General features: G+C 56.3%; 41 protein-coding genes and 2 pseudogenes (1 of these 43 only partly in view). 16 read left to right on the top strand and 27 right to left on the bottom strand.

Annotation, left to right across the window (positions count from 1 at the left end):
- Together JO972_RS15510 and JO972_RS16855 are read left to right on the top strand one after the other, a co-directional pair.
- The coding region (locus JO972_RS15510; RefSeq protein WP_309490999.1) for a PIN domain-containing protein at nucleotides 1-622 on the top strand (622 nt) is incomplete at its 5' end.
- 130 nt (nucleotides 623-752) lie between these two features.
- Nucleotides 753-905 (top strand): annotated as a pseudogene (locus JO972_RS16855) (SAM-dependent methyltransferase); the annotation flags it as partial.
- A 221-nt stretch (nucleotides 906-1,126) separates the two neighbouring features.
- Here the strand turns inward: JO972_RS16855 and JO972_RS15505 are convergent.
- The 14 genes and pseudogenes from JO972_RS15505 to JO972_RS15440 form a co-directional block, all read right to left on the bottom strand.
- The gene (locus JO972_RS15505) at nucleotides 1,127-2,875 is read right to left on the bottom strand and encodes a hypothetical protein (RefSeq protein WP_309490998.1); all 1,749 of its coding nucleotides are present in this window, start codon (nucleotides 2,873-2,875) and stop codon (nucleotides 1,127-1,129) included.
- Nucleotides 2,876-3,134: 259 nt separating this feature from the next.
- The gene (locus tag JO972_RS15500) at nucleotides 3,135-3,698 is read right to left on the bottom strand and encodes a four helix bundle suffix domain-containing protein (RefSeq protein WP_309490997.1); all 564 of its coding nucleotides are present in this window, start codon (nucleotides 3,696-3,698) and stop codon (nucleotides 3,135-3,137) included.
- 46 nt (nucleotides 3,699-3,744) lie between these two features.
- Nucleotides 3,745-8,853 carry a DNA repair ATPase gene (locus JO972_RS15495; protein WP_309490996.1) on the bottom strand — a complete coding sequence of 1,703 codons (5,109 nt, stop codon included), beginning with the start codon at nucleotides 8,851-8,853 and terminating at the stop codon, nucleotides 3,745-3,747.
- 192 nt (nucleotides 8,854-9,045) lie between these two features.
- A pseudogene (locus JO972_RS15490) lies at nucleotides 9,046-9,421 on the bottom strand (GxxExxY protein).
- A gap of 47 nt (nucleotides 9,422-9,468) precedes the next feature.
- A complete protein-coding gene (locus JO972_RS15485; RefSeq protein ID WP_309490994.1) occupies nucleotides 9,469-11,535 on the bottom strand; it encodes a flotillin family protein in 2,067 nt (688 codons plus the stop codon).
- A gap of 24 nt (nucleotides 11,536-11,559) precedes the next feature.
- Nucleotides 11,560-12,129: a hypothetical protein gene (locus JO972_RS15480; RefSeq protein ID WP_309490993.1), complete on the bottom strand. Its 570-nt coding sequence runs from the start codon at nucleotides 12,127-12,129 to the stop codon at nucleotides 11,560-11,562.
- Nucleotides 12,130-12,319: 190 nt separating this feature from the next.
- Nucleotides 12,320-13,417: a hypothetical protein gene (locus JO972_RS15475; protein WP_309490992.1), complete on the bottom strand. Its 1,098-nt coding sequence runs from the start codon at nucleotides 13,415-13,417 to the stop codon at nucleotides 12,320-12,322.
- Nucleotides 13,418-13,555: 138 nt separating this feature from the next.
- Nucleotides 13,556-14,116: a ribonuclease H-like domain-containing protein gene (locus JO972_RS15470; RefSeq protein ID WP_309490991.1), complete on the bottom strand. Its 561-nt coding sequence runs from the start codon at nucleotides 14,114-14,116 to the stop codon at nucleotides 13,556-13,558.
- Between the two features lie 39 nt (nucleotides 14,117-14,155).
- Nucleotides 14,156-15,049 (bottom strand): tetratricopeptide repeat protein, encoded by an 894-nt coding sequence (locus tag JO972_RS15465; RefSeq protein WP_309490990.1) that lies wholly within the window; start codon nucleotides 15,047-15,049, stop codon nucleotides 14,156-14,158.
- A 7-nt stretch (nucleotides 15,050-15,056) separates the two neighbouring features.
- Nucleotides 15,057-16,982, bottom strand: coding sequence for a purple acid phosphatase family protein (locus tag JO972_RS15460; RefSeq protein WP_309490989.1), 1,926 nt, complete (start codon nucleotides 16,980-16,982; stop codon nucleotides 15,057-15,059).
- A 40-nt stretch (nucleotides 16,983-17,022) separates the two neighbouring features.
- Complete coding sequence (locus JO972_RS15455) at nucleotides 17,023-18,615, bottom strand: ABC transporter permease (protein WP_309490988.1); 1,593 nt, start codon at nucleotides 18,613-18,615, stop codon at nucleotides 17,023-17,025.
- 159 nt (nucleotides 18,616-18,774) lie between these two features.
- Nucleotides 18,775-21,072 carry a ComEC/Rec2 family competence protein gene (locus JO972_RS15450; RefSeq protein WP_309490987.1) on the bottom strand — a complete coding sequence of 766 codons (2,298 nt, stop codon included), beginning with the start codon at nucleotides 21,070-21,072 and terminating at the stop codon, nucleotides 18,775-18,777.
- Between the two features lie 84 nt (nucleotides 21,073-21,156).
- Entirely contained in the window at nucleotides 21,157-21,753 is a 597-nt protein-coding gene (locus JO972_RS15445) for a tetratricopeptide repeat protein (protein ID WP_309490986.1), read from the bottom strand.
- Between the two features lie 124 nt (nucleotides 21,754-21,877).
- Entirely contained in the window at nucleotides 21,878-22,258 is a 381-nt protein-coding gene (locus tag JO972_RS15440; RefSeq protein WP_309490985.1) for a hypothetical protein, read from the bottom strand.
- Nucleotides 22,259-22,367: 109 nt separating this feature from the next.
- Between JO972_RS15440 and JO972_RS15435 the strand changes: the two genes are divergently transcribed.
- The 6 genes from JO972_RS15435 (at nucleotide 22,368) to fmt (ending at nucleotide 29,619) form a co-directional block, all read left to right on the top strand.
- On the top strand, nucleotides 22,368-23,360 hold the full coding sequence (locus JO972_RS15435) for an alpha/beta fold hydrolase (RefSeq protein WP_309490984.1): 993 nt from the start codon (nucleotides 22,368-22,370) through the stop codon (nucleotides 23,358-23,360).
- 94 nt (nucleotides 23,361-23,454) lie between these two features.
- Complete coding sequence (locus JO972_RS15430) at nucleotides 23,455-26,172, top strand: hypothetical protein (RefSeq protein WP_309490983.1); 2,718 nt, start codon at nucleotides 23,455-23,457, stop codon at nucleotides 26,170-26,172.
- 39 nt (nucleotides 26,173-26,211) lie between these two features.
- Complete coding sequence (locus JO972_RS15425; RefSeq protein WP_309490982.1) at nucleotides 26,212-26,862, top strand: zinc metallopeptidase; 651 nt, start codon at nucleotides 26,212-26,214, stop codon at nucleotides 26,860-26,862.
- Nucleotides 26,863-27,152: 290 nt separating this feature from the next.
- Nucleotides 27,153-28,013, top strand: coding sequence for a PEP-CTERM sorting domain-containing protein (locus tag JO972_RS15420; protein WP_309490981.1), 861 nt, complete (start codon nucleotides 27,153-27,155; stop codon nucleotides 28,011-28,013).
- A 165-nt stretch (nucleotides 28,014-28,178) separates the two neighbouring features.
- The gene (locus JO972_RS15415; RefSeq protein ID WP_309490980.1) at nucleotides 28,179-28,526 is read left to right on the top strand and encodes a hypothetical protein; all 348 of its coding nucleotides are present in this window, start codon (nucleotides 28,179-28,181) and stop codon (nucleotides 28,524-28,526) included.
- A gap of 136 nt (nucleotides 28,527-28,662) precedes the next feature.
- Complete coding sequence (fmt, locus tag JO972_RS15410; protein WP_309490979.1) at nucleotides 28,663-29,619, top strand: methionyl-tRNA formyltransferase; 957 nt, start codon at nucleotides 28,663-28,665, stop codon at nucleotides 29,617-29,619.
- Nucleotides 29,620-29,903: 284 nt separating this feature from the next.
- Here fmt and rarD read toward each other — a convergent pair whose 3' ends face one another.
- The gene (rarD, locus tag JO972_RS15405; RefSeq protein ID WP_309490978.1) at nucleotides 29,904-30,782 is read right to left on the bottom strand and encodes an EamA family transporter RarD; all 879 of its coding nucleotides are present in this window, start codon (nucleotides 30,780-30,782) and stop codon (nucleotides 29,904-29,906) included.
- Between the two features lie 143 nt (nucleotides 30,783-30,925).
- On the opposite strand from rarD, the gene JO972_RS15400 reads away from it, so the two are divergent.
- The 3 genes from JO972_RS15400 (at nucleotide 30,926) to JO972_RS15390 (ending at nucleotide 33,864) form a co-directional block, all read left to right on the top strand.
- Nucleotides 30,926-31,705 (top strand): hypothetical protein, encoded by a 780-nt coding sequence (locus JO972_RS15400; RefSeq protein WP_309490977.1) that lies wholly within the window; start codon nucleotides 30,926-30,928, stop codon nucleotides 31,703-31,705.
- A gap of 116 nt (nucleotides 31,706-31,821) precedes the next feature.
- Nucleotides 31,822-32,424, top strand: a complete 603-nt coding sequence (locus JO972_RS15395) for a M15 family metallopeptidase (protein ID WP_309490976.1) — start codon at nucleotides 31,822-31,824, stop codon at nucleotides 32,422-32,424.
- Nucleotides 32,425-32,445: 21 nt separating this feature from the next.
- Nucleotides 32,446-33,864 carry a PQQ-binding-like beta-propeller repeat protein gene (locus JO972_RS15390; protein ID WP_309490975.1) on the top strand — a complete coding sequence of 473 codons (1,419 nt, stop codon included), beginning with the start codon at nucleotides 32,446-32,448 and terminating at the stop codon, nucleotides 33,862-33,864.
- 89 nt (nucleotides 33,865-33,953) lie between these two features.
- Here JO972_RS15390 and JO972_RS15385 read toward each other — a convergent pair whose 3' ends face one another.
- Nucleotides 33,954-34,643 carry a L,D-transpeptidase gene (locus JO972_RS15385; RefSeq protein WP_309490974.1) on the bottom strand — a complete coding sequence of 230 codons (690 nt, stop codon included), beginning with the start codon at nucleotides 34,641-34,643 and terminating at the stop codon, nucleotides 33,954-33,956.
- 120 nt (nucleotides 34,644-34,763) lie between these two features.
- Between JO972_RS15385 and leuA the strand changes: the two genes are divergently transcribed.
- Both leuA and JO972_RS15375 read left to right on the top strand, forming a co-directional pair.
- Nucleotides 34,764-36,458, top strand: coding sequence for a 2-isopropylmalate synthase (gene leuA, locus JO972_RS15380; RefSeq protein ID WP_309490973.1), 1,695 nt, complete (start codon nucleotides 34,764-34,766; stop codon nucleotides 36,456-36,458).
- 66 nt (nucleotides 36,459-36,524) lie between these two features.
- A complete protein-coding gene (locus tag JO972_RS15375; protein WP_309491000.1) occupies nucleotides 36,525-37,181 on the top strand; it encodes a metalloprotease in 657 nt (218 codons plus the stop codon).
- Nucleotides 37,182-37,213: 32 nt separating this feature from the next.
- Here JO972_RS15375 and JO972_RS15370 read toward each other — a convergent pair whose 3' ends face one another.
- Nucleotides 37,214-38,719 (bottom strand): hypothetical protein, encoded by a 1,506-nt coding sequence (locus JO972_RS15370; protein ID WP_309490972.1) that lies wholly within the window; start codon nucleotides 38,717-38,719, stop codon nucleotides 37,214-37,216.
- A gap of 82 nt (nucleotides 38,720-38,801) precedes the next feature.
- Nucleotides 38,802-39,215, bottom strand: coding sequence for a hypothetical protein (locus JO972_RS15365; protein WP_309490971.1), 414 nt, complete (start codon nucleotides 39,213-39,215; stop codon nucleotides 38,802-38,804).
- Nucleotides 39,216-39,339: 124 nt separating this feature from the next.
- On the opposite strand from JO972_RS15365, the gene JO972_RS15360 reads away from it, so the two are divergent.
- The 3 genes from JO972_RS15360 (at nucleotide 39,340) to JO972_RS15350 (ending at nucleotide 41,673) form a co-directional block, all read left to right on the top strand.
- Nucleotides 39,340-39,852 (top strand): hypothetical protein, encoded by a 513-nt coding sequence (locus JO972_RS15360; RefSeq protein ID WP_309490970.1) that lies wholly within the window; start codon nucleotides 39,340-39,342, stop codon nucleotides 39,850-39,852.
- Nucleotides 39,853-39,955: 103 nt separating this feature from the next.
- Nucleotides 39,956-41,239 carry an argininosuccinate synthase gene (locus tag JO972_RS15355; protein ID WP_309490969.1) on the top strand — a complete coding sequence of 428 codons (1,284 nt, stop codon included), beginning with the start codon at nucleotides 39,956-39,958 and terminating at the stop codon, nucleotides 41,237-41,239.
- 62 nt (nucleotides 41,240-41,301) lie between these two features.
- Nucleotides 41,302-41,673 carry a globin domain-containing protein gene (locus JO972_RS15350; RefSeq protein ID WP_309490968.1) on the top strand — a complete coding sequence of 124 codons (372 nt, stop codon included), beginning with the start codon at nucleotides 41,302-41,304 and terminating at the stop codon, nucleotides 41,671-41,673.
- 244 nt (nucleotides 41,674-41,917) lie between these two features.
- Here JO972_RS15350 and JO972_RS15345 read toward each other — a convergent pair whose 3' ends face one another.
- The 9 genes from JO972_RS15345 to JO972_RS15305 all read right to left on the bottom strand — a co-directional run.
- A complete protein-coding gene (locus tag JO972_RS15345; protein WP_309490967.1) occupies nucleotides 41,918-43,357 on the bottom strand; it encodes a sulfatase-like hydrolase/transferase in 1,440 nt (479 codons plus the stop codon).
- 42 nt (nucleotides 43,358-43,399) lie between these two features.
- Nucleotides 43,400-43,882 (bottom strand): hypothetical protein, encoded by a 483-nt coding sequence (locus JO972_RS15340; protein ID WP_309490966.1) that lies wholly within the window; start codon nucleotides 43,880-43,882, stop codon nucleotides 43,400-43,402.
- A 92-nt stretch (nucleotides 43,883-43,974) separates the two neighbouring features.
- Nucleotides 43,975-44,568, bottom strand: coding sequence for a ribosome hibernation-promoting factor, HPF/YfiA family (hpf, locus tag JO972_RS15335; RefSeq protein ID WP_309490965.1), 594 nt, complete (start codon nucleotides 44,566-44,568; stop codon nucleotides 43,975-43,977).
- 97 nt (nucleotides 44,569-44,665) lie between these two features.
- A complete protein-coding gene (lptB, locus tag JO972_RS15330) occupies nucleotides 44,666-45,478 on the bottom strand; it encodes an LPS export ABC transporter ATP-binding protein (RefSeq protein WP_425498327.1) in 813 nt (270 codons plus the stop codon).
- Nucleotides 45,479-45,534: 56 nt separating this feature from the next.
- Complete coding sequence (locus JO972_RS15325; protein ID WP_309490963.1) at nucleotides 45,535-46,962, bottom strand: hypothetical protein; 1,428 nt, start codon at nucleotides 46,960-46,962, stop codon at nucleotides 45,535-45,537.
- Between the two features lie 36 nt (nucleotides 46,963-46,998).
- The gene (gene kdsA / locus JO972_RS15320) at nucleotides 46,999-47,811 is read right to left on the bottom strand and encodes a 3-deoxy-8-phosphooctulonate synthase (protein WP_309490962.1); all 813 of its coding nucleotides are present in this window, start codon (nucleotides 47,809-47,811) and stop codon (nucleotides 46,999-47,001) included.
- Between the two features lie 66 nt (nucleotides 47,812-47,877).
- A complete protein-coding gene (locus JO972_RS15315) occupies nucleotides 47,878-48,837 on the bottom strand; it encodes an ROK family protein (protein ID WP_309490961.1) in 960 nt (319 codons plus the stop codon).
- Nucleotides 48,838-48,840: 3 nt separating this feature from the next.
- The gene (locus JO972_RS15310) at nucleotides 48,841-49,584 is read right to left on the bottom strand and encodes a type III pantothenate kinase (protein ID WP_309490960.1); all 744 of its coding nucleotides are present in this window, start codon (nucleotides 49,582-49,584) and stop codon (nucleotides 48,841-48,843) included.
- A 126-nt stretch (nucleotides 49,585-49,710) separates the two neighbouring features.
- Nucleotides 49,711-50,211 carry the 3' portion of an ammonium transporter gene (locus tag JO972_RS15305; RefSeq protein WP_309490959.1) on the bottom strand. Its footprint extends 825 nt past the window's final position, so 501 of the gene's 1,326 nt are visible here — the last part of the coding sequence; its start codon lies beyond the right edge, outside the window — the gene reads right to left on this strand; the stop codon is at nucleotides 49,711-49,713.

The raw sequence follows: 50,211 nt of genomic DNA, 5'->3' as shown, positions 1-50,211 counted from the left end.
TTCCATTGGTGACTCTTCTTTCCAGGGCATGATCGCCCATTCCAGTGTCACCTATGTCCTCAGTCAATGTGTAACCTATGTGCTCGGTTCATACCGGGATGCAATCGGCTCCGGAATCATACTCTGGATTTTTCACGCCGTGATTTCACTGGTCCTGTTTTTTCTAGGTGCAAGTGCATTTGGGATCGACATCAAGGAAGTATCAGGAGGTTCGGTGCACTGGCCGCTGTTCCTTCTCATGCTGGGAGTAGTGATCAAGGAACTCTTTTTCCTCGGTGTTTTAATGCAAGCGAAGTCCGGCACCAACGAACCCGACTCGAAACACGAACGCCCCAACCGACAGGAATGGGCACTCGACCTGATCTTAGTTAGCTACACCTGCATCACCTACTCAGTGACGTGGGGTGCAATCACCAACAATCTATCTCTTAAAACGGAACAGCCGCTCGCGTTCCTGCTGAACCTTTTCCTCGGCTCACTTCTTTTCATGATCTTTTACCTTCCCCTCCGCATCCCCTTTGGGCTTGAAGAGAGAGCACAGGCAAAAACGTCATTCGATAAAATCAAAATCACCGCATCTCTCTTCCTCGCACTGATACCCGCTTTAATAGCACTTCGCTAAGAATGAGGGCTCACGGTTTATCGGTTTCGAAAAAGGACACTACAAACGGTGACTGGATCACGCCGTTGCCTGCGATAACTTCGAGATTAGAATAAGATGAGATATGAAGTAATCCGCCCTTTTCACCTCACTGCTTTGCACCACCCTATTCGTCTCAATTGCGTTTGTCACGACCGCACAGGAAACGAGCGTTAAACCAAGTATCAATGAAAAATTTCTAGATCTCAGCTTAAAGGTCGCAGCATGGCTCAAACGTTTCGAAGTCGAAAGCCGCGAAGTTTTCGATTCTCTATAAAAGGAATGTCCCTTTATTTTGCTTTCTCCGAATGAGCGGTGGTTCTACCGGAGGAATTGAGGGGTGCAAGGTGTCTATGATACATTTCTATGCCTGGCCACTTTCGGCAAGTTTTTGATCAGATGGCCCACAAGGCAAACTAGAGAAACCACGCTTAAGGGAGTGCCATTCGGGTCAGACATGAATTGCACTCCCTTAATGCTTTAGAGCTAAAAGGGACAATTTTGCGCTTCGTCAAGGTCGTCTACATCGGTAATCCTGTTTTTTCGTTTACCTTCATTTTCACAGGACTCGCAGCAAAATTTACAATAAGGGCAAACTAGATATCCTCGACTGCATATTTCACTTTCACCTAGAACCAAGGGAGTTTTGCCACAGGGTCTGACAGGTTCTTGCGTCTTGGCGTCTTTAATCCACCCCCCACAATATGCCAGAAGAGTAATCCAGATGGAATTCTCGGCACTTTCTCTTTTTCCCCTTAGAATGTTCAGGCTAACCAATTTAAACTGATTGATGCTGAGCAGTTCGGAGTTTCTACGCCGCCACAATGTTTCCAGAGAATGTATTAGCCCAATAACTGATGCCGCGGGGTCATGAGCAAACAAAGGGGTTTGGTATTGATCTCTTCGATTGTGAAATATTAAGGATGAAATAAAACCGGCATCAAAAGCATCATTCTCCTTTGATTTCAAGCACACCACAAAATGCTCAAGAATACTTCCAAATAATATAGGCAACCTTAGTCCGTTAATGCGGATTTTCTCCGCCAGAGCCTCGATGAAGACTTGATTGAATTTAGAAAGACCGACCGAGGCTCCGGGAGCCTTTCCTTCTGCAACTTTCAAGGCAAGGCAATAAGGCGACCGTGCGATTTCCGAGTATCTTCGTAAATCAACCTCACTGGCTATCATTCTGTCGCGGTCTACAGATGCCAGTTTCGGATAATCAAAAACCCACGGAGGCAACAGGGCGTGTCCCATTTTATTGGCATCGAATTCCATCTGAATGGGGCCGTCTTTGAAAGCCTCAATGATATGAGTTAGTGCAGTTTTTTGAGTGATACCTAAAAAGGTGACTTCGTAAGACTGTAATTGAATGTCTTCATAACTCTGCCAGGGAGAGAGAACTCCTGCAATTGTTACATTTAGATCTTCGCTTTTTAGAGCATCAATTCTAGGCACCTTCTTGAATTTGGGGACGCAATGGGATGTATAGTAGTTAGAGCGATTGTCGGTAATGCGCGCATTTTTAACATCAACATAAAACTCCAAGCCTCCTTCATTTACTATCTTAAGGTCATAGAGAAGCCAGTCGCCGTCATCTGAGAGTTGGCTCATTGCGACATCATCAACATGAAAGCCCAATAGTTCGAAATATTTCTTGGCTGCCAGCTCGGCTAACCGGGCAGAAAGCATTCTGGAGAGCGTGGAGTCCTTTTTGCTGTGTTTTGCCCATTTGCTTGCTAATTTTTGATCATCGTCACTAGGAGGGCCAATAGTTATTGGGTTTATTTGCCTCCTTGAGGCGCGGTGTATATCCTCAACAGCCGACCGTAATTCAGCCTCCAAATCATCAAGTCGTTTTCTTTCAATTGCCCGCACAGCTTCCCTTTTAGCATTTGCTGCTTTAAGTTTTAATCTCAGGGTATCTTGTTTTCTCTTGTTCTCCTTTTGCCTTTGTTTCCTTAGTTCACTTTGCTGAGCTTCCTGTCTTGCTTTAAATAATTCCTTGATTCTCTTTTCTATAGTCTCTGGTGATTCCGCCACATATACTTTGCCCATCATTAAGAAGATGCATTCAGGCGGGCACTTTGCATGAATCCTTCTGCTTTTTGCTGTGTCCGTAGTGAGACGGTAAAAGATCTGATTCTTCTCATAGTAATCTATGATGCCATTTTCTCCATAGAGATCACCTTTTTCAGGTGTATACGGGGATTCATAGTTATAAGGTGACTTCATCAATATAGGTGATTACTGGGAGCAGGCCTAGAAATGCTGCCGTAGTGGCGGGTTCTTAGGGTTGTTAGGAGTTTTCGAAGGATGTTAGATTTTGTAGAAATCGAGTTTTACATTTGTTTGGGGATTATAATGGTTTACTCAGCTTTGCCAACCTGATGATCTCAGATATAGAAATATGTGATAAGTGACTTCACTTCAATTGTCTGTTAGGATTGCCTTGGGTACGAGTTCTATGGAGCCATCATAGGACCTATGCGACCTATTGCTTTCTGCGGTGTTCTACGCGGGCTTTGTACATGAGTTCTTTGAGGCCGCCTTTTTCTAGGAAGTCCTTTTCGAGTCGGGCAATTTGTTTGTCGAGGAGGTAGTTGGCCTGGTGGATGAGGCAGAGGGCGATGTTGGCGACGACGCCTGCGTCTCGGGTGTCGGCAAATTCTCGGTAGGTCTCATAGGACTCATCCGACTTATTGCTGAGGCCTCTCACGTAGAGAGCCTCTTTGGAGTTTTTGTCCCAGATGTGGTGGTTTCTGGTTCTGAGGTAATCCTGGTAGTCGAGCAGGAGTTCCTCGAGGGAGGCCCGGGCGACGTTGGTGAGCTTGAGCTCCATCTCGGAGGATGTTTTGGCGGCTTTGGAGCCCTCGGCGATGTTCTGTTTGCCGGAGCGGGCGGCTTGCACCATTTGGTCAACGGTACGGTCTTTGTAAGTCAGAAAACGCTCGCAGAAACGGAAGGTGAGGTCATAGACGATCTCGGATTTTTGGTAGGAGAAGAGTTCCTGATAGTTACCGGTTTTGGGGAGGAAACTGGGATCTTCTGAACTCATGGGGTTTTGGGGGGCTTAGGGATAGGTCTTCTAGGTCCTATAGGACTTATGTTTCATCGTTCTGGCGGACCTCGGGTTTCACGGTGATCGGAGGTTTTTTGGAGGACTTCTGCATGTTCTCTACTCCGCTTTGCTGATCTGCGATGAGGTTAATATCTACTTCCACCGGCACGGCTCTGAGGCCGGAGATGATTTTTTCTAGCTGGCTGATGGTGTCTTTGGCTAGGCTCTGGGGTTGGGAGTAGTTGGTGCCGGCGGCGGTGATGCCGTCTCGGATGGACTCTAGGCCGTCGTTGAACTGGGTGAGCTGGGCGACGACTCGGGCGATGGGGTCGTTTTCTCCGGCTCCTCCTAAGAGTTTATTTTTGTTGAAGTCCTTTTTGATCTGGGCCCAGCGGTTTTCCTCGGCCGAGGTGAGGATGTTTTCCATTTCCTTGAACTTGAGCAGGTTGGCCTCGGCTCCGGTGGTGAGGGTCTGGGATTCGTTTTCGTAGTGATCAATGACGAGCTCGCGCACTTCCTCGTGGGTCATCATGGGGAGGACCTTTTCGGCGATGCGGTTCATGTTCCGGTAGGAGCCTTGCAGCTTGAAGGCAGGCTCGGTGCGGTAGGCGTCTTCCTGGGCGGCGGAGCGGATGTATTCCAGGTTCACCCGCAGGATGGTATCGCGGACGGTGTAGAGGTGCTGGGTGGTGGTGACAAATTCATCGATCTCGGCGGGGGTGTAGTTGCCTTCGAAATCGACGCCTTCCTGGCTGCCGGTGGTGGCGATGCGCATGACGGCGTAGACGTCCTTCTGGCTGCGGGAGGCGAGCTTGGAGAGCACGCTGTTAGAAGTCAGCGAGTTCTCGATGTAGGAAGCTTTGAACGAGTCGGCATTGCTGCCGATGATGTCGCCTAGGTTGTAGGTATCCGCGCGGTTGGCGAGCATGTCGGGGATCTGGAACTTGCCGCCGCTCTCGGTGTAGGGGTTTCCTGCCATGACGACGGAGACTTTTTTGCCACGCAGGTCGAAGGTTTTGGCCTCGCCATTGTAAACGCCCTCGATCTTGCGCTGGCCATCACAGAGGGAGATGAATTTTTGTAAGAACTCGGGGTTACAGTGCTGGATGTCATCGAGGTAGAGCATGACGTTGTCGCCCATTTCCAGAGCGAGGTTCAGCTTCTCGATCTCCTCGCGGGCGGAGGCGTTCGGGGCCTCGCCGGGGTCGAGCGAGGTGACGGCGTGGCCGATGGCGGGGCCGTTGATCTTCATGAAGGTGAGGCCGAGTCGATCGGCGACGTATTCCATCAGGGTGGTCTTACCGTAGCCGGGTGGGGAGATGAGCAGCAGCAGGCCCATGCGATCGGTGCGGGTGTCGGCGCCAGCGGTTCCCATCTGCTTGGCGAGGTTGTCGCCGATCATCGGGAGGTAGACGTCGTTGAGCAGTTTGTTGCGCACAAATGAGGACATGACGCGGGCCTTGAACTCGTTCAGGCGCATGTCGGCGCGTTTGGCCTCGGTGAGCTCGTGTTTGCTCTTGAGGTAGGCGCGGTAGGTGGGCACGGACTCCTGCTCGAAGTGCGTGAGTTTATCGATGAAGGTGTTGTAGTGGAGGGTGTAGTCGCCCTCACGGATCACCGAGTGTGAGCCCAGGAGGCCGGAGATTTCGGCGGTGACATCGACCTGGTGGACGTTGCGTTTTTTGACCTCGCCGGAGGTCAGGTGGGCGGCGGCTTCTTGGTAGTAGGCGTCTGCAGAGCTGGGGCTCTGGAGGTTTTGATCGAAGGGTGCAAACCCTTCGCTACGGCTTGGGTTGCTTGGCTCGATGGTGGCTTCGCTACGGGTTGATTGGAGCCAGTCGAGGATGCTTTGGTATTTGGCAGTTCCTGTTAGGTGGGCGATCGAGTCCTCGTAGGATTTCTGGGCTCCTTTGGTGGCCTTGCTGGTGAGGGCTTTTTTGAAGTGGCTGATGATGCTGTCAGCCTCGGGTGAGACGACGAAGTCTGTGCCGGAGGAAAGCTGCTCGTAGAGATACTCTGCCCCTAGGGTGTCGGCCTGCGGGTTCTGGGCGGTGAGGTGTTTGGCGATTTGCGCGATGTAAGTTTTCGAATCGGTGCCGGTGTTGAAGCCACTCTTGCGGATGGCGGAGTGGGTCTGCAGCTGCTGGGTGAGGGTGTCTTTTTCCGGCGACTCCCAAGTCTGCCAGAACAGGATGGCGGCGGCTCGGGTGGCGGGGGAGTATTTCAGCAGGCCGATTTCACGGTGAATGGGTAATAAGGCCTCCAGGATTTTGTAGGCGTCGTGATCGTGAACTCCTTTGGTGTAGCCTTCGGTGTAGCGCTGGGAGGCGAAGTTTTGGAGGGCTTCTAGGGTGGGGGGAGGCGATTGCAAATCGCCGGCACTTTGGAGGAACTGGTAGGCGAGGTATTCGGCGCGGTAGATGTGTTTGTTCTCGGAGATGACCTCCTGGTCCCAGATGGGGCGGGTGGAGAGGAAAGTTTCATCGGTGATGGGCTCGAAGAAATCGGTGCCGGCGAGGTGGAAGCACATGTCGCCATCGCGGGGCACGATGGAGAGCTCGAGCTCCTGGGTGTTGACGCTGAACTTGTGTTTGCCGAACTGGATGATGTTCTGGCCATCGACAAAGAGCTCCTTGCGGTCCTTGAGCTGGCGGACGGCGTCCTCCTTGAGCGTTTTGAGCTGGGTCTGGATGTCGGCGGCTTTGACCGAGTCGCCAAGGCCATCGAGCTGCTCGATGATGTCGCGGACTTTGGAAATCATCAGGTCGCCGGCGAAGTAGCCGTTGATCTCGTTGATTTCCTTGAAGCCTTCGGCGCGCTTGCTGATGCCGGAGAGCACGCGCTCGGCGGATTTCACCAGGTTGGCGGCGCGTTTGTTACGCTTCTCCAGCAGGGAGGTCTTGCGGGTTTCGAAGGCATCGTAAACCTCCTCACGCTTGGCGGCGAGTTCCTCGGCGTAGTCATCGAACTCGGCGAACTTGCCCTCGAGTTCCTCGATCTGGACCATGACCTTGGTGAGATACTCATCGCATTTCTCCGGGTCGTCACAGAGGTCGAGGAAATTCACCACAGCCTGTCCTAACAACTTCATCTGGGCTCCGAACTGGGCGGTGCCCTCGGCCTTGGCGAGCGATTGGCGTTTATTCTTCAGCTCGGCGCGGACGGCATTGAGCGTGGAGTAGATGCCGGAGATGGAATCGATGATGGCGGTGGTCTGGGTGGCGTCCTCGATCTTGAGGTTGGAGACCACATCGATGAGCATTTCCAGCTCGGAGCCAGCTTGATCGAGTGCCTCGCTGGTGGCGTCTGCCTCGGTGACTTTTTTCAGCTTTGCGATCGAGTCCTTCTGCTCATCGACAGCGGCGCGGTAGGGATCGAGCGCTTCCGGGGTGAGTAGGAATGTGACAGTCTTGTTAGAAACGGTCTCGGTGGCGGCGACCACTTGTTCCTCGAGCGAGGCGACGGTTTCCAGATCGACATAACGCAGATCGCGCAGGCCGATGATGTCGCCGCGCAGGGTGCGGAGATTGGAAAGCTGGTGGACGTAGCCCTGAATGTCGTCGGGCGGCGAGTGTTCCACCTGGCGTATCAGTGTGCTAACCTGCTGCTGAATCTCGCGGGTGCTCTCGCCGGTGGATTCGCGCAGACGCACGACTTTTTCAAACTCATTGATGGCGGAGTTCGCGGCGGCATTGATCTCGCGCAGCGGCTCGGAGAGCATGAAGGCCTCGTCCTTGTTGATCCAGAAATAGGCGTCGTTGATGTCGCCGGTTTTCTTCACCAGATCGAGGTAGAGTCCGGCGTAGGAATCTTCTTTTCCTAACAAATTCAGCACCTCACGGCACTCGGCCATGCAGCGGACGATGTCGGCATTGCCAATCTTGAACAGCAGCGAGTTATTCTCCTCGGTGGTGGCGGCGGTGAAGGTTTCGTCGAGGTAAGGCGTCTGCCAGACCTGGATGACGTGGTGTTTTTGGGCATCGTTCTCCGAGCGGAAATAGAGCAGTTTGCCATCGGGGAACAGCGAGTAGCCGGAGCAGATGATGGGGGTGTCGACGCTGCGTTCGATGAGGTTGTAGGAAAGCAGGACGTAGTCGCCGCTGGAGCGATTGTAGAAGACGTAGAGGGTGTCTTCGCCATTGGCGGAGGCGATGCGTTTATCGAAACGCATGTCGTCGAGGCCGTGGTCGAAGGTCTTCGCCTCACCGCTGAGCAGGAGGTAGCCGTTCGAAAAAATGATGCCGTGGTCGTCCGGCAGCAGCACGCAGGAGTGGCCGATGGAGTCGAGGCGGTGGACCGTCTGTGTCTTTTCATTGTAGACCAGGTAGCGGTAGAGTTCCTCGCGGTAGGGGAGTATTTTCAGCAGGATGAGCGGGCCGACGCTGGCGTAGAAGATCTCGGCATCGTCGAGGGTCTGATCGCTATCGGTGACGTCCTCCTGATAGATGCCGTGACCGGACATGGTGTTGTCCTCCACCTTGATGGTGAGGTCGCCGCCGACGGTTTCCACGAAGATGCGGTCTTCGATGGAAACGTGCGGGTGCTCGCCGGGGCGTTGCATATCGCGGTGGGCACGCACCCAATCGAACTCCTGCTGTTTCGGGAATTTGTATTCGTGGTCAAAGCGATTGCCGAGGTATTCCAGCTCGCCGCCGCCCTTGAGCAGCCATTTGAATGTCTTGATGTCATCGATGCCCTTACCGATGCGCATGCCCATGTAGAGGTGGGCGCCGATGACCATGAATTTGACGAAGGTGGCCTCCTTGTAGTACTTGTAGACGTAGTGGAAGTCTTCTGGGAAATCGCCGCCGAGGACGGTGGATAGGTCGACCTTGGTGAAGGTGTGGCTGTCGGGTTCGAAATCGTAGCAGGCGAAGACGTCCGCCGGATCGGTGGTTTGTTTCAGGCCGAACTGGATGTTGTAGCCGAAGAGAAAGCGGTTGGCTCCGATGGAGACCATGTCGCGCGAAACACAATTGTGCTCGGTGCTGACACGCTCGGTGGCGATCAGGGCGGGATCGACCGCGCCGAAGATGTCCTTGCGGGCGGTATTGAGGGAATCGATGCGTTCTTGCAGAACGCCACCGTGTTTCTCCATACGACCGCGGATGACCTCATAGGCACCGCCTTCTAGTTGTTGTTGATCTGACATGTTATTGAACCACTGATCTTTTTATGGATTGCTTGGGTTGATTATTCGGGGGGGAACCACGGAAGGGACGGAATACACGGAAGGGTTTGGGTTGTGTGCTTGGGTTGCGTGTTGGTTTTGGAACCACGGAAGGGCACGGGAACACGGAAGGAAGACTTGGGTTGTGTGTTCTTGGGGATGTGGGTTCCTTGGTTAGTGGATGATTCGTTCTATTTGGATTTTGGGGTGGTGGCCGAAGTTGATTAGGATGCCTAGGCGTTTGTTGGTGGCTCTGAGGTAGTTGTGGAGTTGGGCACGGTGGGTGTCGTCTAGGTTTTTGGCTGCTTTGATTTCGATAATGATTTCATCGTAGCAGATGAAGTCTGGCTTGTAGCTTTGCCGAAGAGGCTTCCCTTTGTAGCTCAGACCGAGAGGTGGCTGGGCTACAAAAGGGATGCCTTGTAGGTCGAATTCTATTTCCAGACATTCTTGATAGACGTCTTCGACGGAATCCACTGCCTTTATCTTTGTAAACTTCAAAACAAGCGCCGCGTATGGCGAAACTCTCGTCTTTGAATAGTAAACTCATGACAAAATTTCCGTGTATTCCGTGCCCTTCCGTGGTTCAACAATTCACTAGCCCAGGAGGTTTTTGGCGGGGGTTTCTTTGAGGTTGAAGCGGTCGGCGGCGTTGAGGAAACTTAGGAGTTTGCTGCGGTCTTCGCCGTTGGCTTTGGTGATCAGGTTGCCTAGCAGGGCTCCTACGCTGAGGTTCTTGATGTCCTCGGTTTCGATGCCGTATTGATCGATCCATGAGGCGATTTGCTCTTTGTAGTATTCCGGGTCGCCGTTGAAGAAGGTTTCCTTCACATCGTCTAACACGCGGGAGTTGTTGACCGTGCGGTCGACCACTTTGCCGGTGGTGATGGCCTTGGTGATGCGATCGAAGAACTCGGTCTCGCCACCGACGATGTCGATGTTGGCGGACTTGAGGGCTTCTCCAACCACCACTGCTTGCTGCTCGGCGATCTGGCGTTGCACGTCGATCTCGGCGAGTTCGACGGCTTTTTCCTTCTCGAGTTCGAGTTTGAACTCCTCGTGATCCTGGCCGGCTTCCTCGAAGAGTTTCATGGCGGCGGCTTTCTGCTCGATGCCAGTGGCTTCGGCCTCGAACTTCAGCTGGTTCACCTTCGCTTCGGCAGAGCCTTGCTTCTCGGTGGCGTCAGCCTTGGCAACCATGACCTCGGCTTCACCCAGTCCCGGTGCGGCGGTTTCCTTGGCGGTGGCTTCGGCGAGCATTTTCTTGGCGCTGGCCTGTTTCTCGGCAGCGGCTTGCTCGGCTTCGGCGGCGACCACCACCTCCTCGGCGTGGAGTTCGGCGGCTTGTTTGTCGGCCTCGGCGGCTTTGACACGTTCGTAGAGTTCCTGGTCGGCCTTGAGTTGAGCGGCTTCCTTCTGGGCCTCGGCACGTTTGATTTGCTCGATGAGGACCTCTTGAGCGGAGGCTTCGGCGAGGGTGACTTTGACCTGCTTGTCTCGATCGGCGCCGGCGAAGGCTTCGGTATCGAGGATCTTTTGCTGCTCGATGACCACCGTTTTTTCCACGGCGACGCGTTCTTTGATCACGTCCTGGATTTCCTTGCGCTGCACCTCGAGGGCTTTTTCCTTCTCGATGTCTTTCAGCTCGGTGATGCGCTGGCGTTCGATCGACTCGAGTTGCTGATCGCGTTTGACGCGTTCAATTTCCACGGCATCGGTGCGCTCCTTGTTACGCTGGGCGACGAGCACCTGGCGTTGTTTGTTTTCCTCGGAGATGAGGATTTCCTCCTCGGCGGCGATGCGTGCTTGCTCGGCCTTCTGGCGTTGTTCTTCCTGGACTTGGAGGGTTTCAGCGGACTCTCGGGCCTGGACGGTTTCGACTTCACGCTGCTGTTTCGCCTCGGTCTCGGCGAGTTGGCGTTCGAGTTCGAGGATGGCCTCGCGGGCTTCCACGTCCTGTTGTTTGATGACCTTTTGTTTGTCGCGCAGAATATCGTTAGACAGTTTCGCCTGCTCGGCGGTCAAGTGGTGGATTTTTTTCATCCCCTCGGAGTCGAGGATGTTATCGGGGTCGAGCGACTCGAGAGGAGTTTGTTCGAGGTAATCAATGGCGGCATCGTCGAGGACGAAACCATTCAGGTCGGTGCCGATGATTTTGAGCATTTCATCGCGGAATGTATCGCGTTCCTCGTAGAGCTGGATGAAGTCGAATTTCTTACCGACGGTCTTCAACGCTTCCGAGAACTTGGCATCGAAGAGAGCGCGGATTTCCGGCTCGGATGACGCGCGGTCGCAACCGATGGACTCGGCGACGCGGAGCACATCGTCCTCGATATTGTTGACCCGGACAAAGAAGGCCACCTTGATATCGGCGCGCATGTTGTCCTTGCAGATCAGGCCATTTTTGCCGGTTCGGTCCACCTCGATACGTTTGACGGAGATGTCCATCAGCTCGGCGCGGTTGAACAGGGGGATGACGGTGCCGCCGTTGAAAATCACCTTGGTCTTGGGCAGGCCGGTGACTACGAGGGCGGTGCCCTTTTCCACCTTGCGGTAGAACAAGAGAATGAGGACGAAAAGGCCTGCGAGGATGATGGCGACGGGGATGACGATCGCCCAGATCCATTCAGGTCCAGCTAATGCTAGTAGGTTTATGCTGTTCATATTATTGGGTGTTGGATGGTTAAGTTAGAGGGTTCTTACGGTGTAGATGCCGCGGCTTTTATCATAGGAGATAACGGCGACTTCGGTTCCGCGGGGGATGGGAGATTCTTCGTTGGTGATGCAAGTGAGCGTGGCGGGTGCGCCAGAGCTGCGTTTTTGTTCGGCCTGACCATATTTGCCGGTGACCTCGACGGAAGTCACGATGGCTGTGCCACCGACGGCAGGTTCGGCCTTTTCAAGCTCCTTCATTTTTCTGAAAATGGGGACCAGTGGGGCAGTTGCCATTTTCACCAGGATGACGGAAACTAGGAAGGATGAGAAAAAGATCACCAGCAGTAACCAATCTTGGTGTTCGGGGTTGAGATAGTAATTGGCCATCATCGACACGACCCACATGAAGACGGCGAGCAGTGACAGCACGGCCATCAGGGGGACATCGGCGGCATTGACGAAACGCAGGGCCGCGGCGATGGGCGAGGGGACATTACTGCCATCGCCGTCCAAATCAGCATCAAGATCGACGTCGGCATCGAGATCAATCTCTAACGAATCGACCCCAAAGATGCCGAGGATGCAGCTGATCCAATAGAGCATGCATAATCCGACGACGCATGTTAGCGGTAAGTTGTGTGCCTGTATGGCTATTTCCCAAAGTTCCTTCACGACGATGCGATAAAACAGGAAAAGGTCACATTGCGCTATTACAAATGTTTGTATTTTTTGCAGCGCGGGTGCTAGATCGTTGATAGTTGGTTCAATCTAACGATAAGTTTTATGCACCAATCTAACTGCGACGTCGTAATGATTGTTGGAGGTCGATGATTTCGTGACGAATTTTCAGCAGCTCTGGGAGCTGGTCGGGTTTCAGGCGTTGCATCGTTGGGGTGGCCTCGTTGATCAGGGCGAGCACGCGTTTGAGCTGGGCGATGGCGAAACCGTTGTCATCGAAGGTTCCATCGCCGTGGTAGCCGGACATGGCGCCGGCGAGCTTAGCCCCGATATTGGCCACGGAGAACCAGAGATCTGACATCTCGTCGTTTTCAAATGAGTCTTTGCGGCTGCCCATTTGATCGAGCAATTCCTCGGCCATGGTGCGGAGCGGGTGCGTCGGCGTCTCCATCCAATCGTCGTCCAAATCGTCTTCATCGGGCCATTCGATCTCGTAAGTTTCCGCGGAGTGCTCAGGTGGCTCGTTGTCTTCGGTGGGCTTTTTCCAGCCCATGAGTTGATCGATGGTGTCGTCATCGTCGCCGTATTTATCGAGCAGCTCCATGTAGCGATCGGTGACTTGATCCGAGTGTTTCATGAGCTTCTCCCACTCGAATTCGTCGAGTTCGTCCTTCCCCTCGGTCATGCGATCGACTTCGGATCGTGAGGCCTCGAGGTCGCCGAGTTGTGACATGAACTTCTCCATCGCCTCCTGCGCCTGTTCACGGGTGTCAATTTCTTCCTCGGGAGTCATCGTCCACGCTGCCTCTCCGAGTGAGGATTGGAAATCGGTGGCTTCCAGAACGACTCGGCCTTTGGTGGTGGAGAACCACTCGAGGTAGAGGGAGTTTTTCCAGACGAAGGGCGGTGGGCCCGACTTCGGCAATGGCTCATCGAGGGGTGTCAGCAGCTCTTTGATCTTGCGCGAAGCGGTGATGTCTCCGGTGTGGCCGTGATCCTCGGCCGGGAGATCCGGAGTATGGGGGCGATCCGGATCGGGCGACTGGTTCTCCAGGCTGGTTACGCGGCCGGCGACATCGCGCCACGGGTTTCCTTGCAGGGTGGCTTGCGAAGTGAACCCATCGGTGAAGCGAAGGAGAACAATGGTTTTTCCCTTGTCGCGGTTATCGATTTCGAGACTCGAAACACTGGCTGGATGAATACGAAGCGCCATGATCTAGAGCCTAATACGCAATCAGATCGGTCGCCAAGCAGGATTTGCCCAGAGCTGAAAAAAGGGTGAGAGGCGTCGCGTTTCTAGCGCGATTCCGCGAGCTGGTAGGATGACCTTTTTGTGGAAAACGACGACGTGTTAGGTCCAGTCGACATCCACTTGGGTGGGGTTGCCGTTGCGGTCGTTGTATTTCAGAAAACCATTTTTGATGCCGAACTCGTGAACCTCCTTGGTGACCTTGACATCGTAGCAGCAATACTCGGCGATTTTCATCATCGGCTCGGTGTTGCCGGTTTTTTTGTATTCCTGCCACCAGCGCAGGGCGTCCAAGCCATCGGCGGATTTACCCATGCCGAGTGAGGCGGAGGCGATGGCGTCCAGCTTGAGGCGGTGGCCGAGCAGCTTCTCCACCTCAAGGAGCATATCCAGATTGATCGTCTGGTTCGGCAGATCGAGGATGGTGTAGCCCTGGAGGACGGGGTAATCGAAGTAGATGTGATTGTAGCCGACCACGAGGTCCGCGCGGATGAGCATATCGACAAGTTCGTCCGTCTGGTTCTCGCCGAAGATGTGGTATTGGCCGGTGCGGGTGGAGTAGGCGACACCCACGGAGATCCCCATTTTATCCTTATTTTTGGCACCTCCGACGTCGCCGAAGCTGCGTTGGGTCTCCAAGTCAAAATAGACGATGTCGCGCATGTCTGGGAGAGTTAAGAATCGGGCCCCAACAATCAAGGATTACTTCAGCAGAGCTGCCAGCCGAGACGTCAACCATGGCGGTGCGTGATACTGATGGAGCTTCTGGAGGTTATTTTTAGCTCCCGCACGATTGCCTAGCAGGGCGTGGGCGATGCCTTGATCGGCGAGCAAAAACGGATCCGGCTGCTCGGGGTTGAGGCGTTCTTGGATCTCCTCGAGTGCGGCATAGAGGGCGGTCTCGGCGGCGGCATTTTGTTTCAAGCCGTAGAGTGCACGGGCGCGTTTGACGAGCCAGCCGGAAGTCCAGCGGCGGTCGGAGATTTCGGCATCGATGATTTTCAGGGCGGCATCGAACTGGCCGGCATCGATCTGGGCGTCCACCCAGTGTGACTGCAGCACGGCGCTTGGGTGGCGTTTGATGCCGGCGGCGAGTCCGGCAATGCGTTCGCGGTGCTGGCCGAGTGCGCGCTGGTTTTCAGAGCGCAGCAGGAACCATTCGATTTCACCTTCCGGTACGGCGCGGAATGCGAGTTGGCAGGCTTGTAGGGAGGGTTTGTATTGTTTGCCGAGATAGTAGGCCTCGGCGCGGAGCATATGGACGCGGGATTTTTGCTCGGCATTCTGCGCTAGGGGCATCGCGTGGGTGGCGGCTTCCAGTGCACCGGCGGAGTTGCGCGCAGCGAGTTCAAGGTTGCCGAGTTCGAGATGGAACAGGAGGTTTTTGGGAGCCATTTTGACGGCCTCCACCAAGTCCGCTCTCGATTTCTCCAGATGTCCCAGCGAGCGGTAGGCCATGGCACGCTGGTAGAGCTTCGGTGCGGTCCGTTGCTGCTTCAGCGCGGCATCGAGGTGCTCGATAGTGTGCTCCGGGCTCTCGTGGGCGCTGACAAATGCCAGAGCCAAGGCGGAGAAGATGGCGGTGAGGCGAATCATGGACTGTCTACTTGGTTTTGAGAATCAAAGCTGGGTGCAGGGTGAAGTCGCTGCTTTTCAGGGAAATGTTATGCCCTTCGATGGCGATGACGTTGTTGCCCTCGCGCAGCAGGCCGGCGTAAGGGGAGAGATCGATCAGCTCGAAACCGCCATTGGCCTCATGCGAAACAATCTTCTTCGCCTTGGCTCCCTGGCCTTTGCCCACGCCGCGGCGCAGTGCTTCCTTGCCATTGAGGTAGAGGATGAAGGCGTCATCGTAGCTGATGCTGAGCCAGAGCTTGTGGGCATCGTTGGGCTGGTCGAGCTTGATGGACCGGCGGATGTATAGGCTGCGGAACTTATGCTGCATATCGAGCACGGTGCTGTCATCCTCATCGCCGTAGCCGAAGCCGGCTTTGCCAAGTTTCCATGAGGAGATATCGAAATCGGCCGAGGTCCAATTTTCCGGTGGAGTGGCTCCGGCGAGGTAGTGCCAGGTGGCGTTGCGCGGGATGAGGTGCTTGCCAGCGGTCGGCGGGCCGGGTTTCCATGGTTTGGCGATGCGCTTGGGCGTGACCTCTTTGGTTTTATCGATGAAAAAGCGATCGAGGATCCGACCCTCGCTATCGAGCATGATCGCCTTCAGTTTCTTTCCGGTGATCGTGAAAAGGGTGGAGCCGTGGATCACCAGGCTGCGCTTCATGACAGGTGAGAAGCCTTTGCGGCGAAGCGTCGTGCCACCGTGGCCGGTGACTACCTGGACGGTGCCTTGATTCGGCTTGAGGCCGGGGCTCTTCTGATAGGCCCCATCGCCGGTAATGTCGCCATCACCATCGTCGAGAACCTTGTTTTCCGCGACCGTTGGCGTCTCGTAAGCGCCGTCGATCAGCATCGAGCGCTCGTAAATGTGCGAGTGTCCGGTGAGCACAAGATCGACACCCGCGGACTCCAGGATCGGCATGATGTGCTGGCGCATCTCGATGAGTTGGTGCTCCGTGTCACTATCGTGCGATCCTTTGGTGTAGGGTGGGTGGTGCCAGAAGGCGATGATCCAGTCGGTCTTCTTAGGGGAGACCCGGGCGAGATCTTCGCGCAGCCACTGGGCCATGGACGCGGTCGGGCGGCGATCGAGGTCATGGGAGTTCAACACGATGAAATGGGTGCGGGCGTAGTCGTAGGAATAGTAGGATTCCTTACCGGACGGTGCGCCCCCGGCTTCTCCCTTGGTGGGGTTGACGTAGGCGTCATAAAACGGGCCGACGCCTGTGGCTCCGTTTGACGTGTGACCTTCGTGATTTCCCATCGCAGCCCAACAGACGGTGTTGCGCAGGGTGGTTTTATACATGTTGAAAAACTTGTTCTGAAACTCATCATCCTTGCCGCGGGTGTAGGCCATATCGCCGACGTGCACATACATGTCCAAGGACCGCTGGTGCTTGCGATTGTATTCAATCATCGCCTGGTGGACTTTCTGTTGGATCGGCTTGCCGGTGCCGGAGTCGCCGACGGCCCAGAAATAGAGCTCACGTTCCTTTCCTGCCACCGGATGGGTGCGGAAGTAGTAGCTGCCGTCGTCCGGGGTGATGCGTTTGTCACCGTGGTAAACGGCGTAGTAGTAGAGGGTATCAGGCTCTAACCCGGTGATGGCGGCCTCGAACTGGTAGGTGCCGTGGGGCGCGGTCGACAGCGGCGGCGTCCCGGGTGCGGCGTGCTTTTTGGTCCGTCTCGTCAGGATCTGCTGACCTTGGCAGACTTGGTCCAGCTGATCCTTGGCCTTACCGTAGCGAACACTGGGGACGACTTCGCGGTTGCTGCGCCAGACGATGTGGATCGATGTGGGGGTGGCGAGCTGGAGATAGGGAGATCGTGTCACCGCTGCCTGAGCACTGGTGCAGGCTAAGCTTGAGATGAAGCAGAGTAGGAGAAGGTAGTTCTTGCAGAGACGATGAAGCATAAGGGGTGTGAGTAAGGTCAGATAGGATACGTCGGTGAGCCTACATATTTCTCAGCGATTTCGCGGCATCGCTGCGGGAAGCGACGATCGCTGGCACCAGGGTGGCGACCACGCACATGACAAAGGCGAAGATGAAGACACCGAGAAACTCCTCAGCGCGGATGATCGCCGGCAGGCCATCGAAGCCATTGAAATCAGAGGGGAAGGGGTCAAAACCCCAGGAGGCGAAGACGTTGAGGATGGACTGACGGTTGACGATGACCAGGTAGCCGAAGCCCAGTCCCAGCAGTCCGCCGAAGAGACCGATGATAATTCCCTGGTAAAGGAAGACCCGCACCAGCTGGGCGGGGGCGGCACCGAGGGCCTTCATCACACCGATTTCACGTTTCTTCTGAATGGTGACGGTGAACATCACGGCCATGATGGAAAAGGCGGAAACCATCATGATGAAAGATAGCGAGAAGGTAAGGAGCTGGCGCTGGGTTTTGATCAGGGAGAACTGCTGCTGGTGATCTTCCATCCAGGTGCGGGCCTGCCAGGCGCCATCGGTGGGCATGTTTTTCAGGATGGTCTCGTTGAGCACACGCGCGGCGTGGTAGGGGTCGTCCAGTCGCAGCGCGATGCCACGCACTCCGTCGCCTAAACCTGCCAAGTCCTGACCGGTGGGGAGGGGGACAAAGACGTCCGGGCTGTAAGCGTGGCGTGTCGCCTGATAGATGCCGATGACTCTCAGGTCTTTAGGCAGCACGATGGTCTTCATCTGCTTCACATCGGTGATGTCTTCCTCCTTGGTGTCGACGGCTTTGAGCGACTCAAAAAGCTCGATGGCTTTGGCCATGGCTCCTTTTTCAAAAACAAACACACCGCTGGCATCCGGGTGCTCGGTGGTGCGTTCCTTGAAGTTGGTGAGCTGCTCGCGGACAGATTCAATGATCTCGCTCTCGCCGCTACGCAGGTTGCTATCGCGCAGGATGACCAGACGATTATAATAGAGGTCCTCAAGTGCGGTGATCGGCACAGTTTCGCGCTCGTCCTCGGTGGTGACCATGGATTTCATGTCCGCGAGGATGGCATTAATCTGCTCGGCGTAGGTGGTGTAGGCGGGGGCCGAGCCAATGCGATCGAGCACCGGCTGGAGCTGCTGCAGGTTGCGATTGGTGTGGATCTGGATGGTGTCGCCAACGTTGATGCCAAACTTTTCTGCGGTCAGGGAGGAAACTACGGCGGTCTCACCCAAGCCCATGTCTGCATGGCCATTGCCCGGTTTGATCAGGTCCTGGAGCGACTTCATCTGGGACTCGTTCATGGTATCGATCGCTTGCATCGATGCTGGAGCCACCGCGCCGTCGCGGTCGAGCAGGATGAAATCGTTCACTAGGGCGTAGGCGCTCTCGACGCCCTTGAGGGAGGTCATCGATTGCTCCACGCGTCGCCATTCCGCCTCGATATTATGATCCGGCTCCTCTTCGGGGTCTGCCCACGGCAGCACGCGCTCGATGGTGATGTGCGGCGTGTAGCTGAGCACCCGCTCCTTGACCAATTTTTCAAAGCCACCGAAGACCGAGAGCACGACCACCAGCACCATCACACCGATGGCGACCCCGGCCAGTGAGATCAGGGTGATCACAGACACGTGGGTGCGCAGTGGGTTAAGATAGCGCAGGGCGAGCAGCAGGCTGAAGTTTTTTCTAACGATGACGTTGGTGCCGGGTTGTTTGAGGCGGCGAAAAAATGATACCTTCCTGCCCTCTTGTCCAATGAATAGTCGCTCTGGCGCTGTCCCTACGGAAAATTACCGCCGCAGCGTCAGGGGCTGGCTTTCCGGCAGCATCGGCTTGAGCGTCAGGCTACCGATGTCCAGAGTCATTGTGACCGCCCCGCTTTGTTGCTGATCAAAGACGGTGATGTTGAGTTTTTCCACCGTTTTAAGCCAGCTCTGGGTGACTCGCTCTTGGCTCGGAAAGTGGTAGTTGGTGGTTACGATTGCCTGCGGTGACACCGCTTGGTAGAACTCGTAGCTGCCGGTGAAATCGCCGGAATTGCGGCCCATGACGATGACATCGGCGCTGAGGTCCATGCCGGAGTCCAGCATACGGCGCTCAGTGGTGTAGCCGGCATCGCCGGTGAAAAGAATCCGCCACCCATGCCAGTGGAGACGTAGGACCAGGCCGGTGTCGTCGGCCAGTCCGTAGCCGTCCAACTCCGCCGGTGCGTGTAATGTTTCCAAATAAGCGCCAGGCTCGATTTGGAACTTTTGTCCGAGACGGGGGATCACTAAGCGGCAGTGCTCGGCTTCGGCCTGTGTGAGAAATTCGCGATAGCTCGGGCTGCGGAGATCGGTGCGTGGGATCAGGGCCTGCTTGGGATGGAAGTTGCTCAGGCAGTGGCTCATGCCGCCGCTATGCCCGGCCTCTGCATGGCTGATGATCAATGAGTCCGGGGAAACCCTCAAGGCATTCAAGGTGGGCAGCACATGCCGATACAGATGATCCTGCCTACCGCAGTCTAACAATATCCCACCACCGAGATCAATGATGCTCGCTCCGCCACCTTGGGGGATGTCGAAGACGATGATGCGATTGCCCGATTCCGTGTCGGTGGGGCGCAACCAGTGGCTGCCCGGTAGTTCGGCGAAGACGCGGGCGGTGGAATAGGTGGCCTTGGCGATGGCCGCGTTGGCATGGTTGATGGTAACCGCTGCCGGTTGCCAGAGTACTCCTGCAGCCAGTCCCAGCATAGCCAGCGCGAGAATGAAGAAAACCATGAGCATCAAAGGAATGCCGGCGATCACCGCAATCGGGGTGACGATGCCAAAATGCAGCCACATCAGCGGCGCCGATCCCATCCAAGCGGCCAGCGAGATGGACAGTGAGTTTTTCAACCACTTTCGCCCGTTCAAAATACGTTCCTGCCATGGGCTGAGTAGGAGGTGCGGCATGAAGGGATCGATCTCCCCCATGGGTCTCAGCACCCTTGCCCAGATTCCCGCGAGCATGGCGAGAGCTAACAGGACGCCATAGGAAAGCTGGAAACCCGGGGTGAAAAGCTGATGCCCGTCCCAGAGTAAAACCACCACCGCGCTGGCGGCCAGGCTGTTGATTAAGGTGGGCCTCCTCTGGATCAGGAAACCTGAGAGAAACACCGTGGCCATCAGAACGGCGCGCACGGATGGTGGTCGCAGCCCGGTCACTCCCGCATACATCGCCATGCCCAGGATGGTAAAGGTGATCAAAGCCCAGCGAGGCACCCGCAGGAACCACAATACCAGACCAATGATGGTGCCCACCATACCCACGTGCAGCCCACTCACGGCAAAAACATGCAAAGTGCCGCTGTTACGGAAGTCTTCTAACATCGCAGAAGGTTTGGGAGGTCGTTCCCCTAACACCACCGCGCGAATGAGCTGGGCTTCTTGAGAATCAGCGGCAAGACCGGCCGTCATCTTTTCACGCAGCACCGTATTCCAGCGCGACATGGTGCGAACCGGAACCCTCGGCCAGCTGACGCCAAGCAGCTCGGGCGCCTGGCTGGGATGCATGATGAGATTGGTTCCCTGACGGTGCAGCCAGGTGCGGGAGTCAAAGCCATATGGGTTCCGCAATTTCGGAACGGGTGTCAATTTCCCCGCCACTTGAATCACATCGCCATACTGCAGCGGTGGATCTGGTCGCTGTGAAAAGGGGACGTCATTGGAAAGCTGAACCCGCACTCTGTTGGGCAGCTGGAGTTCAGGTGGCGTTTCGGTGACCTTGATCAGGTAAGGCCCCATACCGCGTGGGCCGGCATCGACCACGACGCCTTCGATTTTCAGATGAAGGCTATGATAGGTAGGATCGAGCGCTGTCAGCCACTTCTGTTGATTCTCAATGGTCCATCCATGCAGACCGTAAGCGAGCGCGAGGCCCGTCAGCATCAAGACGGGCGTGGTTTTTCTGACGGCTAAGCTGATCAAGCAAGCAGCCGAAGCCAGTGGGAGCCACCATGTCAGTCCCCATTGATCGGCCAGCAGCACACCGGCTAGCACTCCCAGCACCAGAGACCATAGCGGGCAGCGTGAGAAAACGCGAAAGATGGAACGGTGAGATGCCACAAGTCGAGAAGCCTATCATGAGCAAATTCCGGGGCAAGAATGCACTTGCGGCTGACGCGATTGGAGGAGCTGGAGCAGCGCTTGTTACATGGCCCCCATCTCACGCAACTTGTGCGTGGCATTCGCAGAGTGGCGCGTCTCCGGGAAGAGCTCGATCATCTGCTGCAGAATGGAGATCCCCGAAGCGGTGTCTTCTTTATCTTCAATGTAAATTTCAGACAGGCGGCTCATGAAGTAGGCGGCATCGTTGACCGGCCACTCGTGGCTTTCCAATGCGGCCCGAAGTGTTAGAATCGCGGCATCCGGGTCTTCGAGGTTGTCGTGCTGAATTTTGGCGACCTCTACCCATGGCAGGCGATTGTAAGGATCGTCATCCATGACGCTGCGATAAACTTCGATGGCGTCTTCATAGTCGCCCCGGGCGTAGGCAGCGCGGGCATCGTGCAGGGGATCGGCCTCCACCATCTCATTGGAGTCGAGCACCATATGAGTGGCTCGGTCTGTGATGGCGGGCAGCACATACATGATGAATAAAATCCCGGCATAAACACCGGCAAGCATCAGAGCTGGCAGCTGATAGACGGCACTGGTGTCGTCTTGAGGGTCAGTATTCACAAATGTGGCGGTTACCACGCCAGCTACGATCAGGAAAATGATTCCATGCACAATCCACTTTGTCATAAGAACTAAGTTATTATCACAGTGAGTTAGGGAAAAAAAGATAGAATGTAGGCGATTTTTTTAACCAGCAAATGATGCGAGTTCTCTCGCCCCCCTGCGTCATGTAGCGCTAGCCACTTAGCCCTTACATGCGGCGTGCATTCCGGCCTTCATCGATCAATTTCCAGAAGTGCTTGGATTTGGAAAGCTCCTCGTCTTCGGAGAGTGGCATCTTGGAACGGAACATGAAGTCTGAGAACGAGTTCTTATTCATGACCCGATGCACGATCACGGTTTTGTCACTGACTTCGAAATAGATCCGGTAGTCGTCGGTGCGGAATCGATACAGGGTGGTGCCGTCACGCACCATCTTGCCCAGCCGCTCGCCATCGTCACCTTCTTGGGTATCGAGGTCCTTGAGGTCGGATTCGCTCACCTTGAAGGCGTCGAGCAGCTCGAGTTGATCGAGCGTGTCCAGTCTGGAAATTTCCGCGGCACTGATTTCGTTGAATACTATTTGGAGCACGTCTCCAGCAAACACCGAAAGCGGGCAAAGCGCAAGCACTTCACTGAGCGCGTCCGCTTGATGGGGACTTGCCAAGGGCCATAAGTGGCACCATGCTAACGCCGCACAGATGTTGATTTCGATTCCCCAACGACGCCGCTCCCTGCGGATCCTGGCGGCCACCCTATTGATGGTGGTCCTGCCGTCCTGTGCCAACTCGACGAAAGTGAAACCCATGGTGAAAGACAAACCGCGACTCGAGGACAAGCAATATGTCAGCTACGATGGCGATCGCTTAGGCTACAAAAAATGGCTGCCGAAAAAAGAGGAACCGAAAACGGTAGTGATCGGAGTCCACGGTATTTCCGGGCATGCTGGGGACTACGAGAACCTTAGTGACTACCTGAAGAAAAATGCGCCTGATACCGCGCTCTACGCGGCAGAAACCCGAGGTCAGGGGCTCGATCCCAAAGTCGAACGGCGTGGTGATATCCGCAGTGCCAAATCTTGGTATAAAGATCTCTACACTTTCACCGCGCTTGTGCGAAAAAATCACCCTAATGCCAAGGTCATTTGGTTTGGCGAGAGCATGGGCTCGCTGATTGCTACCCACGCCTATTCTAACACGCCTCCGGGGATGAAGAAGCCGGATGCGTTGATCCTTTCCTCTCCCATCGTCGGGATTCAGAACAAGCTCCCCCTGTGGAAAGTGGCCGCCGTCAGGATCAGCACCTTTTTGCTCCCGACCCTGCGGATCTCGCTGGAATCGCTCTCCGATGGCGAACGGGCTGTGGTCACCCAGGATGACATCCACGAAGAGCAGGCGGCAAAAAATGCCTGGTATATTCGCCGTTACACCCTGCGGTTACTACTCACCCTCGGCGATCTGGCGGAGGAAATGCCGGAGATGGCGGAGTCGATCCGATGCCCGGTGCTGGTGCTCCATGGAGGCCGCGACATCTTTACCCCGGAAGAGAATGTGAAGGAGTTTTTCCAACACCTGCCGGAAACCACCACCAAGGCTCGGAAATACTACCCTGACTCCTACCACTTGCTGATGTATGATCAACATCGCGAGCGTATCTTCAAGGATGCTGCCAACTGGCTGAAAAAGGTCCAATAAAGAGGCTCTTCCAGTCGTTGTTCCAGAAAGGATTAGCGAATGAACCTCATTTTATAACATTGCAAATTTGCCCATAGAGATGAATGTGAAACCTATGATTCGTTATTCGCAAAGCCGCAGCAAGTTATCCTCAGGTAGCCGATGGCTGGCCGCCTGTGTCCTCTGCGTGTCGCCCATTCTCAGTGCTGGGCATGCGTCTGCGGCAGCCGGTGGTGGAGAGCAAGCTGCCAGCGTCGAGCCGGTTTCCGATCTCGCTACCTTGATTGCCGAGCTGGGTGACGAGTCATTCACCACCCGCGAGAAGGCCATGGCCACGCTCTGGCAGAAAGGCCGACCTGCACTTGCCAGCCTGCGCAACGCGGCCGCTGCCGGGGATCCGGAAGTGCGCGCCCGGGCCGAAGAGCTGATTCTTTATATTTCCGCCGGCGTCCTCCCCGATAGTCCGGAGGAGGTGAAGCAGTTGGTGATGGAATTTTCCACAGGCGACATCGAAGGAAAACTGGTCATCTTGCGCAAGCTCATGGAGCTCAGCCAATGGCGCCAGGTGATCCATCTGGCCAACATCGAGCCCCTCGCCGAATCGCGCGCACGCATGGCTGAGCTGGTGCAAATTTCCGCCGGTCAAGCAGCCCGCGAGGCAATTGTGGCCGGTGATTTCCAACTCGCCGCCGACGTTCTTGAACTCACTGGAGACAACGAAACGAACATGGGCATGCGTGCCTGGTTCTATGTCCGTCAGGGGCAGCTCGACCAGCAATTGAAGCTGGCAGCCGGCATGCCTGGGCAAAAAGGTGCCCTCTGGAGAATGTCGCTGCACCGAGCGAATGGTAACCTGAAGGCCGCCATCAAAGAAGCTGACCTTGCCGGACTGAATTTACTGGCAAATGGCATGCGTATTTTCACCGGCAATGCCATGCCGTGGCTTGATGCCAGTGGTCAAAACGGCCAGGTGAGCGCCATCCTCGGACTTTCCTATCAGCTGCAACGGGCACGGCTCGAAGGGAAAACCAAGGAGGCCGATCTCATTGCTCGCGAACTCGTGCGCATGGTCAACGGTGACGATTCCGCACCGCAGGCTGCGATCTGTTTGGCTGCCAATGGCTACCGTGACGAGGCGATTGGGCTGTTAACCAAACATGACGTGATCACGGCCATCGATTACTACGATAGCATCGAGTCGCCCGAGCGTTGTTTGGAGTTGTTAGGCATCGAACGCGATGCAAAATCTCCCTACAGCAAGTGGGTCGCTAAGAACACGGACGCCGCGATGGACGATGACCATGATCAGGAAGAGTATTTTGAGCGTCTCCTGATACTGACCAGCTTCCTATACCGCCACGGTGAAGGCGAGCACTGCATGGCCGTCATGTCGCCGCTGATGAAGGCACTCGAGGAGGACGGAGAAGACGCTTGGTTTGAGCTGTTGCCGCAAATGCGCGTGATGGATCTCGGCTGGCTGGCAGTGAAATTTATCCAGAAACGAGGGAACGAGGACAATCTGATGGACGTCAGCGTGTCGAAACTTCTCGGCTCCAATAAAACCGTCACGGAAATGTGGTCGGCGGTGAAAAAACGTCACCCTGAGGATCTCAATGAGGCCCTTCGCGAGCTGTCCCTGCTCGCTGGCATCATCGCCGATCCGAACAACGAGACCGACGCCATTCATCAGGCGCTTCTCGCCGAAGCTCAGGATCCGCAGCAGAACAATGGCATCGCCCAGAACCTGCGTGTTGAGTCGCTGTATGCCTTTGCTGTCAATCGGAACGACTTCAAAGCTGCGCTCGGCATCGCTGAGAAGCTGGCTGGAAAAAATGCCCGCTGGGCCAATGCCAAGACCTTTCTCGACTCCGCGATGAACCGCTGGGCCGAGCTCGAACCGGTCTACGCGGCCGAAGCGGAGGAGAAACCAGGCAACTACCTCAACCTCGCCAAGTGGAGCCTCACTCTGCGCAAAATGGGGAAAAAGAAACAGGCCGCCAAGCTTTACGATCGTGCCCTGATGCTGACCATGGGGGATGCCTCCGCGTTGAACCAGGTGGCGGCTGAGCTTTCCAGTGCAGGCTACGATGATGAGGCGGTGAAAATGTGGGAACATGCCGCCATCATGGCATCGCCCGGTGGGACCGATTTCCAAAGCTCCATTCTCTACCTCTCGATCTACGGTGAGAACCTCTACCTCACCAAGCAGTGGAGCAAGGCCGCGGCGATTTCCGAAGTCTACTCCCAGCTGCGTATGCGGGGGCAGAGCAACGATGGTGTGCTGCTGGCCCTGCGCGGTCGCTTCAATGCCGAGTTTGGTCAGGGAATGGCGTTGCTCGAGAAGGGACAGCGCGACCGTGCGATCGCCAAGCTGGACGCTGCCCGCAAGTTGATCCCCGGCGATGGCTCGCTGGCGGATGTCTTTTTCCCCGCGCTGAGGGAGGCTGGCATCGACGAGCATTACAACCGCTGGTTCAACGACAGCTACGAGCACGTCAATGCGGCCTGCAAACTCTACCCGGAGTCACACAACTCACAGAACACCGTGGCCTGGTTGGCTGCCCGTGCTGTGCGCCGACTCGACGATGCGCTGGAGCATTCGAAAAAAGCTCTGAGCGTCCGCCCTCATCAAGGCGCTTACCTCGATACCATGGCGGAAGTTTGGTTTGCCAAAGGAGATCGTCAGAAGGCCATCGACTGGTCGGAAAAAGCCGTCGCCAGTAGCGTCTCCCATGCCCACGGCAGCCCCCGCACCCACACCCAGGTGGTGTTAAACTTTAACCAGCTGAGCAAGCAGTTGGATCGATTCAAAACTGCGCCCATGCCACGCTAAGGCAGCCGTTCGCCATCTCTCCTCGTTTTCAGTATCTCTATGCAGCGGCTCATCATTTTCCTCTCCCTTCTGCCTATTCTCTTGGCGGTGATTCTCAGGAAATTCAATGCAGACCGGGTGCTGCACAGTCTCAAGGAGAAGCGCCTTGCGAAGCCTGCGGAAGAGGTGTCACGGAGGATGTTGGACTCGGTCAGCCAGAGCCAAGTCGAGATCAAAACGCCGGCCCGCAGGTGGTCGGCCGCCCCCGATCATGGCAAAGAATGGCTGGTGCTGCCCCCGGGGGTGGCCAGCGGTGTGAGCGCCAGTTCTCATGGCAAGGCCGCGCTGCAGGTGGGGCTGTATTTGTTGTCGCTCAGGGAGCCCAAGATGCTGGCTCGCCGACAGTGGGCAATCCGTTTTGGTCACGTCTTCCCCGTCTTCACCACCGTGGTGATGGCCTTTGCTCTGGTCGTTCGCGCGGTGCCCGCCGTTTGGGTGTTGGCAATCATTATGGCCTCCTGCGCCCTCGCCGCCTGCGCCCAGTTTCTCACCATCACAGCAGAACGCCGCGCCGCCGATCTGGCCTGTGTTGTTTTGGAGAAAAAGCGCATCTTCCCCCGGCTCAGTGATGAAGAAGCCGTGGTGAGCGCCACCCGTGCCTGGTCGTGGCGATCCTGCCTGCCCGGCATCTTGTCTCGGCTGGCCCCTTGATGTCATATTCGGGCTCGATGGGTGCGTATGGTCTTACAAAAAACAAACATTTAAGAGTCTTGTCGCGAGTTAATTGTGTAAGGTTTTGTCGTTGGGCTTTCATTTCTTACATTGGCATCAAAGAGTGTTTGATTCCTCACATTAAGCGTGCTAGGTGTAGGTGTAATCAACGATTTTAGGCTATGCATTCATTGAGTGTGGCTTGGACTCGGAGCTTATCCCAAAACCACCTCCTCATTCTCTTCCCCCCCATCTTATTCGAACTCGAATAATAAACCCAAGGGTAGAAAATGAACAAAAACACAAAACAACGATTAGAAGTCGATCCACGTCGATCGAAGACCTCCCTATTGCTGGGGATCACCGCCTTACAGCTGATGGCTCCCTCTCTGGCAGGTGCAGCCACCACCACCCTCATTGGAACGGGAGGGCTAGATCCATGGGTAAGCCAAGGGGCAGTCCAGGCGCAAGTGCCTTCACCGGATGCTGGGACTATCAGTGTCTCTGTGGCTGTGGCTGGCACGCAAAGCGATACGGTGGGTAACTGGGATATCAGTGGCGAAGGAGCGAGTTCTGTTTCTGCATTGAGTGTCACGCTCGTATCATGGGCCGCAGAAACGGAGGTCACCACCGGCTCGGTGAAATTCAATGTCGCCACAGGAGGCACAGATTTGGGCGTGCTGGCTCAAGTTCCGGTCAACATGGTCTGGTCGGCGTCCCTGGGCGTTTCCGGAGTGACGTATGATGCAAACACGAAGTATGATGTGAGTTTCGATCTCGCGGTGGCGGCAGGATTCTTAAGTAATCTCGCCGCAGTGGGGGAGGGCATCTCATTCCGAGCTGTGGACGGCAGTGGCAACACGGTCGGCGGTTTGGCCTCCGGTGATTTTATTGATCTGGCAGGGCTTTTGGGCGGAAACCCATCAGGCACTTACACCACCTCATTCACCACGGGGAGCACCGCACCCACCGGGGACATCGAACTTCAATTTGTAGCGGCTAAAGGTCTCAGTGCGGAGTTACTTGGTGCCAGCACAGAGTATGTGGAAATCTCCGGACTCAGCATGGATGCCACGCTGGTGCCTGAACCGAGGGCCGCGGCGCTGTTGGGGCTCGGTGCCTTCGCTCTGATTTTCAGAAGGCGCGTATAAGCTGGATCAGCTCTTCTCACCCTCCTGCATCTCGCGTGCAGGAGGTTTTTTCGAGGCTTGAAAGACTTTTGCTAACAGATTTAAAAAGTAGTGGTTCAGACTTGGCTTTTTGGCTAGGAGATAGGTGTAGCTGTGAGAGTCAGCAACGGACGATACCCAACAACTATGATGAAAGCCTTCTTTCCAATCAGCGCCCTGATCGCGATGGCTGTAACGAGCCTGTGTGTGAGTTCCTGCAGCACGCCTCCGCCGGCGCCGGAACCCACCTTCACCACGAGCGAAAAGAAAAAGCCGAAGATCACCATCCACAACAACTCCTCCCGCAAGATTGTGGTGGGAGTCGAGGGGAGGGAGAAACGTTTCATCCCCGTGCCGGCGCGCTCCAGCCGTGTGGTCTATCTCAAATCCGGCGTCTACAAATACGCCGCGGCAGCCCACAACACCCGCACGATCTCAGGTTACAAATCCTTTGCCCCAAACCGCAGCTACACCTGGAATTTCGGAGTGAACTGAGGAGGACTGGTAAAGCGATGCAACACCCAGGTCTCTTCCTTCGCGGATGGGTCCTTTTTTTCGCTCTGCAGCGGCGGAGGATTTCCCCGGGCAAAACTCTCGCCCACAGCGGCATCCTCTGTATCATCCGCCGCGTATGACTGAAAGTTTTCCGCGAATCGTCTTCATGGGCACGGGCGACATCGCCCTGCCATCATTTTCTTCCTTGTTGGGAAAAGGCTTGGTCGCTCTGGTGACGCAGCCCGATAAGCCGGTGGGACGCAAGCAGGTGCTCACTGCGCCACCGATCAAATCCCTCGCTCTCGAGCACGACATTCCGGTGCTCCAGCCCGAGCGCGCCCGGGAGGCTAGCTTCCTTGCCGAGCTCCGCGACCTCAATCCGGACATCATCGTGGTCATGGCCTACGGCCAGATCCTCTCGCAGGCACTGCTCGATATCCCCAGCGTAGCCTGCATCAATTTGCACGCCTCCTTGTTGCCGAAATACCGTGGTGCCGCTTGCATTCAGGCCGCCATTGATGCCGGCGACTCCCATAGCGGGATCACCGTGATGCACGTGGTCAAGGCGCTCGATGCCGGCGATATTATTCTGAAAAAGGACATCGCGATCGGTGAGCAAGAAACCGGCGGCGAATTGCACGACCGACTCGCCGAGCTGGCTCCCGCGGCCCTCAGCGAGGCACTCGCCCAGTTAGTTGATGGCAGTGCCTCCCGCACCCCTCAGAACGAAGAGGAAGTCAGCTACATTTCCAAGCTGATGCGCGAGCACGGAGAGATCGATTGGTCGATGTCTGCGGAGCAACTCGAACGCCGCGTCCGCGCCTACCATCCATGGCCAGGGACCTCGACCAGTTTCACCGATAAAAAAGGTCGCCAGCGGCGATTGAAAATTTTCCCACCGGTCGCCGTGGCGACTCAAGCGGATCAACTTGATCCGGGGAAAGTCATGCTAACAGATGACGGGCAGCTGCAGGTCTCTTGCGGAGCTGGCAGCCTGACCGTCACCGAGGTCCAGCCCGATGGCTCCCGCCGCATGAGTGCGGAAGACTTTCTCAAAGGCAATGCCTTGGAAAATGGCGACCAACTCGGTTGATCGGAGTTTCTCGCCACCAAGATCTGGCAGCCTGTTACCAGTCGTCTCCTGGGCCTGTGATTTGTAGCGTGCGTTTGGATTCGATGTATCCCTGCTCTTCGTAGTAGAGCGTGTATTGGAGTTGGGTTTTTTGTAAGCCTGCTTGGCCCCGTTGCTGTATCCGGAAGCTTGAACCCGATCGATGATGCGCGGTTGGAGTCGTTTCACGGATCTCTCTTTGAACTTGTCCACGCTGAGGTGATGTCGTTGCCCATCGCCAAGCGTTTGGCGATCTCTGTCAAAACTCAGTCGTTTTGGCTGGTCCGTCTGTTGAGCGAAAAAATGTAGAGTCCGACGGCGAGCCAGATCAGCGCGAACGAAACCAATCTGAGTGGCGGTAGGGGTTCGTGGTAGGTTAGCCAGCCGATCAAGAACTGCCCGGTGGGGCCGATGAATTGCAAGATGCCTAATAAAGACAGGCTGATGGCGCGGGCACCACGGGCAAAGAGCAAGAGCGGCGTGGCCGTCGCGGCACCGGTGGCGATCAGGAGCCAGGTGGAGTGGGGGTCACTGCCGAAGCTTCCCGTGGACTGCGATGACACGAACAGCAGGTAAGCCAAGGCAAGCGGCAACATCAGCGAGGCCTCGAGGGCCAATCCATCGAGCGAGCCCAGCGGTGATTTTTTCCGAATCATGCCATAGACGGCGAAGGAAAAGGCCAGTCCGAGGGCTGCCCACGGCACACCCTGCACCGCGCGGAATTGCAGCGCCACGCCACCGGCGGCCACTGCGATGGCGAGCATCTGCAGGCGCGAGTGTTTTTCGCCAAGAAACAGACGGCCTAACAAGATGTAGAGAAAGGGGTTGATGTAATATCCCAGTGCCCCTTCGAGGATGCGATCGTTCAAGGTCGCCCAGACATAGATCAGCCAGTTCGACGACAAAGTGACCGCGGCTAGCAGGTGGATGGCAATAATCTTGCGCGACCTGAGCGCGGCCAGAGTGGTTCTCACCTTGCGCTGACTGGTGAGGATGACCACCAAGATCACCAAGGTCCATACCACCCGATGTGCGGTGAGTTCGAGCACGGGGATGTGCTCCAGCGTTTTCCAGAAAAGTGGCAGCACACCCCACACCACGAAGGCGGCAACAGCGGCGGAGGTGCCATGGGATGATTTCTGCATCGGCGGCACGATAGTGAATGAAAGGCCGAATGCGATGACAAAGGCTGGGTGGATGGCGAATTAATTCACAGAAATCTGCCATCGCGTGGACTTGCTAGTCCGTGCTAGTGTTTGAGCACACGGTGCCGCGCCGTGGCTTCCAGATGAAACCGACACCACGTGAAAAATCAATCATCCCCCAGTCTTGGGATGTGCCTGAGGCGATGCTCCATGGCATTGGTAAGAAGGCGGGGCGGCAGAAGATGATCCGTGAAGACGATCACATTTTGCTGATTCTGCACCAGCTGCCAGAGTTGGGCGACGATGGCCGGAGGAAACGATCACTGTTTTGGCGCAATCCGGCCGGACAGTGGAAATCGAAACGTCACGGCGATGGTATCGAGTCCCTACAAAAGCATGTGCAGATCTTTGCCAAGGCCGTGGAGAAAGTGGATGCCAAGCTTGATGTGTCCAATGACGCTGGCGATTACTTGGAGGTGCTCCGCGTCGCCACGCCGCTGCACCGCTCGTGCCGCAATAAGCTGGCTGTGCTCGAAGAGCTGCGCGATGTGCTGCCGGAAGATGCCGAAGTGATGTCCTTACGCGACTGGGCGCTGGGCTTGGAGCGCTCGACAGAATTCATCTGCGCCGACGCCCGGCATGGGATGGATTTCTGCATGGCGGAGAGTGCCGAGCGGCAGGCCCGAGCGTCTCGTGACGCCGGTGATGAAGCCCGGCTATTGAACCGACTGGTCGCCTTCTTCTTTCCCGTAGCTACTCTGGCTGCCATCGGTGGCATGAATCCGCCCGGCGAGGTTTTTGGTTCTCAACAAATTTGGATGATCCTGGCGATCGGACTGGTGGCTGGACTGGTGCTGCACTACTCGAACGTGCTCACTACGTTCCTCAATCGGAAAAAAAGACGAGAGCGCGAAGAGGACTAACTTTGCCTGCTGGACGGCTATTTCTGAATCTGTTATCCATCTTTTCCATGCGTTTGTTGCTACTTAGTGGATGGTGCTGTCTGTTAGCGGCATGCTCCAATGACCTGAATGATGACTTGAGCAGTCCGCCAATTTCCAGCGATCCGCTGCTCGCCAAGGTTGGTTTGATCGATGTGTTGGAGGTAGATCGCACACTGAAGGTGGATCTGCAGTATAAGCGGCCGTCGCCGATCTCTTCCCGTCCGCTCTACGCTCAGGATTTTCAAGCTCTGCTCAAGCCCGCCACGGCGCTGCGTTTGAAAGAGGCAAACCGTCTGGTGAAAGCTCATGGATATCGCATCCTTGTGTGGGATGCCTACCGACCACCTAGTGCGCAGTTAGAGCTTTGGAATGCCTCCGGATACAACGACACCTATGTCGCGAACCCTCACAACGCTCCGTCCCAACATTCCTGCGGCACCGCAGTGGATGTCACCTTGGTCACTTCCAGAGGCAAGCCGGTGAAAATGCCGACCGGCTTCGACTCCGTGACCCCGGAAGCAGCCAGCCACTACCAACACTCCGATCCGGAAATCGCTCGCAACGTGCGCATTCTGCAGTCGGCCATGCGCCGAGCGGGATTTTACCCTTTGCCCGCCGAGTGGTGGCACTACATCGATCGAGACTATCGGCAGTACCCGGAAACCATCCCACTGAGTGCAGTGCGCCCCCGTGGTTAGATTTCTCACCCCCTTTTGCCCATGAAGTTCGCCTCATCTCTCTCGATCGCCGCCACCTTGCTTTGGTCTTGTTTTTCCGTGGATGCCCAGGTGCAGCCGCTGGTGGGCACTTACCTCGGTGATGGTCAACGCAACTATTACGGCAATGCTGCGCCGTCACGCTTGCGGGTTCATTGGAAAAAACACCTTGGCACCGGGACGACAATGGTGGGGCAGGTCGTGCGGAAGTGGAGCGGCAGCGGGTGGACGGGGCAGCCCTTGGTGATCCGCGAGGGAGGCGAGACTTATCTCATCGTCGGCTCCCTGGGGCACAGTATCAAAAAGATGCGCGCCCGCGATGGTCACGTGATCTGGAGCACCGATGTGGGTGATGCGATTAAGGGCACTCCTACCTTTGTCGATGTCGGTGGTGGCGATGCCGAAAGCCGCTACATTTTGATCACCGGCAGTCGTATGGGGAGGCATTGTGACTTCGCCAAAGACCCGGCATTTGCCCTGCATGGCGTTTCCTACACCAGCGGTAAGGTGCTGTGGAAACACAACGTTGTTAGGACGCATAGCAACAGTCGAGATGTCGATGCCTCCGCGGTGATGATTGGCTCGAAAGCCTGCGTGCCTCTGGAAAATGGCAACTTCACCGTGTTCTCTCCGAATCCTTCTAAGGCCAAGGTCAAACATGGCTTTCCGGCGCCCAAGATCTACAAACAACTGCGGCTCTACAAAAGCTCGGATCTAGCGCTTTATCGCAGTGAGCTGTCCTGCGAGTCGTCGCCTACGGTCTATCGGGGCAAGGCCTATGTTGCGGCTGGCTGTGGTCGGGTTTACGCCTGCTCCACCGGCTGGGGTGGGATCGGCTGGACGCTGGATACCGGTGGCGACCTCAACGGCACGATGCCGCTGACCAATGACAATCATCTCTTGTTGGGCGTGGAACGGCAATTCATTCCTGGCAAAGGAGGGGTGATGAAATTTCAGCCCGGGGGCAAAGTGAAGTGGTATTTCCCGCTGCCCAATGTGAGGTTTTTCGAGTGGTCGGGCGGCGTGGTGGGATCGCCGGCGGTGAACCACCGTTATAACTCCGGAATTTCCAAAGACCTCGCCTGTTTTGTGGGGGTGGATGGCATGCTGACACTGGTCAACCATCGGCAACTTCAGCCCGGGGTCACCGTCGCCGGACCACGTGGCAAGCGCTTTCCCACGCCGCTGGTGTTGGATCAGGTGCAGCTGCCCAAAGGATCCATCTCCACCCCCCTTTTCGTAGGGAACCGCATTGTGGTGGGATACGATAATGGCATGGACCTCTACCAGGTCAGTGCCGCTGGAAAGCTCCAACGGCTCGACCGACTCTCCGGGCCGATGTTTGACGCCACGCCGGTGGTCTGGAACGGGCGCATTTACGCAGGATCGAAAAACGGTTACCTGTATTGCCTGGGGAACTGATCGCGCACAGAGAGATTCCATCGCAGAGCCAAAGAAAAAGGGAGCCCCCCGAAGAAGGCTCCCTTTTAAGAGAATGGTTTGCCGCTACCTTACTGATAGCTGGGTTTTTTATGCATGGTGAAGAACTTGTTGGTCAGCATCATGGCATGCGGGTTGCCGGGGAATGGGGTGGAGTCAGGAGGGCGGGGGATGTTTCGGCCGATGGTGGCGTCTTCCGGCTGGGTGGTGGCGATGTTCACTGGAGTGCCCTTGCTGACGAGCCGGAAGAACTTGGGAGCCACATTCTTATGCATCCGCAGGCAGCCGTGGGATGCGGGGAATGGCTTCATCCAGCCGGTGTGGAATCCGTAAGCCGATTTAAATTCGCACCAGTAGGGCATGGGGGTTCCTTTGAACGACCAGCCGGAGGGTTTGTTTCGCAGGTAGGCCGGGCGGACGATGTTGCCTTTGTAGGCGTAGCCGTGGGTATTGGCGCGGCGGTAGTGCTCTTTGTGATAAATGCGGAAGTTGCCGCGTGGCGTAGGATCTTTGGCGGTGCCTACAGTGATCGGCATGATCAGCAGGGGCTTGGAGCCTTCCATGACGTAGGCCAGTTGGTTTTTCAGGGAAACTTTCACCCGCACCTTGGATGGATTGGTTGGCAAGGTGGCCGGGCGATCATAGGCATCATATCGAGCCATGGCGCTTCCTCCTCCAGTGGTCGAGCAGGAGCTGAAGCTGAGACTGGCCAGTGCCGCCAGCGCCAGGAACTTGAGGGTGGGGAGAAGTTTGTTAGTCATCGCATAGGGATACTGGCTATCTCGATGCTTTTAGACAAGGAGGAAAACGCGGCGTGAAATCGCAGATCCGCCAGCTTGTCGCTTGCTTTTTCCTCGAAAAACCCGCATGGAAAGCCCGACATGAAACCTGATAGTATCCAAAAATACCGTGCGTTTCCTGCCGTCGATTTGAAAGATCGCACCTGGCCGGACCGCGTCATTGACCACTCCCCGATCTGGTGTTCGGTGGACCTCCGTGACGGTAACCAGGCACTACCCCAGCCGATGTCCATCGAGGAAAAGCTCGAGTTCTTCGAACTGCTGTGTCGCGTGGGTTTCAAACAAATCGAGATCGGCTTCCCCTCCGCGGCGGATACCGAGTTCAACTTTTGCCGTCGTTTGATCGAGGAAAACCGGATCCCGGAGGATGTCACTATCCAGATTCTAGTCCAGACGCGTGAGCACCTGATCCGCCGTTCCTTTGAGGCGATCAATGGCGCCAAGCGAGCGATTGTGCACATTTACAACTCCACCTCGCCGCTGCAGCGCCGGGTGACCTTTGGTGATGCCAGCCGTGAGGAAATCCGCGACCTAGCGATCGAGGGCACGAAGTTGGTCAAGGAGCTGGTTCCCACGGTTCCGGACACCGAGATCGTGCTGCAGTATTCTCCCGAGTCGTTCTCCGACACCGAGCTCGATTTTGCTCTGGAGTGCTGCAATGAAGTCATCGAGATCTGGCAGCCGACGCCGGAGAAGAAGATGGTGATCAACCTGCCCGATACCGTGCAGTGGACCACTCCTAACATCCACGCCGATATGATCGAGTGGATGGGACGCCATTTGAATCGCCGCGACTCCATCGACATCTCGTTGCACACCCACAACGACCGTGGGACCGGCACGGCGGCCACCGAGCTGGGCCTGATGGCCGGGGCCGACCGTGTGGAGGGCACCTTGTTCGGCAATGGTGAACGCACCGGTAACCTAGACATCATCAATGTGGCGCTGAACATGAACAGCCACGGCATCGAGACAGGCTTGGACTTTTCCAACATCAACGAACTGCGCGCTGTCTACGAACGAGTCACCCGCATGACCGTGGGCGAACGTCATCCTTACGCTGGCGAGCTGGTCTTCACCGCCTTCTCCGGTTCTCACCAGGACGCGATCAAAAAAGGCCTAGACCGCCGCAACCGCGAGCTGAAAGAACAGGATGACTTGGCGTGGGGCGTGCCCTATTTGACCATCGATCCGCAGGACATCGGCCGCTCCTACGAAGCAATCATCCGCATCAACTCGCAGTCCGGCAAAGGCGGCGTGGCTTGGGTGTTGGAACGTGAGCACGGATTGGAACTGCCCAAAACGATGCACCCGCAGGTGGGCAAACGCATTTACGACATGGCTGATGAACAAGGCCGCGAACTCAACATCGATGAGATCCGCGAGGCGTTCTATCAATACTTCGTCAACGTCGACCAGCCACTGGCGGTCAGCGATTACGAACTGGTGCACCACACCGTGGAAAAAGGTCTGGTCGATTGCACGGCCAGCATCACGGTCAACGGCGAGGAGAAGAAAATCGAAGGCCAGGGGAATGGCCCGATCAATGCCTTCACCCACGCCCTGGAAAATGCCGGCCTGAAGAATTTCCAGCTCACCGACTATCGCTCGCACGCGGTGCGCGGTGGTTCGGATGCCAATGCCGCTGCCTACGTGCAGCTGCGCCACGACGATGGTCGGATTCTTTGGGGCTGCGGCATCGACGCCTCCATCGAGATGGCCGGCCTGAAGGCACTGGTTTGCGCGGCGAATTTGTTTTCTGAAACATCCAGCTAACAGAGCATGTTCAGGTTCACCATATTTGGAATCCCGGTCGAGGTAGAGCCATGGTTTTGGCTCGTGATGGCCTATATCGGTGGCGGCTGGTATGCGTTGAAGAGCAACGACCCGACCGCCTACACCGGTGTTCTGCTGTTCATGATGGCAGGATTTATCTCGGTGTTAGGGCATGAGCTGGGGCACGCCTTGACAGGCTGGAAACGCGGAGGCGGCAGCGTCTGGATCCGACTCTGGGCGCTGGGAGGTCTGGCCTATCATCAGGGCGGTCGACTCGATAAGCGTAACCGCTGCGCCATGATTCTGGCCGGTCCGGGTGCCGGTCTCGCGCTGGCGGCGATCAGTATTGTGGCCCTGTATGTGATCTTCCCGACCCCTGAGGCGAACCAGCGACTGCTTTACTACCTCAGCTACACCATGATCCCGCACGAATACATGGTGAACATTTTCCCCGACGAACGCCCGATCTATGGCTTTCTCAATGCCATGATCTGGGTCAACGTTTGGTGGTCGTTGCTGAATCTGATCCCTGTGTTCCCACTCGATGGAGGCCAGTTCATGGATCAATTTGTCAAATCTCGGAAGCTGATGCACAAGATCAGCCTGAGTGCCTGCCTGGTGGTGATGATCCTGATGATGGGCATGCAGATGACCATGGGCCTGTTCTTGTTCGGTTACTTGGCCTACCAGAACTACGTCGGCTATCGGGACGCGGCTTACTAAATGCGCTCCTAGCTGCGGCGTCTATGCTGCCATTATCGCCTGATCTGAATCACCCGGTTGTTTTCGCCTCGGTCCTCCACCGGACCGATGGAGGTGATTTTGCAGTTGGTGACATTCTTTTCCAGAATCAGCTTTGCCTTGGTGCGGTTCTCGATGGTGGATGAGGTCAGTTCCTGGCGACCGCCGCAGATCAAGTAGTTCACTTTTTCCGGCAGCGGGCGTTTTAGGTCTTCCTTGAGGATGAAGGTGCACTGCTGGCCGCAGATGATGCCCAAGCTGGTGCGATCGGTGGGTTCCGACCCTTCGGGTGGACTGAGCAGGGTGAGCTCGTAGGTGGCTTTTTTCGGGATCTCGCCTCGGGTCAGATTGAAAACCGGGTTGTAAGCGACGTCGCTGCGGCAGTTTTTCATCACGATCTTGCTGCCTTTCACGGCGGAGACATCGAAGGAAAAGTCGCCCGGCTCCAGCACGGTGACATTTTCCAACTCCACATCGCCGGTGCACAGCAGCTGAATCGCGCCACGCATGCGCTCGACGGTGGTATTGATCACTTTGATGTTTCTCACGTTGTCGTAGGAACGGATGCCGTCCTCTGTGAGCGGGATCATGCGGTCGCGGGGGATGGGTTGCTTTTTCCGGTAGAGCATGTGGAAATCGTTATCGACAGCGCGACCTTTGACTTCTTTGAAAATGTCATTGGTGGGGCGTATCGCGCCGGTGAAGAAGCAGTCTTTGATCAGGGCTCCATCGACGTTGTGGAAATGTACGCAGTGGCCAAACGATTGCTGATAGACCTTGCAGCGGATCAGCTGGGTGTCGTTGGCGTGGTCGATGGACATGAAGCAATGTTTGTCGAGTCGACCATACGAGCCGGCACCCTTGCCGTAGAAATCCGTGTAGCCGTAGGGGATGGACCCTTGGATGACGAAGGTGCAGTCGAAAAAGCGATTGTGGTCGCCGGTGACCTCGAACTCGTTGCCCGTGGGGTTGTAGGTGGGGTAGGGCATATCGATCACATTGCGAAAGTAGCCACCGATGAAGGTGTTGCGCGCGCCATTGATATGCCATGAGTCCGCCGCGTGAACCTTGCCGGTGAGCTTGCTGACCACGGAGACGGGAGTTTCAAACACGACACCGCGCAGGTCGAAGAAGTTGTTCGATCCATTCACTGCGAAGATGTGTTCCTGGTAGCCTTTTTTCCGATTCCTGCCGACGCCGGGAATGCCTTCGCGGAAAGGGAGGTCAAGCGGCGCGTCCATGGTTTTCGCGCGATAGATGCCGGGTTTGAGCCGGATCTTCTGATTGCTCTGGCGGATGGCATCGCGGAACTCGTTCATCGTGGTGATGAGCTTGTAGCCGGGGCGAATGTCAAATTTTTCAGTCGCCTTCGGCAGCGGCGGAGGCATCCGGGTGATCACCTCCATCGGTGGGTTCTCCGCATACTGAAGCGCGCTGTGAGGTTTCATGGTCGACTCCTGAGCGAGGCAGGGGCTGGCGAGCATGAAGGCAAAGCAATAAGCGTGAATCTGCTTGGTCATTGTGACCCTTAGCGATAGCAAACGGTGATCTCAGCACCAATCAAAATCCCGTGAGAGTGCGACAGCAGAGTGAGGGGTTTTGCTAGAACCGACCTGGCAGCAGAAAGATGGTCACGACCACCAAAGCACCGGTGATCCAGAACAGCTTGATGGTTTTCAGCGCCCAGGGTGTTTTGCTGGAATTGATCCCATCGGAAACCATGGCAAAAGCATGCACCGGCAGCACCCCGATGAAGAGGTAGGAAAGCGGGTGGCCGAAGCTGGTATCGAGAATGCTCAACACCATCATCACGCAGAAAAACAAAGCGACGATGTAAGCGAGGACGCCGAAGAAATTACCGGAGCGACCATGGTCCACGGAGCGGTAGACCCCCTTGACCCGCACGGTGCTCGGTAGGGCATCGCGGTGTTCTCCCTTTTGGGCTCCCACCAGGCTGTGCAGTCCTTTTTCAGGATTGTTTTTGCCGATGGTTTTTTTGAACTTCGTTAGATTCATGGTGGTCTCCTTGGTTGTTAGGACGATATCGTGTCGTGTTGAGCGCGCCTATTACAATTGGAGACCGCTTTTCCAATCGGTGATCGATTATTGACCAAACGAGCACTCGGTTTATCATATTGCCATGGATACCTTTGTGAACATCATCTCGCAGCCCTTCACCTGGGGGCTGATGGTTGGATTATTTTTAGTCATCATGACCTGGAAGCTGATGCGCAAGGACGTCACCTCGCTGCGCAGTGAGAACGCAAGGATTTCCAAAGAAAACCAGGAGCTGCAAGGCCATCTCAACACCCAGCTGAAAATCAACTCGAAGGGCAATGAGCAGTTGCAGCAGCAGCTGGACGAGCTGCGCGAACAGAACGAAAACCTCAGGGTGAATCTCAGCACCGTCGGGCAGAAGGCAGGGCGGGCCGAGATGAAACAGCTGCACCTGATGGAGACCGCGGTCACCGTGATGCGGGAGCAGGCACCCGGCTTTGCCCCCGCCTGGGAGCGTGCCATGCGCGAGGCTGAGAACACCCACGAAGCCGCCGAGGGGGGCTTGAAAAAGCTCATGCGCAAGGTGCTCCCCGGAGGGAAACCAGTGCAGACCATCGAGGACCGTGAGCCGATCGAAGACAGCCAAGAAGTCTAAGGCTGGGGCCGTGATCCTTACGGCTTGCTTCTGAGCGCGTCCCGTGCTTTTCTCCGCCCGTCTCACTGCCTGGGACATCCATCTACTTTAACTTACGCATATCATGAAAATCGTCGTCGCTTACTCCGGAGGTCTTGATACCTCAGTTCTTCTTCTCTGGCTCAAGGAAAAATACAATGCCGAGGTCATCGCTTACTGCGCGGACGTCGGACAGGGTGAAGAACTTGATGGGCTGGAGGAAAAGGCCCTGAAAACAGGCGCCAGCAAGTGCTACATCGGTGATCTGAAAGAAGAATTTGCTGCCGACTACATCTACCCAATGTTCCAGGCCAACGCCCTTTACGAAGGCCGTTACCTGCTCGGCACTTCCATCGCACGTCCCTGCATTTCCAAAGGCATGGTGGATGTGGCGATCAAAGAAGGTGCCGATGCCATCGCGCACGGTGCTACCGGAAAAGGCAACGACCAGGTTCGCTTCGAGCTCTCCGTGGCGGCACTCGCCCCGGACATCAAAATGATCGCCCCTTGGCGTGACGACGAGTTTCGTGCCCAGTTCCCCGGTCGCTCCGAAATGATTGCCTACTGCGAAGAGCACGGCATCGACGTGACCGCCTCCAAGAAGAAGCCCTACTCGATGGACCGTAACCTGCTTCACATTTCCTTCGAAGCCGGCGACCTGGAAGACACCTGGCACGATGCCACCGGCGAAGCCGATCGCGACATGTATGTGCTCTCCGTTTCTCCTGAAGAAGCTCCTGACACTCCCGAGTATGTGCAGTTCCTCTTCGAAAAAGGTAACATCATCGGTCTTCAGTATGACGGATTGGAAAAAGTCATCGCTGACCTTGGCGACTTCAAAGTGGAAGGTGAAAAAGACGGCTACACCCTGCTCTCGCCCTACGGCGTGATGCGCGTTCTGAACTTCCTCGGTGGCAAGCACGGCATCGGTCGGGTGGACATCGTGGAGAACCGCTTTGTCGGGATGAAGTCACGTGGTGTGTATGAAACACCCGGCGGCACCATCATCCTCGCCGCTCACCGTGACTTGGAGACTCTTACGATGGATCGCGAAGCCCAGTATGTGCGTGATGACCTCATCACCAAATACTCTCAGCTGGTTTACAACGGTTTCTGGTTTGCTCCGGAACGCGAAGCCATTCAGGCGCTGGTCACCTCGACCCAACAGACGGTTTCCGGCGAAGTTCGCCTCAAGCTTTACAAAGGCAACTGCATGCAAGCAGGTCGCCGCTCGCCGCTCTCGCTCTACAGCGAAGACGTCGCGACGATGGAAGGTGGAGCCGAAGAGGCCTACAACCAGAACGACGCCACCGGCTTCATCGCTCTGAACGCCCTGCGCCTCAAGGCCAGCGCGCGCCAGAATGGTTAACCGGTTCACTGGTTGATGAGTTGACTGCTCAGCCAGTCAACAAATTAGCCAATTAACTCACCATGGACGAAGCTGTCATTTACACCATCCTCGGCGAAGCCGGGTTTACCAAGTTGTGCGCCGCCTTTTACAAGCGGATTAAAACGGACGACCTGATTGGCCCGATGTACCCCGAGGAGGACATGGCCGGGGCTGAAGAGCGCTTGCGTGATTTCCTGCTGTTTCGCTTTGGTAATGATCCCCGTTACCAGGCAAAGCGTGGGCACCCTCGCTTGCGCATGCGTCACGCTCCTTTTGCCATTGGCGAAGCGGAAGCCGTGCGCTGGCTTGAGCTGATGGATGCGGCAATGGATGAAACCAAGGTGCCGGCATCGATCCAGATGGACCTGCGCACCTTCTTCACCATGGTCGCACACAATATGAAGAATCAGTAGCGGTCTGCCGAAACGGGAGTAGTGTCCCACCATGGACACAATCTGGTTTTTCATCGGCATGATCGCCCTCTACTTCGCATTGCAGTTATGGATTCTCCCCGCCATCGGGGTGGATACATGAATGTCCGGCAAATGTTCTCCGGGTGAGAACAAGGAAAAGAAGTCGAAGAAAAAGAGCAAGACCGAGGAGCAATAGGGGAGAGGTTCTAGATCTCCAGCCTTGCCCATTGACGCTTGGTCTCGGCTAATTCCGCTTCATCTCCGTGGCGGAATAATCCTCGCCATTGATGCTGCGGACGACCGAGCGCATCCATTGGTGCAGCTCATCTTGCATGTTTCGAAGGCGCTCAGCGTGCTGGGGGTCACGGCTCAGGTCCTTGCTTTCGCTGGGATCGTTCTCCAGGTGGTAAAGCTGGTATTCGCTGCCGTTGATCTGGTGTAATTTCCACGGCCAATCGTTCCATGCAGCATGGCCGGTCGCCTTGTTTTCCTCAAATTGGGGGAAATCGTAAACGTCTTTGTGCATCCGTGGCGGATCGTGAGGCTCGGACGCACCCGCCTGCTGTTTCTTCATGATCGCGGCGAGTGTGCGATCGCTGTAGGTGGCCTGCCCTTTCTGAAACAGATGCCAGAAGCCGATCGGTCGAGGTCGCTGCATCACCTCGCCGGCAAGGATCGGGCTGATGTCGATACCGTCGAGAGGATGCGCCGGGGACCATTCAATCCCCGCCATCGCCATCAATGTGGGGTAAATATCGGAGGTGGAAACGGGCGCCGCGATGCGTCCGCGGAGCTGGCGCAGGGGCCACTCCATGAGGGCCGGCACACGTAGCCCTCCCTCATAGATGCTGCCCTTTTTCGCTCTGCCGCCAGAGGTGTTGGGATTCAGTCCGCCATTGTCGCTGCAGAAGAGGAGGATGGTATTCTCGGCGATCTTGAGTTCGCGCAGCTGCTTGCGTAGTCGGCCGACTTGTTGGTCCATCAGAGTGATTTCACGGTAGTATCCGGCCTGGGGTTTTCCCTGATACAGCTGGCGATTCTCAGGCGTCTCTACATGGGGATCGTGCGGCGAAGGGAACCAGGCGACCGCAAACATCGGCATGTCTCCGTCCTTGTGTTTTTCCAGGAATGCTAGGGTGTCGTCGATGGTGATCACCGTGCCCTTCCCCTGACGCTGCTCAACGATGCCATTGCGGCTTAAGTAGGGGTTGTTATCAAAAAAATTCAGGCCGATCACCCACTCGTCGAAGCCAATGCCGGTGGGGTTGCAGGTGGAATGGGCTTGTCCTGAGCCAAGGTGCACCTTGCCGAAGATGCCGGTGACATAACCGGCAGCCTTCAAGCTTTCTGCGATCGTATGCTCGTGGGGGCGCATGTAGCGACCGTGGTTCGGCACCTTGCAGCGGATCGGCGATCGCCCGGTCAGAACGCTGGCTCGTGTAGGCGAGCAGACCGGTGCCGCGGCGTAAAAGCGATCGAACACCAAGGCGCTCTTCGCCATAGCGTCCAGGCTGGGTGTTTGCACGAATGGATGACCGTTGTAGCCGGTGTCTCCCCAACCTTGGTCGTCTGACATCACCAGCACGATGTGAGGTTTTTCCGCCACAGTGTCAGCGGCAGCACTTGCTTGGGAAAGGACAGCCGGGATGGTCAGGCTGAGCAGTAATGTTAGGCGCGGGGTCATAGGGGGATCTAGGGGATGACTACGCACCTTGATGTCTCGAAATTACTGCTTTTTCTTCAAGTAATCCACCAGTGACTTCAGGCTGGGGACCTTGAATTTTCCGGATTTGTCTTCGACCACGAAGACCACTCGCGAGGTCGTGCCGTTGGCGACGATGTTCGCGAGGTAGCGGCCTGCTTGTAGCTGCTGCTTGTCCATTGTGGCATCAAGTTTGGTGGATTGGGTGTTGCGGGCGAAGATGATGGCCGGTTGTTGTCCCGGCTGCATGACCTCACCCTTTTCATTCACCTTGAAGGCATTGATGATGAGCATCGGAGCTTGCTGTTCGATTTCTAACAAAGCATCCGGCTTCACCGGATTTTCAATGACGGCAAAGAGGATGTTGCCCTCCTGCATGACCGCTTTCTGGCCTCCTATGGTGACATCGAAGGGGTAGAGGGTGGGGCGTTTGTTATCGGCACCGCTGTCTTGGGCGTGCAGTGAGGCGATGAGGAAGGCGCTGAGTAAAATGAGGGTTTTGATCATGTTGTGAAATTAAGAAGGAATGGCCAGTGATGAAAGCACGAAAAAGCCCCATGACCTCGAGAGATCATGGGGCTGAGAGTCAAGCGTCCACCTTAGGGCTCGATGATGGCATAGTCGCCATCGTTTCGGCGGTAAAGGATCTGGGTGACGTTGCGGCGCTCATTGTTGAAGACGATGAACGGCTTGTCAGAGAGTTCCAGGGCCATGATGGCGTCCTCCTTGACCATGGTGCGCAAGCGGTAGCTCTCGCGGTGAATGATCATTGGTTCTGGATCGTGCTCAGGCTCTTGCTCTTCGTCGAGTTCGTCGAGGAAGCTGGAGGCGTAGACTTTTTCATCGAGGTGGCGGATGGTGTCCTGACCTCGGTTGGCCCGTTGCTTTTTCAGCAGGCGCGTTTTGTATTTGCGCATGCGGCGGGCGATTTTGGAAATGGTCTCATCGATAGATGCATACATATCCTTGGTATCGCTGGATGCATCGATGACGATGTGGTTGGCACAGAAAAGGATGATTTCCGCATGGTGGCGGTTCTTCTGGACATCGAGAATAGCTTTGGCCTCGATGATTTTGGGGTAGTCGAGATGCAGTCCCTGAATCTTCTTGGTAGCATAGTCGCGCAGGGAATCGGTGATATCCTCGTGGCGGACAGTGACGGTGACTTGGGTGTTTGCATTTGCTGTTTGCATCTTATGGTTTCCTTTCTTTGGTATTACGTTGTTAGAGCCCGGACGGTTCCGAGTTCAGTATGTTATTCGGGGTTGCAGTTCAGATTGGTAGAGAATGTTAGAGGACGAAATCTTTGCCCAGGTAGTGCTTTCTGGCGATGGGGTTGACGGCAATTTCATTGGCTTCACCTTCAAGGATTAACTTACCTTCATGCAGTAAATACGCGTGGTCAACAATATGAAGTGTTTCTCTGACATTATGGTCCGTGATTAGGATAGAAAGTCCGTCTTGATCGCGCAAATCGCAAACGATTTTTTGGATATCTCCGACAGCAATGGGGTCGACCCCACCGAAGGGTTCATCCAGCATCAGCAGGGTGGGATCGGTGCAGAGTGAGCGGGCGATGACCAGGCGGCGCTTTTCCCCTCCGGAGAGGGCAAGGGCTTCGGATTTACGCAGTTTGGTGATGCTGAATCGCTCGAGTAACTGATCGGCACGCATCCGGCGTTGCTTGCGGCTGAGATCGCGGCGCGTCTCTAACACAGCCATCAAGTTCTCCTCCACGCTGAGGTGGCGGAAGATCGACTCCTCCTGTGGCAGGTAGCCCATACCGAGCTGGGCCCGTTTGTGCATGGGGAGGTTGGAAATGTTGGTGTTATTGAAATTGACCACTCCAGCATCGGGTGGAATCAAGCCGGCGATCATGTAAAACGAGGTGGTCTTGCCGGCCCCATTCGGACCTAGCAGCCCGACGATTTCACCCTGACGGACCGACAGATTCACGTGATTGACCACGGTGCGTCCGCCGTAAGTTTTCATCAACCCCTGAGCTTCTAGCAAGGTTGAGGTGTCCCGGCGAGATGAGTTTCCCAAATGGATGGGCTCGGGTGTGGCGGGGAGGGCGTCAGAGGGAGTGGGCATACTGGCCATGGTGGTGGGTGATGCGGGGGAAATGAAGTCGAGGTGCGCGGGGCTTGAGTAGTTGATCAGGGAGCTTGTTTGACCGGAGTCTCCATGGTCCATCGACCACGGCTGGTGGTGAGTTTGCCATTTTTGAGAATGCGGATGTAGGCGCCGTCGGTGCGGGATTGCAGGAACTGGTTAGGTCCCAGCTGCAGCCTTGGTCGGCCGCCGCGGAGGATCATTTCACCGGTTTTGGCATCGTAGCTGGCGGTGGCGGCAGTGGCGACGAAGAGCTTGCCCTGATCGTCCTTGCGCGTGACTTTGACATCGCCGGTGGCAATGATGCGTTTGAGGTCGCCAAAGGACGAGAGACCGCTCTCCGGCTCGATTTTAGGCTTGGTTTCAGCCTTCGGCTTGTCGGTTTCCGTGGCGCTTGCTTTCGCTTTCGGCGCGGCAGGTGCCGGTTTTTGATCGAGAAAAACTTTCAACTCGTCAGAGCAGCTGAGATGGAAGCGAGCTTCGGTCAGGCTGACATTTTTCAGGTAGGCGAGGATGCCGGTGTCGGAATCAAAGTAGAGCCCGCCTTCACATTCCACTTTGAGAGTATCAACTTTGGCGGCTTTGGGGTCGGCCGGCTTTTTCGCAGGAGCTTCCTTCACCCCTTTTTCCACCGGAGCAGGCGCCTTTTTTTCGGAGGCATCCGTTTGCACGAGCAGGGCAGCCTGGCCAATGCTCTTGAGGAAGGGGCGCATCGAGGCGCTGGCTGCGGAGTCGAGTCGGCGGTCTTCTTCCAGAGTGGTGGTGATGGTTTCGCGTTGTTCTTCGATCTGGTGTTTGATCGAGCGGTTCATTTCGTCGAGCTCAGCCAGTTGGGCTTCGGTGAGGTGGCTGGCAGGCTCTGCCATGAGGCTGGTGGAGAGTCCGGTGAGCGTGATCAGCGAGCCTGCGATTGCGCGTGGTGAGAATGGTGGTTTCAGCTGCATGGCAGTGGATGGTTTGGGTGTGGCGCGGGTGAATTTGCTGGAGACGGGGCCAAAGATGAAGATGCGGTTCTGGTTCTTTTTGATGTCACAAACCATGCCGGTGCCGGAGACCACAAAGCCTTTGCCTTGGATGAAAACCGCCTCGCTGGCATGCAGGGTGGCCCGTTTCTGGTTGTAGATGGCGTGCCTCATCTTGGTGCGAGCAGAGACCTTCCCTTGGTCATCGTAGAGCTGGAAGGTGAGTCCCAGGCCGTCGATACGCTCGTCATCGAGCACCGTGAGGGTTTCGGCTGTCAGCAAGGAGACGGGATTGAAATCCTGATCGTAGCGGGGCAGTCTGACGCGGCGCAGAATGCTGCCTGCCGGAAGCACGTCGAGGGCGCCGAAGCTTTGTTTTTCCTCCGGCTCGGTCTTATTGTCCTGAGCAAATGCCACCGGTGCCAGCGAGAGGCAGGCAGCGGCACCCAGACTGAGAAGCTGCGAGAACTTCAGCGCAGTGGGGTGGAGCATATGGAGGCCTTGGGCCATGGGGATAACGAAGTGAGTGAGCTGGTCAACGGGGACTTATTCGGCGTGGGCGGCGTGATGCACGGCGAGCAGCTTGGTGAGCACGCCCTCGATCTCGCTGAGTGGGATCTGGTTGGGGCCGTCTGAGAATGCTTTTTCCGGATTGGAGTGGGTTTCCATGAACACGCCGTCGACGCCAGTGGCAACGGCTGCACGGGCCAGCACGGGGGCGAGAATACCATCGCCTCCGGTTGTTCCGCCTTCTCCGCCCGGGCGTTGCACCGAGTGGGTGGCATCGAAGATGACCTTCATGCCGAGATCGCGCATCCAGTAGAGCGAGCGCATGTCGGCCACGAGGTTATTGTAGCCGAAGGTGGAGCCGCGTTCGGTGATGTAGAAGTGCTCGCAGTTGAAGTGTTTCATTTTCCCGGCGATGGGTTTGACGTCCCAGGGCGCGAGGAATTGGCCTTTTTTGATGTTCACCGGACGTCCGGTTTTGGCGCAGGCTTCAAGCAAATCGGTCTGGCGACAGAGGAAGGCGGGGATCTGGAGGAAATCGATGGTCTCCGCGGCGATTTCCGCGTCTTCAGGCGTGTGCACATCGGTGGTGACGGGCAGGCCGAGCTCTTTGCCGATTTCGCCGAGGATGCGGCAACCTTCCACCACGCCGGGGCCCCTGAAGGAATCGACCGAAGTGCGGTTTGCCTTATCGTAGGAGGCTTTGAAAATCAACTGGATGCCGGTGCGCTCTGCGATGGCTTTTAAAGAACGGGCCATTTCCCAGGCAAACTCTTCCGATTCGAGTGCGCATGGGCCGAGGATGAAGAAAGGGGACGAGGGATCGAGGGTGAGATTACCGATTTGATTCATGATGAAAGTGGACTGCTATTCAAGCTAAGCATGGAAGCTCCCAATGGCACGATTAATTTGCACGAATTAGAGGGATTTTTTTGACTCTTCCAGTGCCAGGGCTGCGGCGCCGATGATGCCGGCGTCATTGCAGAAGTGGGCCGGCAGGATTTGCAGGTGTTCCGAGAATGCCGGAGCCAGCTGGGAGCGTAGCGAGGCTTCGAATGGCTTGAACAGGAGGTCGCCGGCTTTGGCGACACCACCACCGATGACGATGGCCTCCGGGTTGAGTAGCCAGCAGGCGTTCATTGCGGAGGTGGCGAGCTTTTCGGCGATATTTTTCCAGATTTCCACGGCGATGGCATCGCCTTCATTGGCGGCCTGGGAAAGTGCGGCCGGTGTGCAGTCGGTGACGCTGCGCTCGATGCCCTTGGAGGCGTAATACTCACGCGCATCGGCTGCGATCTCGTTGTTGCCGATGTAATCTTCCAGGGAGCCCCGGTTGCTGTAGGCGCCTTTGCGGCCTTGGTAATCGATCGACATCTGACCGAGCTCTCCGGCGACGAATTCCGCGCCGCGCAGCATGTGGCCGTGACTGACGATGCCGCCGCCGACGCCGGTGCCGAGGGTGATGCAGATCAGGTGATCCTTCCCCTGGCCGGCGCCTTCTTTCCACTCGGCGTAGGCCATGCAGTTGGCGTCATTTTCGATGGTCACCGGGAGGCCGGTGCGCAGGTGGAGAATTTCGCGCAGCGGGATATTGCTCCAGCCGGTGACATTGGTGAGGTTGTGGATGGTGCCGGTGCGGAAATTGACAAAGCCGGGAGCTCCTGCGCCGATGGCGGAAATGCCGGGGTGACGGGTGCGCAGGTCTTCGATAACACGCACGATGGCATCGATCAGTGGGGCCGGTTCCGTGTAGTCATCGGTGGCGATGGCGGGGGCGCTGTCGATCACGTCGTGTCCTTGGACGACGCCGAACTTGACGGAGGTTCCTCCGAAGTCGATTCCTAAGGCGGTGTTGGGATAAGTGTCTGGCTGAGTCATTGTCTAGAGATTGAGGTTGGCGATGAGGCGCAATCCTTCAAGTGTGAGCTGGGGGCAGTGTTGATGGATTTCCGGAAGGCCGCGAGTGATTAATGTGGCATCACCCCCGGTGGCAATGATATTCGCCTCGCCCGGTAGCTCAGCCTGAATTTGCTGGATGATCTCACGCACCAGTCCGCGGTAGCCAAATACGGCGCCAGCGAGCATCGCCTGCTCGGTGGATTTGCCAATCGCTTGGGTCGGTTCCTCCAGTTCGATGTGAGGCAGCAGGGCTGTGCGGCGCGCGAGCCCTTCGGTCATCGATGCCAGTCCGGGAGCAATCACGCCTCCCTGATAGACTGGCTGTTGGGCGTCATCCAGGCCCAGCACGTCGAAGGTGACGGCGGTGCCGAAATCCAGAACGATCGCCGGGCTGCCAAACATCACATGGGCGGCGGCGGCATTGGCTAAGCGGTCGGCCCCGATTTGCTGCGGCGAGGGGTAGTCGATACCGATTGGTAAACGGCTCCGGTGGCTCAGGCTGTGGCAGGGTTTGCCGGCTAGGAATTGTTCCAGCACGGCGGCCTTGGCGGGCACCACGGAGCTGATAAGACTGGCGTCCCAATCGCAGGAGGCCAGGGTGCTGGCTAGGCTGCTCTCCGAGATGTCGCAGGTGGGAATGACGGCGCTCCAGTCGCCGAGGGCATCGGCGCTCGACAAGGTGAATTTGGTGCGCGTGTTGGAATTGTCAATCAGGAGCAGTCGCATGGCTGGGCGACTCTAGGGGAGATCAAGGCCGAATGGAAAGCCTGGAAAACCGGCTGGTGCACAGGCACAAAAAACCGGAAGAGCCTTGCAGCTCTTCCGGTGGTGAATTTTCCAGAATGGATGGTCTTACTTGTTGTAAGCAGGAGCGCCGTGCTCGGCAACATCCAGACCTTCGCTTTCCTCGTCTGCGTCAACCCGGACACCCATGATGAGCTTGAGGATGAAGAACAGAGCGAATGAGAAGACAAAGGCGAAGGCGCAGACTGAAACGATACCGATCAGCTGTGAGGAAAGGGTGGCTGCATCGCTGAGGAAGGCAACAGCCAGAGTTCCCCAGATACCGCAAACACCGTGAACGGAGATGGCACCCACTGGATCGTCGACCTTGATTTTGTCGAAGAACATGATGGAGAAGACCACCAGGACACCGGCCACACCACCTGCTACCAGGGACATGGATGGGGAGATGGCATCTGCACCAGCGGTGATACCGACGAGGCCGGCAAGGAAACCGTTAAGGGCCATGGAGAGATCAGGCTTCTTGAGGACGATCCATGCGGTAGCGATGCTGGCAAGGGCGCCGGCGCAAGCTGCCAGGGCAGTGGTCACGAAGACGGTGGAAACACC

This window comes from Oceaniferula flava (assembly GCF_016811075.1).
In the GTDB taxonomy this organism is placed as follows: domain Bacteria; phylum Verrucomicrobiota; class Verrucomicrobiia; order Verrucomicrobiales; family Akkermansiaceae; genus Oceaniferula; species Oceaniferula flava.
Note: the sequence above shows the minus strand (reverse complement) of the source record. Positions and strands in the feature narration are given on the sequence as shown.

Excerpts from the sequence above, each read along its gene's own strand:
- JO972_RS15505 (WP_309490998.1), bottom strand. The coding sequence starts at position 2,875 with ATGAAGTCACCTTATAACTATGAATCCCCGTATACACCTGAAAAAGGT.
- JO972_RS15500 (WP_309490997.1), bottom strand. The coding sequence starts at position 3,698 with ATGAGTTCAGAAGATCCCAGTTTCCTCCCCAAAACCGGTAACTATCAG.
- JO972_RS15495 (WP_309490996.1), bottom strand. The coding sequence starts at position 8,853 with ATGTCAGATCAACAACAACTAGAAGGCGGTGCCTATGAGGTCATCCGC.
- JO972_RS15485 (WP_309490994.1), bottom strand. The coding sequence starts at position 11,535 with ATGAACAGCATAAACCTACTAGCATTAGCTGGACCTGAATGGATCTGG.
- JO972_RS15480 (WP_309490993.1), bottom strand. The coding sequence starts at position 12,129 with ATGCTCTATTGGATCAGCTGCATCCTCGGCATCTTTGGGGTCGATTCG.
- JO972_RS15475 (WP_309490992.1), bottom strand. The coding sequence starts at position 13,417 with ATGGCGCTTCGTATTCATCCAGCCAGTGTTTCGAGTCTCGAAATCGAT.
- JO972_RS15470 (WP_309490991.1), bottom strand. The coding sequence starts at position 14,116 with ATGCGCGACATCGTCTATTTTGACTTGGAGACCCAACGCAGCTTCGGC.
- JO972_RS15465 (WP_309490990.1), bottom strand. The coding sequence starts at position 15,049 with ATGATTCGCCTCACCGCCATCTTCTCCGCCTTGGCTCTGGCATTTGTC.
- JO972_RS15460 (WP_309490989.1), bottom strand. The coding sequence starts at position 16,982 with ATGCTTCATCGTCTCTGCAAGAACTACCTTCTCCTACTCTGCTTCATC.
- JO972_RS15445 (WP_309490986.1), bottom strand. The coding sequence starts at position 21,753 with ATGACAAAGTGGATTGTGCATGGAATCATTTTCCTGATCGTAGCTGGC.
- JO972_RS15435 (WP_309490984.1), top strand. The coding sequence starts at position 22,368 with ATGTTGATTTCGATTCCCCAACGACGCCGCTCCCTGCGGATCCTGGCG.
- JO972_RS15430 (WP_309490983.1), top strand. The coding sequence starts at position 23,455 with ATGATTCGTTATTCGCAAAGCCGCAGCAAGTTATCCTCAGGTAGCCGA.
- JO972_RS15425 (WP_309490982.1), top strand. The coding sequence starts at position 26,212 with ATGCAGCGGCTCATCATTTTCCTCTCCCTTCTGCCTATTCTCTTGGCG.
- JO972_RS15420 (WP_309490981.1), top strand. The coding sequence starts at position 27,153 with ATGAACAAAAACACAAAACAACGATTAGAAGTCGATCCACGTCGATCG.
- JO972_RS15415 (WP_309490980.1), top strand. The coding sequence starts at position 28,179 with ATGATGAAAGCCTTCTTTCCAATCAGCGCCCTGATCGCGATGGCTGTA.
- fmt (WP_309490979.1), top strand. The coding sequence starts at position 28,663 with ATGACTGAAAGTTTTCCGCGAATCGTCTTCATGGGCACGGGCGACATC.
- rarD (WP_309490978.1), bottom strand. The coding sequence starts at position 30,782 with ATGCAGAAATCATCCCATGGCACCTCCGCCGCTGTTGCCGCCTTCGTG.
- JO972_RS15400 (WP_309490977.1), top strand. The coding sequence starts at position 30,926 with ATGAAACCGACACCACGTGAAAAATCAATCATCCCCCAGTCTTGGGAT.
- JO972_RS15390 (WP_309490975.1), top strand. The coding sequence starts at position 32,446 with ATGAAGTTCGCCTCATCTCTCTCGATCGCCGCCACCTTGCTTTGGTCT.
- JO972_RS15385 (WP_309490974.1), bottom strand. The coding sequence starts at position 34,643 with ATGACTAACAAACTTCTCCCCACCCTCAAGTTCCTGGCGCTGGCGGCA.
- leuA (WP_309490973.1), top strand. The coding sequence starts at position 34,764 with ATGAAACCTGATAGTATCCAAAAATACCGTGCGTTTCCTGCCGTCGAT.
- JO972_RS15375 (WP_309491000.1), top strand. The coding sequence starts at position 36,525 with ATGGCCTATATCGGTGGCGGCTGGTATGCGTTGAAGAGCAACGACCCG.
- JO972_RS15370 (WP_309490972.1), bottom strand. The coding sequence starts at position 38,719 with ATGACCAAGCAGATTCACGCTTATTGCTTTGCCTTCATGCTCGCCAGC.
- JO972_RS15365 (WP_309490971.1), bottom strand. The coding sequence starts at position 39,215 with ATGAATCTAACGAAGTTCAAAAAAACCATCGGCAAAAACAATCCTGAA.
- JO972_RS15360 (WP_309490970.1), top strand. The coding sequence starts at position 39,340 with ATGGATACCTTTGTGAACATCATCTCGCAGCCCTTCACCTGGGGGCTG.
- JO972_RS15355 (WP_309490969.1), top strand. The coding sequence starts at position 39,956 with ATGAAAATCGTCGTCGCTTACTCCGGAGGTCTTGATACCTCAGTTCTT.
- JO972_RS15350 (WP_309490968.1), top strand. The coding sequence starts at position 41,302 with ATGGACGAAGCTGTCATTTACACCATCCTCGGCGAAGCCGGGTTTACC.
- JO972_RS15345 (WP_309490967.1), bottom strand. The coding sequence starts at position 43,357 with ATGACCCCGCGCCTAACATTACTGCTCAGCCTGACCATCCCGGCTGTC.
- JO972_RS15340 (WP_309490966.1), bottom strand. The coding sequence starts at position 43,882 with ATGATCAAAACCCTCATTTTACTCAGCGCCTTCCTCATCGCCTCACTG.
- hpf (WP_309490965.1), bottom strand. The coding sequence starts at position 44,568 with ATGCAAACAGCAAATGCAAACACCCAAGTCACCGTCACTGTCCGCCAC.
- lptB (WP_425498327.1), bottom strand. The coding sequence starts at position 45,478 with ATGGCCAGTATGCCCACTCCCTCTGACGCCCTCCCCGCCACACCCGAG.
- JO972_RS15325 (WP_309490963.1), bottom strand. The coding sequence starts at position 46,962 with ATGGCCCAAGGCCTCCATATGCTCCACCCCACTGCGCTGAAGTTCTCG.
- kdsA (WP_309490962.1), bottom strand. The coding sequence starts at position 47,811 with ATGAATCAAATCGGTAATCTCACCCTCGATCCCTCGTCCCCTTTCTTC.
- JO972_RS15315 (WP_309490961.1), bottom strand. The coding sequence starts at position 48,837 with ATGACTCAGCCAGACACTTATCCCAACACCGCCTTAGGAATCGACTTC.
- JO972_RS15310 (WP_309490960.1), bottom strand. The coding sequence starts at position 49,584 with ATGCGACTGCTCCTGATTGACAATTCCAACACGCGCACCAAATTCACC.